Raw genomic sequence first — 57,671 nt, 5'->3', positions numbered from 1 at the left:
CGGACACCTCCCCCTATGAGGGGGGAAACTTCCCCGGACGGATTGTTGGAATGTTCATCGGTGTGAATTCCATCAGAATTGATGTTCTGAAAATTCTCTCCCAAGACCGGCTCTGCTAGGGAAAATGCCAGAGTAAACATGAAGCCCAAGCAACGGAAAGATACGATAGAGATCTTGTTTGCACAGGCCGGATTTTTCATGTAGCATTTTCCTCTTCTGAGAACATGACACCGGGCTCGTCAACCATTCACGTGAAACCTTATTTCACAAGGTTCGAAGGTATGCGGAAAGGTCCGCTTTTTCTTCCTTTGTCAACTGGACTCCAGTGACTAAGGCAAAAAACTCTACCGTATCTTCAAGGGTCAAGAGGCGCCCGTCATGCAGATAGGGAGGGGAATCTTTTATTCCCCGAAGGGGGAATGTTTTGATAGATCCCTCTGCCCGGCCATGGTAAAACCGTTCCACCCGCAAGTCATGCATCAGATTATCAGTAAAATACGGAGCGGTATGGCAGGTCACACATTTAGCTTTCCCAAAAAAGAGCGTTTCACCTCGCAATTCTTCTTCGCTGGCTTTCTGAGAATCCAATCGGCCGAAGAGATCTAATTTCGGCGCAGGAGGAAAATCGACCAGCTTCTGGAACTGGGCCATTTTCATGACTTCGGTTCGGGTCATATCACGACGACCCTTTTTTTCGGCTGTCGCCAGATCATGATCGAAATAGGCAGACCGGTTTTCAAATTCAGAAAAATCCTCAACAGAAGACAGGGCTCGCTTGGATCCAAAGACATTCTGAATATTGACGCCCCGTAAGGAAGGCGTTTCGATGCGAAACCGTGAGAATTGAGGCCGGTTATCCGGATTCAAATGAATGGCGCCATTGGTATGCCCGTTCACATGGCAATCAAAACAGGCAACCCCCCGGCTGGGCGAAATCGTTTTCCGGTCGTCAGTCGCATTAAATTGCTGTTGAGGGATTTTTTCAACCAATAATCGAACTCCGTCAAATTGCACCGGCGAGAGAATGCCATCGAACAACGTGTAAAAATTTTCATTGGTGATTTCCTGACCTTGCGAGACATCTCCTAAATCCGGCCGGCTTGTTAAAAACAGAGGAGGTGGAAATTCTGGCAAAAAATGATCCGGCACATCATGAAGGACGTCAAACCGTTCACGCTCAGGATGAATGCCTGTCATCATGGACGGAAACACCATGCCGCCGGTTGAATGAAGCGGATGCGGCAACGGCAGATAAGGGAAGAAATCCTTGGCCTTAATCTCTTCCGGAGGCATTTTGGCGAGCTGTTCAAATGTGAGGTCCTTCGGTAATCGGGCGGTAGGCCCTTTAGGAATGGGCTTCCCTCGAGTCATCGTCACCCCTTCAACAAATCGAGGGGACAAATCATACCGCTCCTCGAGCAATTGTTGCTGTTGTGTTTTAATCGTTGTTCGTTGCTGGCCTTCTCGCTCAATCACCTTCTCAAGTGGATCTTTTGGACTCAGATCAAAAACAAATGAAATAGGGGTCCGCCCGCCTAAGGTATGAATACTCCGAGGATTGGGAGTTCCTGGCTTAGCGTCGGGAGCCTCTTCGATGTCGCCTTTTCCGACGGGTTGATACTGGGGGTAAGGACGCTGCCAGTCATTAACCACGGCCGGGGGACCAATGTCCGGAACCAACTCTTTCGGGCTCGGCACCGCCTTTACGTGTTTGGTACCGTCCTGATCCGCAGCTAATGCCATCCCCAAACCGCTGCCGGCCATCAATACCAATCCCATAATGAACACTCTTCTCGTCCTCCGGATCGTGGTGATGAATATTGAAGTGATGAACATTAGCCTCCTTCTTGTATGGCCTACTTCATGACATTCCCATTCACGGGAAAAGTGAATATTGAGAAGAGGGTTTCATATAATGCTATGGCTTTTCCCACAGGGCTTTTCCATTCGCATCAAACAACCGGACCAGAGGACTCCCGTCCTTATTTAACACGACTTGAACCCGTGGAGTATCCAAGTGATCCCGCAAGACGAAATTAGGGAGGTCATCATTCTGAACTTCTAATGCGACACGACGCTTACAATCTTCTCCATAGAGAGTGAATCCTGTTCGCTCCTTTCCATACACGGCAAGAGAAGCACGACGGTCACAGTGATCATCTCCCATGATGAGTGCCGGATGGTCACCGTCCCACAGGCTCAGCGTGGCACGGACTTTACCCTCCTCATTCACGATATGTAAGCCCGAAGTCGTAATTGTCTTACCCGGGTTGTTCGCTGACATCTGTGAGTCGGTGGGGTTTGTAGAAGCCAACAGCATTCCCCCCATTGAACTCAACAACAATAATCCGAGTACTGTGGCCCACCAAGTCGTATTTCTTAAAAGCATATACAACCCTCCCTCTTTTTGATGTGAACAAAAACTTTTCAGAGCGAGGTTTACAATCTTCCTGTCAATGCCAGAATCAGCACGATCACCAGCACCAATCCCAGCCCGCTACTGGGGTATGGGCCCCAGGAGGAACTGTAGGGCCAGACCGGCAGGGCCCCCACTAGTAGAAGAATCAGAATGACTAAGACAATCGTAGACATAAATGTGTTTCCTCCTCCCTGGACTACCAGGCTTGAATATCAGTGCTCATGTGGTCATTGCAGGAGGGCAGGGAAAGCGACAAGTCTGTAGCAGGCAGAGCCAACTTGAGCATCTCTCGCCGCGGCCAATCCCCAAATAAACAACGGGACATTTTCGTCTGTTCTGACTTCTTGGGATGGGCTACTTCCTGTTCAAGATTTGTGTGCATGGGTTTGGTTCTCCTTATGATTGAATCCATTCAACAAACGATTCAGGATCCAGGATGTCCGTTAACTTGTAATTCTTGTTTTTTACTTATACAGAATCGTTTGGACGGCAAAACCTGAGAAAAACCCTGGGTTGCTTGAGCAACAACCCTGGATGACCCAGTTGGTTCACTTCTTGGGGCCTTTACTCTTAGACAAGACTTATTCGGTGAAGCTATACTTTCCCCGAATTTGTTCTTCCACGACATGCCCCGAACGGCGTTCTGCTTCACCGGGGCCAAGGAGAGCACATCGTTCTCATCATTTGGGGTAATGAGGGGAGTCCACTTTCCTCGTATGGATACAGAAGCGGCAAGGCACAAGCTGTTCTTCAAAGGAAAAGTGTGAAGGTATGATGACGATTCAAGAACGGCTCAAAGCCTCTTCTCACGCAAAAAAATTGGATATCATCCTGCTGGTAGCCATCAGCGCTCTCATTGGGGGAATTTTTGTGTTGGATCTATTCACCAAGACAGGAGTCGCGATCGGCATGTTATATGTGAGTGCTATTATGCTGACTCCCTATTTACCCTATGCAAAAGCTCCATTCATCGTGGCTGGAGTCTGCACGGGCTTTGCCATTATTGGAGTGATCTATTCCCCCGGTGTGAATGTGGTGTATTCGGGGAGCACCATTGCCGGCAATGCCGTGACCAATCGTCTTTTATCGCTTTTTATGATTTGGGCAACCGCCCTCCTAACCTATCAATATCGTCAGGGAATGGAGGTCCGGCTTCGGTTAGCCTCCATCGTGGAATCCACCCCTGACGCTATTATCGGACAAACACTCACGGGTCAAGTCACCAGTTGGAACAACGGAGCCGAACAGATGTTCGGATATTCGCCACAGGAGAGCATCGGGCAATATATGACATTTCTTTTTCCACCAGACCGGATTGCCGAAGAAAAGGATATTTTGGAAAAACTCCAGAGTGGGAAGCAGATTCAAAATTTTGAAACGATTCGCCGCCGGAAGGACGGACAGGAGATACCGGTATCGCTGACTATTTCCCCCATTATCGACCGATGGGGAAACGCTATTGGCGCCTCGAAAATTGCCCGGAATATTTCCCAGCAAAAGGAGCTGGAAAATCTCCTGGCTATACAAAACCTCACATTGGCCAGTCATGCAGCCTCTCTCAAGCAATCAAACGAAGATCTTGAACAATTTGCCTATATTGCCTCACATGATCTCCAAGAACCCCTCCGCACGATCCATGGCTTTACGCAATTGTTGGCGGAGCGCTATAAAGAGCAATTAGACAAACAGGGTCAGGAATTTATTGGATTCGTGACCGATGGAGCGAGTCGCATGCAAACACTCATTCAAGACCTCCTGAAATATTCCAGGATTCAGGCCCAGGAACAGAACCCTCTGCCGGTCAACACCGGGGAGGTGCTCCAAGAAATCCTTACACATCTCCGCATGACCATTGAGGACAAACAGGCTTCGATCACACATGACCCTCTGCCGATTATTCAGACCGATCGTTCGCATTTTCAACATCTACTCCAGAATCTGATCACCAACGCCATAAAATTTCACGGCCCGAAACCGCCGGAGATTCATATATCTGCTGAAGAAAGGTCCGACGGGTGGATTTTCTCGGTACAGGATAATGGGATCGGCGTCGGATCGGAATACTTCGAGCGGATCTTTCTTCCGTTCAAAAGACTCCACACGAGGGAAGAGTACCAGGGCACCGGAATCGGTCTGGCCATATGCAGGAAAATCGTGGAGCGCCGTGGTGGCCGCATCTGGGTCGAATCGGAAGCAGGAAAAGGAGCCAAGTTTTTCTTTACCCTACCTAAAAATCCGGAGAAAGTTCATGCAGAATCCTATTGAAATTTTACTCATAGAGGATAATCCCGCGGATATCCGGCTTACCCAGGAAGCTTTTCGGGAAGCTCGCCTCCAGAATACTGTTCATGTGGTTCAAGACGGGGTCAACGCCATGGCCTTTATTCGGCAGACAGCACCGTTTCAACAGGCTCCCCGACCGGATCTTATTCTGTTGGATTTAAACCTTCCCAAAAAGGACGGGAGAGAGGTGCTGAAGGAAATCAAATCCGATGCACACACTCGCACAATTCCCGTGGTGGTATTGACAACTTCCGATGACGAAGCAGATGTCTTGCGTAGTTACAATCTTCATGCCAATGCCTATTTGGTTAAACCCATTGATATTTTGCAATTCATCAAAATGATTCAATCACTCGAAGATTTCTGGCTCTCTGTGGTAAAACTCCCTCCAAAAGTGTCAGAGTCATGAGCGATCTCCCATCCCCTACTCATTCCATCCTGTTAGTGGAGGACAATCCCTCCGACGCAGAATTAGTGCGCGAACGGCTGAAGGATGCCTCGGGCATGTCCCCCTTTCATATCACCCGCGCATCGACCCTCAAAGAGGCTCTGACCATCCTTCACAGCACACCGTTTGACATCATCCTTCTTGATTTAAACCTGCCGGAAACCAATGGCCTTGAAACGTTGAAACAAATCCGGTCGGCAAACTCGACCATTCCCCTTGTGGTGCTAACCGTCAATGAGGATGAACCTCTTGCCCTTGAAGCCATCAAATTAGGGGCACAGGATTATCTCCCGAAATCTTCCATGAATGCCGTGTTACTTTCCAGAATTTTGTACTATGCCATGGAACGGGAAAAGAATGAGCGGATTCGCCGTGATAGCGAAAGAAAGTACCGGTTATTTGTTGATGGAGCCACCGGCCTGGCTTTTATCCTGCTTGACTTGGATGGGAACATTACGCATTGGAATTCCGGAGCTGAACGGCTCCTGGGCTATCCCGAAGACGCGGCATTGAATAAACATTTTTCTATGCTCTTTACCGCTGAAGACCAACGCACTGGTCGCCCGGAAACCGAATTGCGGAGGGCGGAAGCGTTAGAAAAAGGGGACGATGACAATTGGCTGGTGCGCGCCGATGGTTCCCGATTTTGGGCTAGCGGCGCGGTGACGGCCATACGCGACCCCAACGACAAGCTGATCGGGTTTGCCAAGGTAGTTCGAGACAAAAGCGCTCAAAAAGATACCAGTGACAAATTGGCCGAATTGAATCGCACCCTGGAAGAGCGGGTGATCCAACGTACTCAGGAACTTACTCGGAACCAGGAACGGCTACGGGCCATGGCTTCCGATCTCACGGTAACCGAACAACGGGAACGACGCCGGTTGGCGACCGACCTTCATGATTATCTGGCTCAGCTCCTTGTTGTTTGTCGACTGAAATTAAGTCAAGGTCAAACGATTTCCGATAAGGAAACCCTTGTAAAGGTGATTCATGAAGCGGATACCCTCTTGGACCAATCCTTGACCTATACACGGACATTGGTCAGCCAACTCAGTCCGACCTGTCTCTATGAATTCGGACTCCATGCCGCTCTCGTCTGGTTGGGATCTGAAATGGGAAAACAGGGATTAACCGTCACGTTAAAAAGTGAAGTCGAGACGCCAAATCTGCCGGAGGATCAGGCCGTGCTTGTGTTCCAATCCGTCAGGGAACTGTTATATAACGTACTTAAACATTCCGGAGTGAATGAGGTGATGGTCAATCTGTCTCTTCAGGGTAACCATCTGCTGATCGAAGTGAAGGATGCTGGCTGCGGGTTTAGGGAAAATCCTGAAGAGCGAAATGAACAATCCCCAACCAATTTTGGACTCTTTAGTATCCGGGAGCGCTTGGAGGCCCTCGGCGGAGAAATGGTTCTCCATTCAGCCCCGCAGAAAGGAACTCAAGTCCTGCTGCGTATTCCAATAGAACCCAGTAGTGAGGATCTCCAAATACGCGATGCCAAACAGACTCCAGTGCATGCCGTCAAAAATGCCCATTTCCCCCGTTTTCCTTCAGAAAAAATTCGGATTCTTCTCGCAGATGATCATAAGATGGTCCGTGAAGGGTTTTGCCACATTCTGAACGCTCAAGTGGATTTCGAAGTGGTGGGAGAGGCAGAAGACGGAAAGCATGCCCTTGCCCTCTGTGAGTCACTCCGTCCCGACGTCGTGGTGATGGATCTTCATATGCCCAAGATGGACGGTCTGGAAGCCATCAAAAGAATCAAACAATTCCTTCCCGACACGGTGATGATCGGATTATCTGTGTATGACACGCCGGACGTGGCTCGATGGTTCCAAGAGGCAGGAGCAGCGGCATTTGTCACCAAAGGAGGTCCGGCTGAAAGCTTAGTCACCATCGTCAGAAAATATTGGCATCAAAAAAACCCCGCTTAGCCCTCTTTCCTATTTTTCGTTGGAATGCTGCACCATTAATCCTGGTGCGATCCCGGCGCCTGAAAGGGTCGCTCCCGTTAACATTTGATAGGCCTGCAACACCGTATTGACGGGAGAAATCTGCATCAGAAAGGGCGTCTGCCAATCATTGTCTTCAGGAAACCGATCTTCAGGAATAATCACTCTAGGAATATGTTTCTTAAAGGCAGCCTGGATTTTGAGTGGGATCCCCCCCACCGCCCCGATATGACCATCCTGGGTCACTTTGCCGGTCATCACGAGGTTCAGGATGATTGGATTATCATTCGCCATTGCCAGAGCCACGACACTCACCATCGCGGTCAAACTATCTCCGTAAATTGTCACACCGGGAGTCGGAAATTTGAGAAATATATTCCAGGCTTTTGGATCAAGCCCCGCCATACGAGCAGCGGAAACGATTCCGGATTGAATAGCCACTTGAGTATATGGTGAAAACTTTCCCGGTCCGCTCGAAAATGTCACATTCAGCGCTTCCTGGCCTTCCTGTTTCCGGAATGAGATGTCCAGTTCAGCCACAATTCCTGTGGGTTCACCATCCAGGTCAAGAGTGGTTCCCAGAAAGGTCACGGATTGTTTCTGCCAATACATTTGCCCGGCCAAAACCGGTTGTACGCAAGGGAAGGGCCATCCGCCAAAGATCGCACATGCCAGAAAGCTGAAGATAAAAGCCGTCCTTCTAAAATGATGCATAGACTAGTTCTCCGAAACCGGCAAATACGGGATGATATAATTCTCATCTCCTTCTACCCGCTGATCGACAAATTGATCGAAGACGCCATCTCGATCGTCATCCAGCCAATAGAACAAGGGCCATTCAACCGTTTCAACGACCGTATTCCAAAATTTGTTATTTTCATAAAAAATAATTTGCCGGGCCGTTTTATAATCGACGATTCCATCTCCCTGTAAGGAGTATTCTCTGATATACAATCCCGTAATAATATTCACATCTTCATTGATGAGATTCGTTCCACCGGGTTCCTTCGGCATATTCGCGGCGATGCCGTTGCCCTCCATGAGGAAACTTAATAGGATTCCACACATCCAGTACAAACTGCATTTTTTCCCGTTCATGAGATTTGTCCTTTTTTGCGACCGTGTTGGGGTCGAACCCACCAAGAATGAATGATCATGTCTTTACCCGGTCATGACCAATCCATTTTCACGATGACGCGGTTGAGACAACGCATTCACGGCCGGAATCTCACCTGAATGTGTTCGCAAGCGGTTCAGCAATATAAACGGGTCGATGACGTCACCACATTGAATACAGTGCTTGGCCTGAAACTGAAAGTCCTCATAATCGGAGAAAATATCCATATACGTCTCCTCAACCATCGTTCCTCCGCACCGTGAACAATGTGATTGTTGCATGTGATGAATCAATTGAGGGAATACATCGGGGTGCTCGGTTTTCATAGCGGCCAGGGTAAATGTTTGCATAACGCCTCCTTCTTTTCAGGGTAAAGTAAGTGTATGTTCATGGTCAGACTGTAGTTTCCCACCCCGAAAGCGACTACTACCCAAAACCCTGGGTCTAGACATGTAGATCCCTTGAAAAATGTCGAATGAAAATTCAGTGTATTGAAGGAATGAAAGAGGGGATCAAACCAGGGGGGATGTCATCAGGCCCATGAAAAGGCAGGCAGAACCAGGCCGCACTTCAAGATTGAGGCTATGGACAAAAACAAATTTCCCGACCTTCAAGCGAACACGCACTTGACAAATTCGAGGAACGCAGAGAATGCGCAGGGGAAATCCATTACCTACTGAGAGACAACTTTGCAAGCCCTTGACCACTTGCCCGCAAAGGGGTGAGAGGGTTCTCAAGTGCACTCACCATCCATCCTCGCCTGAGAGATATAGAGCCCATTTTCCTGGGCAATAGGGGTGATCCCAGCTCGACTGCGCCAAAATCCGGTAGGATGCTTCCCCTGGTTCAGCATGACAATAATGGCTGGGAAACACCGAAGGAGATCGTAAAGCGTCAGGCGGGGGCGTGAGGTTTTTTCAATACTCCTCACCACAGATCATTCGGTGCGCTGTAGTACTTCCCTAAGGGGTTCAGGAGACATCATGGTTTTTTTGACTGGAACGAATGACTTCGGCGAAGGAACCGAAGGAATCCCCTTTGGACACATATTCGTCTCCTCCAGCCTCAGCAAAGTGCTGTGTCACAATTTGATCCCCATGCATGGACAAGCCGATAATATAAACTGCCGGGTGGCTGGCTTTGATCAGACGGGTGGCTTCGATTCCGTTCATCACCGGCATATTGATATCCATCACGACCACATCGGGGTGAAGAGTCTGAACAAGCTCAACCGCCTGTTCCCCGTTTTCGGCTTCTCCGACCACCTGAATATCGGGGCAGGCATTTAACATGGTGCCCAATCCTTCACGAAATATGGGGTGGTCATCGGCAAGAACGACTCGAATGCTCTCCTCCATTTTTTCTGGCTTCGGAACCTGCACAGCTATTGAAGAAGAGGAGGGCTGAATGGGTTTCAATTCAGCGTCTTGAACGGAAAATGGCATCCTGATCAGCACCCGAGTGCCCTCGCCGACGGTCGAAACTATCTCACATTCTCCTCCAAGACCTTCCACGCGTTCTTGCACGTTTAACAGGCCGAATTTTTCAAAGTGGGAATGGGCTTCCCGTGTCGAGGACAGATCAAAACCACATCCACGATCCGCCACTTCTATTCCAAAAGACTCCGATGAGACTTGAATGAACCGAATGGAGGCTTCCCGGGTTTGGGCATGCTTCATGACATTCAATAATAACTCCCTGATGACCTGGTACAGGATGATTGAGACGGATTCGGAAAGGTTCAAGACATGATCATCAAAATGAGAGGTGACCGTGACATGCAAATCATACCGGACCATTTTCCCAGCCAACCATCGGACGGCGGCCATAAATCCGAATTCATATAAAATGGGCGGACTGATTTGAGGAATGAGATCCCGCGTGTATTGCAAGGCCTCATCCAGAGATTCCTCCACTTCTTTGACAAGGGGTCCCTGCTGATTCGTCAGATCGGCTTGTTGCAACTGACTGATTTTAATCTTCCCGACAACCAGCAACTGTCCCAAGTAATCATGTAATTCAGTGGCAATGCGACGCCGTTCCCGTTGCTCGGTGAGAATAAGGTCTAACGACAGTTGACGAAGCCGGTGTTGGTGCCGAACAAGATCCTGTGTCCGCTCATCCACGCGGCGTTCCAATGATTCGGTCAGAGATTGTAGTTGGGTTTCGATATTTTTCCGATGTATGGCCGAGGCCAGAATATTGGCCATGGCTTGTAGGAACTCCACCTCCTTCTCCCGGAACTCCCGACTTGATGTCGTATGCACTCCGAGGACACCATGTGGCTTCCCGTCCTGATCCCGAATGATGCAACTCATCCCACTGACAACATGATGATCAATCAGTAGGGAGGGGCCGGAAAACCGGCTTTCCCGGGATAGATCTTTGACGATAACCGGCTTGTCGCATATCAGCGTATATCCCGCCTGGGAATTGTGATCGGCGTTCACCACCGCCCGGCCGACCAGTCCCTCTTTCCACCCTATCCCGGCGCGAAGAAGGAGGAACTCTTCTCCCGGACATAATTCCAGAACTTTGGCCATTTCGATAGGCAAGGTCCGGTTCAGAAGTCTCACACATTCGTCCATGACCTTTTGGACATCTCTTTCCTGAAGTGCCAACTGTGCGAACTCCACCATCACCTTCTGTTGTTGAGAGAAACGGAGCACTTGATCTTCCACCTTGCGGAGCGGCGTGATGTCCACAAAGGTCAACACGACTCCCTGGTTCTGTCCGTCACTGGTTTGGTAGGGAGTAATTCGTGAAAAGTAGGTCTGAGGAACATGAGAAAATCTGCGAGTGTGTTCTATGGGCTGTGAGGTGCGCAGTACGTCCCGAATATCCGGCAGTAACGTTTCGTCCCCGGAAAATGAGGACAATTGGGTAATGGGCCGGCCGAGATCGGTATTCAAAAACAGAAACATTTTTTGCGCAGCCGGAGTGTATTTCTGAATACATAAATTAGCATTGAGAAATAACGTGGCGATGTCCGTCGTCCGGAAGAGATTTTCCATGTCACTGTTGGCATGATCCAGCTCCTCCACCTTCGCTGAAAGTTGGGCATTCACCGTTTCCAATTCTTCATTTATCAACTGCAATTCCTCTGTGGATGTTTGCAGTTCTTCATTGGCGGATTGCAGTTCCTCATTCACGGACATCAATTCCTGATTGGAAGATTTCAATTCCTGGTTGGAGGTCTCCAGTTCTTCCATGGCCGCCTGCAATTGCTCCCTGGTGGTGTGAATTTCCTGCTCCAATTCCCGAATCGTCTGATGCTTGCCCTTCGAGGATCCCTTCCGAACTTTTGACGTTTTCCGGATTATGCCTCTCTCATAAAAGACCACCATCAGCAAATCGGACTGCATGGCATGGAAAAGAGGACGAATAATGATATCCACAGAGTGAATGTCATTATTCACAGCCACTTGAATACTGGAGTGAACCACTTCTTTGCCGGTCTTCAATGCCTTGAAAATGCCCGATCGCAACGGCATACGTAAATCCGGCATGACCATATTGATCAGATTCACGTTGATTGAACCGGAGGGAAGCTGCAGATAGGTTCCGGTCTGGCCGGAGACATATTGCACATGGCACTCTTTATCGATCAACACTGCCGGAGGACCGTACTCCTCCCTCACCAGTTGCTCGAACGTATGAGTGAAGGGGTCCTGAATCTGGGAAAACAGTGCAGGTTTTGGAGTGGGGATGCTGCTACGCGGTCTCCGTATCGGAAAATCGGGAAACATGCGGCGCACAATCTCTTTTGGTTGAAACACCCGAAAACGTTTGTTAACCGAGCGAAAGAAACGGGATTGGTCTTCCACATGTTCCGACCCGCCGAGAAACAGATAGCCCTCCGGATTGAGCGCATAATGAAACACGGAAAACATCTGATTCTGAAGAGTGGGTTCCATATAGATCAACAGGTTCCGGCATGAAATTAGATCCATGCGTGAAAACGGGGGATTGCCGACGAGATTATGAAAGGAAAAAATACATAAATCGCGTATCACCTTGGCGACCCGATAGGAGGAACCGTCCTGTTCAAAGAACAAAAACAGCCGGTCCGGCAGAATATCTTCCCGAATCCTCTCCGGATATCGTCCACAGCGGGCAATATCCAATGCCCGTTCATCGATATCTGTTCCGAAGATTTGAATAGGGACGCTGAGATGTTCCCGATGGAGGTATTCATAAAAGAGGATCGCGAGGGAATAGGCTTCCTCTCCCGTCGAACAACCCGGTATCCAGATCCGGATGGCTTCATCGTTTTTTTTGGATTTCGCGATCTTGGGAACGATCGTACCTGAAACAAACGCAAAGGCTTCCGGATCTCTAAAAAATTGCGTCACACCGATTAATAGCTCCTTAAACAGCCCATCGACTTCCTCCGGGTCCTCCCGCAACCGTTTGACATATTTCGCGGGAGAGGCAATGTGCAAAATCTGCATGCGCCGCTGTACCCGCCGGCCCATCGTGTTCCGTTTGTAGCCACGGAAATCATGCCCGGTCCGCCGGTGCAGATGGGAACAAATCACGTCTAAATGATTCAGCGCTTCTGCCCGAAGGGTTTCCAATCCCTTCCCGTTACGGAGATTGTATAAGTATTTCGCATAGTGAACCAGCACCTCCGCGATACCTTCAACCCGTAAAATATGATCGATCAATCCGGCCGGAATAGCACTCGTCGGCATCCCGGAGAATTGAGCCGTTTCCGCCAATTGCGCTATCGTTAACCCACCATGCTCCTTTACGGATCGAAGTCCGACTGCACCGTCGGACCCCGCGCCGCACAGAATCACCCCGATGGCGAGGGGACCTTGATCTTCGGCCAGTGATTGAAAAAATTGATCAATGGGCATTCGAAAGCCATGCCCTTGTGAAGGCCGGTCCACACGCAAAAACCCACCATCGATGCTCAATTGAGTGTTGGGAGGAATGAGATAAATATGATCGGGTTCGACTAATGCTTCATCTACCACGGCATGAATCGGCAACGAGGTCTTCCCCGTCAACGATTCAAGCATGAGGTTTTCGCGATCGGAGGCCGGGTGCTGGATCACCACAAAGCCCATTCCGCTATCGGCAGGAAGCGTTGAAAAAAATTGGGACAACGCATCGAGCCCTCTGGTCGAGGCGCCAACCCCGACTATGGGAAACGCATTGGACGACGAATCATTCGCTTCCCTCTGGGGACGTATTGAAGGCGTTTGTGCTGACGAGGAGGCCTTTGGGGTGTTTGCGGACTTCCCTGTTTTCTTGAGGGTTGGGGATTTTTTGAGTGAGGGGGAAGACGACGATACTGATCGACCCTTGGACGAGGGGTTTTTTCTAGTCACTGGAAGTCTTGGCTTTCCGGGAAGTTCATCTCAATTTTACCTTATCTCACGGTTTCAAAAAAAAGAAAGATCATCCGATATCGTTCTCCACCTAAGCACGGGGATTAAGCCGGGTCAAAGTATCCTTTTGCAATTCTGCGTCCTATATCCCCGCCACAAGGCAGGATGATGAATAAGGTGACAATTTTTCAAAACTCGTTCAAAACTGAAACCTGTCATGACCTGACCATTCAGCAATACAACTTTGACGCCAGGCACTTTTTCTACAACGATGCTATTGCGGCAGATGATAGTCGCCTTTCTTTTATTGAGATCTTCAAGTTTTCCCCATTCGCAGAAGACCCCTGAAGCCGGGAATTTCCTTCTAACACATTTCCGAGCTCCTCCTGGGTATCGATTGAAGTGGATAGTTCAAATATTCCTGCCTCTTTTAAATAGGGTTGTATGGAAGGTTGCACATTATACAGGAACACACCTTTGCCCTGTTGTTTGGCTTTGAACACAATCTGAAAGATGGTCCAGGTCCCAATAGAATTCAAACATGACAAGGACCGTAAATCTAAAATGAGTAAGGAAATCGATGACGAAACCACACGGTCCAATAATAAATCGGTTCGACTCAAATTGGGGGTATTAATACTGAGATCCACGGTAAGCGTCAGGACCACTTGTTGGCCAGGGGTGCTAATGGTGCATTTCATTACGATGTCCTCCCTCATTAGGTTAGATGATAAAAGCCAGAAAAGTATAAAAAATTCTATTGATTTTACGCGTCCCGGTTATTCGCGCTACTCTTCATTACCCTTGAGGTTAAATACTTAATCGGGCTATGGGTGTGGGATTCATGCTTTCCACTGGCACACTACAGAGGATTTCATACAAAACTGGAAACGATGGGAACTAGAGGGAATTTGGATTGAGTTTTTTCCGATTTGGACCGGCCCGACTTTCAACGTCGGGCATGGATACTTGGAGTCGAAGATTCAGGAGATGTCAAAGATGTTCCCACTTGCAACCGGTTAAGGACGATCGAGGCTCCTGCCTCAAACGCCTGTTGTTCGGCAATGAGACGTTGGTGCATATGCTGCACTGATCCGGACAAGGTCGCCTTGCCATCTTCCACCGTCGCGACAATATCCTGGCTCGATAAGAATGGACTCCACCACACCTGGTTTTCGAAATCCAGTTGAATTTCCCAATCCGTTTTTTCGATTTCGGGGTTTGTAAAGCTGATGTGATTGGTCAGGCTTTTCACGCCTCGAATCCGGGAAGCCACGTTTTCTGCATGGTTTCGTTCATAAATCGAATCGACGGTCCCCGTCAGCAGAACGGCTCCCTTTTTGACCAATCCCCCAAGAGTGAAATGTTCCAAGACAGGATCTCGTGCAAACTCAGCGAATAACCGGGCCTGAATATCGGCATCCTGTGACGTCGCGTTGGAATCTACAGAAATGAGATTGTTCACGGATCGGACCCCGACCGTGTTATTCGCGTTTTGCTCTGCCTCGCGTTTGATAGAGAGAAAGGGTACGGTTCCTTTCAGGACCACCGTTCCCTGTTTTACCGACACCTGGATTCCGAATGGCGCAACCCGGTGGTCATGTGCCAGCACGGCTTGAATGGCGTTTGAAATTTCCCGGTCCGTATACAACGGGCGCTGATTCCGCATCATCGGATCCGGCGACACCCAATTGACCGTGATACCGCTCACGTCCACCTCACGAACACCTTCAACCCACGCCAAGGCGGCAATCCGCCCTTTTTCGTATACGCTTCCCACCTGTCCTGTCAGAACGGCACGACCTTTTTCCACCTGGACATTTAGGATGGATGGGTTGACTACCCAGACATCAAATGCCAAACGATGGGTGATTTCCTCCTTTAGAATCGAGTCCGGCCTATCTGGAACACTCTCCACCTTCAGAAAGTCTCGAACCTCCCGAATGCCTTTGACCATTTTTGCTAAATTGAGCGCCGTGTGTTGTTCTTGCCGGGAGTGCACCCGCCCCCTCAACGTCACAACCCCCTTGGCCACATCAACATGAAAGTCATCGCGTTCCACCACCGGATCTTCGAGAAAGAGGTGTTCAAGTTGTTCTTTAAGTGCAGAATCGTTGATTGTGCCGAGCGGTCCCACTGAAATGCGATCGATCACCCCTCGAACGCCACGAATAGCCTGAGGAAGCTCTGTGGCACGCTGCCGCGTCCACAGACTAACGGCTGTCCCGGTCAGCGTCACTATGCCGTCTTTCACCGACACTTCAATGGAAGAAAATGACTTGCGATCGACTCGGGACAACCGGCTTTTAATGGCGACGGCTATCCCGATATCCTGAACCTTTTCAACCTCTTCTCCCGTGACCTCGGCCGTATTTTCTACATCCTCAGCGGTTATGCCATTACCGCAGAAAAAGGCAAGAACCAAAGGCATTACGGCAATGTAACCCAGCAAATTCATGCCTCCCATTGACCTGAACATGAGCGGGAACGGTCTTGGATACCATGAGGGAAAACCCTGGGAATGTCAGTTGACAAATCTGGCGGGCTTAAACAAAAAATATCCGGGATTCAGAATTTGCGTTGGGGGTTAGCCGAAGTTTTGATGCAGCCTGACGATATGGGCAATCATGCGATACAGGTCATGCCCGGCAGTTTCCTTGGACAAATATCCAGCCGCACCGGCTTCACGCATGGCTTGCTCAGTTTCCTTGTCCTGCCGAACTGATAATCCGATCACATGAATATTGGGGTTGTTCTGACGAATCTGCCTGGTGGCATCAATACCATTCATGTTTGGCATATTAATATCCATGACCACCACATCCGGTTGCAGAGATTCTGTCAGGCGGATGGCCTCTATCCCATCCCCGGCTTCTCCGACGACCTTGACGTCGGACCAGGCATCCAGCAGACTTCGCAATCCCTGTCGAACCACGGCATGATCATCGACCAAAAGGACCCGATAACCCGAGGACATACCCGGACTGAAGTCCTGACTGGATCTCTTGGCAAGTAAAGGTCCGGATTTTAAAGAAGGTAAGGCTGCATTCGGTTGTTCCCTCTCAGATAGGGCCACATACAAGCGGATGCATGTCCCGGAACCGGAACTCGAGTCGATGACCATCCGACCGCCCAATAACGCCATGCGTTCTCGAATACTGAACAATCCGAATTGGTTGGCCGTATGGCTGTGTTTTTCGATGAGATTGGGATCGAAGCCAATGCCACGATCCAAAACTTCCATACAGACCTCATCCGATGAGGAAAGGCTGACGGCCAGATAGACGGTGTCCACGGCGGCATGCTTCTTGACGTTCAGCATGAGTTCACGAACGGATTGAAACAAAAGAACCGCCTCATTCTCGGAGAGCGTCAGATGGTCGCACTCCATCTTGACTTCCACGGTGAGTCCATATTGTTTCATATCCTCCGCCAACCACTGCAGTGCCTTGAGTAACCCGAATTGATACAGCACCGACGGGACCAGTTGGGCCACCAGCGAGCGAGTATATCCCAGCGATTGGTTGAGAATGCGATCAATTTCTTGAAGAACCGGAAGCATATGGCCCTCGGCACCCATCTGCTCAAGCCTGTTGACGTGCAACCGGCAGGCGACGAGGAGTTGCGCCAGAAAATCATGAAGTTCCTCGGCAATCCTGCGCCGTTCCCGCTGTTCCGTCAGAATCAGTTCACCGACGAGGGCCTGCAGGCGCGATTGATTATGACGCAGTTCTTGCGTACGGTTGGCAATTTGGCTTTCTAATTTGCCCGTCAGCTGTTGGAGTTGCTCCTGTGTGGTTTTTAATTCGGTAATGTCGGTATTGGTGCCGATCCATCGCACGACCTCCCCACGCTGATTTCGAATGGGCTCGGCCCTTGAGAGAAACCACCGGTATTCGCCGTCCTTGCCCTTCAGAGGAAAGGTGTCTTCCCATATGTGCCCGGTTTGAAAACACCGGCGGACTTTTTCAACGACCCGGTCGACATGATCGGGGTGGTGGACTTTCCTCCAACCCCACCCTTCCATGTCCCTAAACGTGGTACCGGTATATTCATACCAGCGTGCATTGTACCAAAAGATCCATCCGGTCGAGTCGGCCATCCAGGCAAATTGGGAAATGCTATTGGCAAGAGCACGAAATCGCTCTTCACTTTCCCGATGTTGTTCTTCGATATCTTTCTGGGAGGAGAGGTCCAGCACCAAACCGACATACCCCAGATATTTCCCGTCCGATGCAAAGCGGGGAGAGGCGGAGTCCAGAACAGAGTGATACGCACCATCCGCACTCCGAAGACGGTATTCCAGTCGAAACGATTGTCTTTTTCGGTTCGCTTCCCAAAACGCCTGTTGAATGGATGGGCGGTCGTGAGGGTGAATCGCAGACAACCATCCCTCACCGAGACCGGTTGCCTCTACCTGCCCGGAAAAGTCGTACCAGGTTTGACTGAGAAAGACACAGTCCCCGTCTGCATCCGTAATCCAGGTCATGATCTCAGGATGATGAGCCAAATGCTCGAAGCGTGATTCATATTCGATCGCGGCACGACGCATGGTGGCCAGTCCCAATGTTTTTTTTACTCTGGCCAGAAGATCTTTTGCGGCAAACGGTTTGACGAGGTAGTCATCCGCACCGGTCAGAAGCCCCTCAATTTCGGCCTCCTGGCCGGCTCTGGCCGAGAGAAAGATAAACGGGATCAATTGGAATTCCCGATTGGACCGGAGACGTTTCAGTAACTCGATGCCATCAATTCGGGGCAACATGATATCACTCAGTATAAGGTGAGGGCGGACCGTGTGAACCCGTTCCAAGGCTTGCTGCCCGTCACAGACAGACACCACCTCATAGTCGGCACACAGTAATCGTGTCAAATAATTCCGCATATCCCGATTGTCTTCCACCAATAAAATGGTGGGACGTGAGTGATCTGTTTTTGAAAGTGAAGCTTCCTCATTCTGGAGAATTTCCTGAATGGCCGGTTCATGATCCGTGCCTCCGACCCACTGCTCGGATTCCAGAATGAACGAGTTCGCTAAACCCTTGTCGGTTGTGTGCGTGGAGGTGTGGCATACCTGCTCCGGCGGGAGGTGATGAAATCCGAACGGCACCGTTACGGTAAACACGCTTCCCCTTCCGGGTTCACTCTCCACATGAATCTTCCCGCCATGCATTTCTACCAATTCTTTGACTAAGGCCAAACCAATTCCGGTTCCTTCAAATGTTCGTCCTAAGGCTTCCTTGGCTCTAAAGAATCGGTCAAACACATGCGAAAGCGCCTCCCGGCTCATACCGACCCCTGAATCCCCGATACGGACATCCACGCTTTCGGCATGAGGACATACTTCCACGTACACCCGTCCTTGCAAGGTGAATTTCAAGGCATTTGAAAGGAGATTCAATATGATTTTTTCCCAGGAGCTTCGATCCACATAGACCGGTTGAGACAGCGTGGAACAGGACACAATAAATTCTAAACCGGCTTTATTCATGGCAGATTCAAACGACGATGCCAGGTCAATAGTCATCTCACAGAGATCCACCGGTTCAAACACGACCTGCATGCGGCCTGCTTCCAGGCTGGAAAAATCCAACAGCGTGTTCACCAGCTTCAGCATCCGCACGGCATTTCGGTGGGCCACCTCCACACCCGGAGCCGTGGTGAACGTGGTAGTCTGCATCGCCTCTTCCAGAGAACCGAGAATAAGTGTAAGAGGGGTGCGGAACTCGTGACTTACATTGCTGAAAAATTCAGTTTTTGCGCGGTTCAGTTCGGCTAAGGCTTCAATCCGTTTGCGCTCTTCAGTCCGGACCTGCGCACGGTTGATGGCTCCCGAAATCCCTTTTGCAAGCAGATTCAGAAATTCACGATACCGGTCGTCAATGGCCAGCCTCGAACTGAGCCCCACAATCAGATAGCCGGATTGTCGTTGTGTCCCCCACGACTCCACAGGCAGCACCATCCCCTGATTGGGCGGCTCCGGCCACGGCCCTTTCGGAAGATTCAGCTGACTGTCAATAGTGAATACGGTCTCATCCCGCCTGGGGGAAAGTGACAGTGGCCACCATGGCGGAGGGTGAACCGTGTCTCCATCCATCGCGAGTCGAAGTGGGGTCAGGAGTGAATCAGACTGAAAACCTGATTGTGCCGCCAGACACAGAGAGCGTTCGTCCTTATCCCACAAATAGATGAGACTGAACGGGAGATCAAAGGGATTGTCCTTGAGAATTTCAGCCGATAGCCGGCAAACCTCTCCCACAGAATCGACTTTTTCCGTCACTCCGGACATTCGTCTGAGCGTATGAAGTCTCCGTCCTTTTAAAACCTGGCTAGTTTCTTCGGTGCAGGCACAAAAGAGTCCTAGGATATCTCCTGTTTCATTCCTAATTGGGCTGTAGGAAAATGTAAAAAATGTCTCCTCTAAAAATCCATGTCTACGCATGAATAGAGGAAGGTCCTCATTCCATGTGGAACGACCTTCCTGAAAAACGATGTCCGCCTGCGGACCAATCACATCCCAGATATCAGACCAAATATCCGACGCACAGGCACCCAACGCCTGCGGATGGCGGTTTCCCAATATCGGGATATAGGCATCGTTATAAATATTGATGAGATGTTCCCCCCACCAGACAAACATGGGATATCTCGAATCCAGAATAATTTGGACGGAGGTTTTGAGCTGAGAGGGCCATCCGGCCATGTCCCCGAGTGGGGTTTCCATCCAATTTTTATTTCGAATATTTTCGGCCATTTGATTTGAAGAAAACATGGACTAAGTCCTTTCACCTATATTTTGTCTTGTAGGCTGACAGTGGAGAAGACCGGTGGCTGCCTGATTTCCTGGTTTTGCTTCAAACCTATCACACCTCCCCATCCATTTCAGTTGACAAATAAGGGTTTTTCAGCCTCTTTTAGGAGAGTGTTCTCCAATTCCTATGGATCTTCCTCTGAAATTTCCAAAGTCCAGCCATGACATCCCCTAGGGTCGGTAACGGGGGAATCAAGGGATTTTAACAGTACGGAAATGGGAGGCATCTCGCTAAATTTGTACAACACTTACGCTCGAGGGCTATGAGGAGTCCCCATTATTTTTTTATTCATTTTCATTCCCCCAAGCAAGGAGGGCGACCTTGAAAACGTTATCCCCATCAACCAACGGTGTGATTAATAATTCTGAAGAATTCAAACAATTCATTCCGGCAAACTTTTCCTACTTCCTGGAACGTTCTTCGGGCCTTATTCGGCGCATTCTGCAAGACATGGGGCAATGGGCCGACAACTCGGCCCATGAAAAATTATTGCTGCGACTTTCGTTTGATCTGGTTGAACGGTTTATCGAATACTGTCCTTCTCAGCTCCCCTGTCGACCTGCTCTGCTGTTGGATGGGTTCATATCAGATTTTTTTGGAAAGCCCCAGGAATCTAAAGCTTCATCAACCTCTAATCCCGTTTTGTACCGTTTTCTGGATGGCCTGCTCAATCGGGCCGTCCTGAGCCGGGACGCCTTGATCTGTCTGTTTTATCACTTTTACGGCATGAAGCCGGTCGAAGTCGGATTCCTTCTTGGTTTGGAAGAGGGGCAGACCCAGCGCATCTATAAAAACTTTGCACGATGGCGGCAAAAGGGGTGGTTCCAGGCCGCAGAAGAAGTTGGATTAACCACCCAAGAGGTCCAATCGTTGGTTGAAAATCAAGCTTCCAATCCTGAATCTTTTCATCTTCAGGTGAGGGAAAATCTAGAAACCTTATTGCCATTTTATCGAAAAAGCGATCCCCCCTACTACCCATGCCTTGAGGATACGAAATGGCAAGAGATGTTCAGGGAGGGATATGGATTTGATTACCGAATGTGGCATTTACCTCTCTGCCTGTCCTGCATGGAGGTCATTACGGAAGTGGGCGACTCATTTCTCCTCAACCCCGACGTGACGCTGAATTTTCATGTCTCTCCACATTCATTGAGAGAAGAGGAGGTATTCTGGCCGGCTCTGGGGTTAAAAAATTTATCAACGGGAAAGAAACGCCATCATTTCACCCGGGATCTTCAGATGGCATAATTTTCTTCTCAAAGTTTGTGGAATGGGTTTGGCACAACACCACATGATCGAATGTTCAGCAGGAGCGTGAGCATGGCAAATAAAAAAGAGTAGAGAACACGTATCATCCAATTCTTTCTCTACTTTAGTTAGAGGGGAAAACGCATCACCAACTCCCTACAAGCCTGAAGAAATCGCGTTGGGTTAAGAGGTTTTTCGAAGGTATAGGACGCTCCCAGCAGATGGGCAAACCGTTTAATATTGAAATTTGGCGCCTGGTCGGCGGAGAATGTCGCAATAATTGGAGGATGGCCTTCTTTCGACGTGATTTCAGAAATTAACGAAAACCCGCTTTTCTGGGGGAGAAACAAGTCTACGACAATCAGATCGACAGATTGTTGGGTAGAGAGACTGATGCCCTCCGAAAGATTGCCTGTCACAACTATCTCAACTCCGCACAAATCCCCGAGGCGTACCCATGCTTCTTGGGAATCAGGATCGGGGTCAATAACAAGAAAAATACTCATCACAGCCCGTCGAGCCAAGCACTACCGACTTTCAAATGATTCAGAGTAGCAATCCACATCCCTGTAATCCGATTTCTTTCTGCTGCCTTCCCTCCGCTTGACGTCAAATCCTAGGTGGTGGAATCCAAAGCTATGCCATTCATCAATATGATGTCGTCCTCCAATTCTGATTTCGTCATCAAAGAATTTGAACGGACGGAAGAGTGTCGCCACGCTTTAGCTCGTTTCTGATTCTAAAACCATACGAATCTATTCGGTCTTTGACGGAAGTTTTCCTCCCGACCTCAAAGGCAGGATAGAGACGTCCCACATGGAAACGAGAGGTCTTTTGTCATCATCAACTAGAACCCCACCCCAGGGTTGCCATGAATAGATAAAGATCGCCCCGGGGGCCCCCGTAGAAATAGATTTCTCGTCACGGTATTTCTGAAGCCATAGCCCTTGCATGGAATGTGTCGGCAAGCCTGCTGCAAGAGAGGTTATTTGAGATGCATAGAGGAGAGCTGTGACCAATACCCCCACTCCCAAAGGTAAAAAAACCAGCACTCCACGCCCTTCTCCAAAGCCGGCCTGTTGTGTTGTCCCTGACATAGACGTCGTCCCTACCTTTCTCGTGACCGGAGAGAATTCGATATCTTCCTGATCAGAATCAGCTTTACCATATAAAACCAAACGAACAAATGGACATTTGATTTCTTTTTTTTGTCAACCCTGTCGCGCCAATGTCAGCCTGGCTACCCGGGCTGATCCGCGAATCAGAATACATGGGAAAATTTCGGAGCCGGGAGTGCTCCATAATGGAAAGGGGCCCGGACATTTCTTTCAACCGAAATATCCGGGCCCGTGGTACCGACAATATATTAAATTGGTTCAGTCAGGACCTGTGATTATTCAAATTCTTCTAAAGGAAAATTGAATCCTGAAACGGCTTATTAAAAGCCGATCACTCCGAACAACCATAATATCAGTACGAGACTGAGAGGAACTCCCAAAATCCATAATAAAATTGGCATAACGTTTCCCCTTCCGGTTTGAATTTAGGGTGACAAATGTGCATGGCCTTCATAATATTTTTTTCTCATTTTCAAAGGAAAACCCTTTCACCCGGAAACAGGACATATGGAAAATTCACCAATTTTTCCAATCAATAATGTCCCCGGTCGTTTTCATCACTTTCGTGTCAACCTCATCTATCATACAAGTGTTGGAATTGGAGCCTGGCAATTGTCCCTTCCCCATCACAACGACCATCCCATTTACTTTGTTAATTGGCAATCCTCAGCAGGTTATTGACACGTCGTGCTCCGGCTTCATAGGCATTCTCGACCGCAGCCGCCATTTCGGATCTGTTTTTAACGGTGCCTTGGAGCGTCACGACGCCTCGCCGCGCATCCACCCGAATAGGATCTTCATCCACATATGGGCTCCAGGCTAATTCCTCCCGCACGGCCTTTGCCAAACTCCTATCACTCAGCTCGCCCCACGGGCGCTCATCATATCGAAATATTCGCAATTCGTTTTGGACTTTTTGAGCGCCACCCTCATAGGCATCTTCGATCGCTTCCACCATGGCGTCCCGATTTAAGACCATGCCTGATAACGTCGCTACCCCATTTTTTACGCTGACGTGAACCCTCTCTGTGCCCCCGCCCATTTCAGCAAGAATATCACGGCGAATGGCTTCATCGGCTCGCCGCAGGTCATTTGGATACCGTGGATTTCTTGTGGAGGCTGTGGACCGATACCCTTCTTGAGTCACATACCCTTCACCCCGATACCCTATTTCCTTTTCCTGATCTTCCATCGTATCCAGATCCCCATATTGATCGGTATAAAACTGCCGATTGTCATGCCGGTTGCTATTGGCATCATCGATGGAACGGGAATCGGACCATCCGCGTGTATCCACATCGGATCGGTCCCTGTAATCATAGGATGAAGCTGCCTGAGCCATGAAAGGCACACCCAAGCACAGGGCCATGACAGCAGTGCCCACTACCATTCGCTCTCCTGAAATGAATTTCATTAGACTCTCCTTTCCTTGTCGTTGGTATGCATATTGAAAGCTTCTTTCTCTCCCTATTTTTTCAGGATAGCCGGAGACCCGGAAAATTGTGAATGGACAAGTTGTGCAGGCAATATCCTTCCATCGTCTAATTCTTTTAAATTCTCCCGATCAACACGCTCACACCGAGCAATGAGTGCGATGTCATATTCCTTCCGGACGATTTTGATTCACCCGAAGGCGCAAACGCCATTGAAGAGGAGCATCAGGATCACGGGTATAATGGGTATCATCCTCTTCTACCTGCACCGCTCTCAACGGGATGGTAATTTGTTCCTTCATATGCGGGAAGGTCTCTTGAAATAACAAATAGACCACGTTTTCGGTGCATCCAAACACTTCGGCGTTCAACCCTGTCACATCGTTAAAGTCCACCGTGACCCGTTCTGCAGGATTAATCCACGGCTCAATCAATTTGGCTTTTTCGTGATTTGTCATAACATCCTTTTTTATCATGGAGTCTCATTTCTTATGTAAGTGCCTTACTTCGCGCCAGCATGTATAGCAACGCTGGTGTTTGGTCACGCTGACTATTTCTCAACAGGGCGTTACGTAATTTTTTTTGCCACAAAAATTCCGATGAGGACCATGGCAATGCACAGTGCGAGAAAAATATAAAATAATATTTGGGCGATTCCGGCAGCGCCCTCCGCAATTCCGGAGAATCCCAATCCGCCCGCGATGAGCGCAATAACAAAAAAAATGGCTGCCCATTTCAATATCGTCATAGAGACCTCCTTTCACGAGGTTAAAGAGGAGCACAGATCGTCGGATCAGGAGTGTTGATGAAGACCATCCCGCCTCTGTTTCCGGAATAATTCATAGGCCATTCGACGGGAAAGCCGGCTGCCGTGCCTCTCATACGTATAGGGTGATCCGAGGTATCTGGCGGGTCACCAATTGGGAGAGGTTCATCGTTGGGATCGTTTCCAGGCGATGGAGGCATAGGCGGATCGTCAATCGGCTCCGGTTTCGGGTCCCGTTTCGGGGGACCAATGGGGGGCGATTTTCTTTCAGGTTCAGGTGGAGGTTTCGCGGGTGAGCGTTTGTTGTCTCCGGGGAACGATTGGTTATCTGCTTCACTGAGATTGACTGCCCGTATTCCGATCATCCTGTCCTCCTTCTGACACGATGAAAATCCCGAATGCCATCTCCGGCACCCTCTCTCCTCCTTCAAGGAGAACATGCCATGAATGGGAAATTATTGATTAGGAAAATTTCCACCAACTCATTTTCCCTATTGTCTCATAATGTCTCTTTAGGTTACTCACTCAAATAGACAAGTTACGAAGGACTCCGCGAAGTTTTATCCATGTAGGATCATCTTGAATTTTGATAAAGATGATGATGGCAAATGATCATAAGGACGTCCGTATTGGACACCCAGGTCTACCAGTGGTATCTCCCTCTTCAACCACTATGAAACCAGCCCGACATGTTCATCTCTGGGAAATTGTTGCGGTTCGTGAATTGTGTATCGTGGCGATGGGAGTCTTCCTACTTTGGCTGTGTTTTCAATTGCAGGCCATTTTGGTTCCGGTCTTGATAGGCCTGGGACTGGCCTACCTCACTGATCCTGCTTTGGATTATGTTGAACAGACATGGAAACTCCCACGGTGGCTCGCCGTGACCTTTATGGCGTTGGTCATCTGTGCATTGGTGTCTGGGTTCGTCCTTTGGGTTGGACCGAGACTTGCGGACCAATTGCGGTCTTTCATTGAAAAGTTTCCCACCTATCTTTCTCTTCTGGCCGATCGCCACGGCATGGATGTGAAAGAAATAACCCGGAATTTCAAGGAAATTTCCGGGAACATCCAGGATAATCCGTTATCGACCCTCAAGACGTTTTTATCGGGAACCGGGCAGGTCTTTTATTTGACCAATCTCATTATCGGTACACTGGGCTCCTTCCTATTCTCGTTCTCTTTAATCATCATTTATTTTTTCCTTTTTGCCTGGAGCTTTCCTTCCATTCAACGCACGATATGGAGTGCCGTCGAATCTCAGGAGGATGACCGGTGGCCGAAATTACTATCCAAAATGGATCGGGCCATTGGAGAATTCTTCAGAGGCCGATTACTGATTGCGTTAATGATGAGTGTGATGTTTGCAATCGGATGGTTTTGGGTGGGGATGCCTTATTGGATTCTCCTGGGAGTTGGCGCAGGATTATTGAGTTTGGTCCCTTATGCCGCCACCTTGATGTGGCCCGTCGCTATTCTTTTGAAATATTTGGATATGTCCATGGGATCCGGCTCAACCGACAATTATTGGATGCAACTCCTTGTCTGGCCCAGTGCCGTCTACCTGGGAGTACAATTTCTTGAGGGATGGGTGCTCACGCCATGGGTTCAAAGCCAGTCAACCGACCTCAGCGCGGCAACCATTCTGCTGGTGGTGCTGATCGGCGGGGCCCTGGGAGGTGTTTTAGGATTAGTTCTTGCCATCCCTTTCGCGGCTTGCCTGAAAATCCTTGCCCGGGAGCTGATAATTCCCCGGATTCAGCGAGGCAATATCACGGAGGTACACCATGAAATATATACACCATAATACATCCGGCCAGGTTTAAGGTCTGCCATATATTCTATGGAATCTCCCACCATCATGATGAACCGTTCTCAGGATTTGGGTTCGACCAAGTATAGAAGGGAAAGAATTCACGATGAACATGGTCCTTGAATTGGATTGGCAACAAATTTGGTCGCATTTCTATCATCTGATCATTGCCTTTTTATTGGCGGTTCCTCTTGGTTGGGATCGTGAACAAGAATCACACGGTGCAGGGCTGCGAACATTTCCCCTGGTTGCACTCGGCTCATGCGCCTATATGCTGACGGGAATCCATGTGTTGTCGTCCACCGATGCCGAAGGACGTGTCATCTATGGCATCTTAACCGGAATCGGTTTTATTGGCGGTGGCGCCATTCTCAAAGACAGAGGGAATGTGGCCGGAACCGCAACCGCCGCAAGTATTTGGAACACCGGAGCCATTGGAATGGCAGTGGCCTGGGATCGTTACGAAATCGCCATGGTGTTAAGTGCGTTGAATTTTTTGACGTTTCGTTTCATGCCGTTGGTTAAAAGACGAGTCACATCTTCAGCATCAACAACTAACCGCACCATGGAAACCTAACTAATGATAGTTTGGGAATGGTTCGCTCCCAGGAGTCTCCCCTGTCGTCTGGAAATGGCCGTACTCGGTCAATGCTCCGGTATCCTCCCTGGGTGGACCGTTGGACCCGGCCGGGTAACTCTGCAAGGATACCACATTGTCCGCCCAGGCATCCGCAATGGGTTGAATGATATTCCACATCTCCTCGACCTCATCATCCCGCACGAAAAGTTGTGATTTGCCGGACATGGCTTCGAGAAACAACCGTTCATAGGGGGAAAGACGTTCAGGAGAAACGGGGTCGTCCACCCTCATCGGTGCAGGTGTAATCCCTCCGGCATCCTGAATGCTAAATATCCCAAGATTGACCTCTTCACTCGCCAGATTCAAGCACAAGATATTCCCGCCTTCTGTGGGAAGGAAAGATCCCGGATCTTTCTGCCCCCTTTTAAAATGCACCAGGATTTCTTTTCGTTCCCGACCTAAAGCTTTTCCGGAACGTAACACAAACGGCACGCCTTGCCAGCGTTCATTGTCGACCCAGAAGGTCACTTGCGCAAACGTTTCAGTATTTCGCTCGGGATCTACCCCCTGACTTTTTGCATAACCGGGAACCCGCACACTCCCTATCTCCCCTGACCGGTAACGGGCTCGTAAGGTCTGGGATCGAATCTCAGCCCTTGACAGTTTTCTCACTGCTTTGAACAATTCCACTCTTTTGTCCCGAAAATCAGGGGACCACATGGTCTCCAAGGGTTCAAGAGTCAGGACGGCCAATAACTGAAGGAGGTGATTTTGAATCATATCTTTCAGAGCTCCGGCACAATCATAGAAGTCCGCCCGCCCTTCCAGCGCCAAGGTCTCATCCCAAATCACCTCGATCTTTTCAATATGATGCCGGTTCCAGATAGGGGTAAATACGGGGTTGGAAAACCGGAGACCAAAGACGGCGGACACAATTGGCATTCCTAAAAAGTGGTCGATGCGGAAAACGCGCTCTTCAGCAAATTGCTGATGCACGAGCCGGTTCAATTCCTGTGATTGGGCATAACTGAGCCCGAATGGTTTTTCGATAATGATCCGGGATTGTGGCGGCAGGGTAACCCGTCGCAGGGATTCCAAAACTGTAGGAAACATCTGAGGGGGGAGCCCTAAATATAGCAGCGTCGACTCTGCCTTTTTATGAAAAATCGCCTGAATCTGTCGAGCGTCGGAAAGATCTTCGACATGCGCATACTCCAAAGACCTCAAAAATCCTTGGCGGGATCTTGGAAATGGTAGATCCTCATGCTGACCGAGTAATTTGGACACATGCTCTTGAAGCTGAGGCGTCTTCCAATCACGCCGCCCAACGCCCGTAATTCTATATTCTGAGGGAAGACCGCGGTTGGCGAAAACTTGAGCTAAAGCAGGGAAAATATATCGCTTTGAGACGTCGCCTGTCGCTCCAAATATGACCAGATGCTCATACATAGGCCCTTTATGAACCTCATTTTAAAAATTACCATCGGAGCTAACACCTCGTTACCGGACACCCGTGGGGCTTTCAGGAGAACGTCAGGAGGAAAGTACGTTACCCTGATGACCGGGATTTATGGTCGGATGGATTAACATGACTGCCCTTTTGCAGCAGAACATCGAATATCCCTCCACAAACCTTCCATATTTTTGACATGCTTTTTCTTTTCAGGTCTACCAATAATGTGGTTTACCGTAATGTTGATAGAGATGTATTTCATACACTCGTTCGATTGGGGCGGATGGATCATACTCCGGAGATTTTTCTATCTGGTCCTGATTGAGGTCCACGACCATCATTCTCTCTGCCCAGTTAATGGATTTATTCCACATTGGACTGATCAATACCTTTCTACCCGCCAACCATTTCGAGGTATCCACGACCAGATAGCGCACAGTCCAAATGGCATCATCAATAAGAAAATTCACAACTTTTCCGATTTCACCATCCGCCGCCTGAAGGGAATAATCTTTAAGCCCATTTGCGCTGATTAATGTGCCGGGGAAAACCGACAGTTCCCTCTCGTCAATTGGGAAATAGGTGCTCCACCGGTAATAATTGCAGATTTCCCGCTCCTTCTCCCAGGAGAATGGTTTTTCGATTTCAAAGGCCGGTGCGCCTTCGACTTGCCCCTTACTGACTAAAGCCCGGAACGACCCAACTTCCGGTTGGGGATGCACAAAACTCTGGGTAGAAATCAACACATGGCGGCCTTGCAACCAGTTACCGGTGTTCGCTGCCAGATAATGTATTTTCCATGTCTGATCATTTGCATAGACATCCGCCACCGTACCGATTATCCCATCAGTACCCTGTAATACGCAGTTTTGAGTTTTATTGAGATCTCGTAACATGTCATTTCCTCTTCTTATTGATAAGTCGGCAACCGTTTAACCCAGTCCGGACAACCTTTGACTCCAGCTCTACGGACATCGAACCTACATCAACGAAATGAGTCATCACGAAGGAGGTGACGGAGGAGTTGGCCGTCAATTTGATTGCCGGATTGACGGCCAACTCATGACACCCGACACTTTGCCATTCCACTCAGTGCATCAGTGACTTTTTTGTGATGAACTCTGACTGGAAATTGGAGCTTTCTTATTCCTTTTTTCCAAATCTCTGGCGGCCTGGTCGGATTTACTTGTTCCGCTGGGATTCTGAGAACCCACGTCTCCCATTTCCGTTAATTGATCCGATCGGCTCCCCGGACCACTTCCACTGTCGAGTGAGGGCTCAGCGGACGGGGTGCTTCGTTGAATGTTGTCAGGGACATTTTCCTCAGCTGAACCGGCCTTCATGCCCTGACCGGCCATTCCCATGGACGTCATACCCAGAATGAACGCGGTGGCCATCCATACAGTTAAAAATCTTTTCATAACACACCTCCTGAAAAAGTGAATGTAATGTTCAATTGAAAAACTGTTGAGAGGCCAACATGAAAAGCTGAATCCTTCATCCAGATTCTCAATTGCCGTATTCTCCGTTATCACTAGCATGAAAGCCGCAAACCGACCAATGGACAAATCGGCAATCAGAAAAAACCAAATGTATAAGGTTTACCCACGAGTGCCAATCCCAAATATCAGAAAGGCTAATGAGAAGAACATGTCGTATACAACCGTCAACTACTTGAGGACGAAGTCCAAAATTCCTCCCGTTGTGTTATTCATGGTCATTCACATGAACATGAAGAAGTGCTAATGATAAAAGAGGCTATGAAATTCTATCGTGAGAACTCGAGGCAACGCCCGGAGAAGGAGGGTTTAAGTCAGGAAGAACAATCCGAACCATCGGAAAATTTAATCCCCAGATTACCCTCGTGAGGACATGTGTGTCAGGAGGTGACTGGTGGTCATGAAGGTCTTTGCATATTGCGCTCCTCACGCATTGATCTGGTGCTTTGTGATTTCCGGATGCCGGAAATAAATGCCTTTCAATTCACCCACACCCTGGAAAGACCCATGTTATCTCAACTATTCCCATCTTTTCACAACAACTCATTTTGATCGGACGATGATTGCCCATGCCTCTCCCCCCCTGGGCAACCCCCGCTCTGGTAAAACCCTATTCCCTGAAAAACCTGGAAACAGCCTTCGGGTTGATTGGCCGCTGAAGCGGCATCCACAGTCCGGCCTAACCTGGACAACCCGGAGGAAGTTATTCCTAATCAACGCTGATTCGCTCATATTTAAATGAATTGAAGTACCCTCGTCCTCATTTGTATGGTATTCTCTTCTTTCCACATTCAATCCCATCCTCCCTTTATTCTGAACCCGGCATTTCAGAAAAAAAGAATTAATGTCTGCCCTATAGACATTTTGTTTCCCTTCAAAGAGTCACTTGTCTTTTGCATTCTCCCATCCGGTTCCTTCATGATTTCTTTTATGTGTTTTGCTGCCTTAGCACGAAACGGAGAGTAAATCCATGCACATCCAACCCATGCTTCCCCCTCTTCATCTTGTTAGACATTTTTGTTCATTATTGATGTTGATGAGCATGGCGATGGGTTGCCAAACCGTTCCGTATACCGATCGATCCCAACTTGTCGTGGTCCCTCAATCTCAGGCCACAGAAATGGGTGAACAAGCCTTCCAACAAATTCTTTCCGATCCCAAGGTCCAACAATCTCAATCCCCTGAGGAAATTGGAGCCGTGAAACGTGTGGCGGAAAGGATCATTCAAGCGGCAAAAGAATCCAAATTTGCGGAAGATGCCAAGGCCTTCAAGTGGGAAGTCACCGTAATCAAAGATGACCAGACCAAAAATGCATTTGCCCTGCCAGGCGGGAAGATTGCCGTGTATACAGGCATCTTCCCCGTTGCGAAAACCGATGCCGGACTGGCGGCCATTCTTGGGCACGAAGTCGTCCATGCCCTCGCGCGTCATGGTTCGGAGCGTATGAGTCAGGAGGTGCTGGCTCAAGCCGGGCTATCCGCTGCCGCGGTGGGCCTTGGGGCGAGTGGTGCCGGCCCTGTTGTCGGGCAGGCCACGATGGCTGCCCTAGGCCTTGGAACCAAAGTCGGCATCCTCCTCCCCTACAGTCGGACGCATGAATCCGAAGCCGATTCCATTGGACTCATTCTGGCAGCCAGGGCTGGCTATGATCCACAGGAAGCGGTTCGGGTGTGGCAACGCATGCAACAGGGAAGTGAGGGAGCGCCCTCTGAATTTCTTTCCACCCATCCCAGCCATGAGACGAGAATTACACGTCTTCAAGAAGAAATGCCTGAGGCCTTACAAATCTTCCAGAAGGTAGAACATGCGCCAGAGCATCAGCTTCCCCCAGTCAATCCATAATAGATCAGCGGGGGACTTCATCCAGGCCATGTACATGGGCTGGGGGGTGAGTCGCTTCGACGGCAGTAAATGTTTCAAGAATGGTATAGCTGTGACTCGCGCCTTTGGGTATCACCCAACAGTCTCCCGCATTCAGCAAAATTGTTTGGCCTTCCAGCTGAAGCTCAGCACGACCGTGAATGACATATCCGATGGTTTCATAATCCCTGGATGAAGATTCCTGTGTTTGCCCGACAGGCAATTGCTCCCATAATCGCATGGCTAATCCGACGCCCGTAGCCAAATATTTCTGACCCATGGCACCCCTGGGAGAATGATCCGATTGAACTTTTTTAATACTCGTATCGACCATAAGTAGCCACGCCTCCTGTGTATAGGTGATTGTCTGACTACACCATAACTGATGGAAACAATGGCATATACTCTGCAAAACCCTGGCTGAGCTTTGGCAATCCTGGAGAAAGAATCGAAAGCCGGTCTATTAGTAATATGTAAAGGAGGTTCGTCTTGAAAATTCTCGCCGTGCATCCCGGTCCGTTGATGTATACCAAAATTTTTCTGCGTTTGGAGCCCTTAGGATTGGAACTGGTGGCGGGAGCAGCCAGGCAGGCCGGTCATGACGTGCGACTCATCGACTTGCAGGTGGAGCAACCACAGGACTATTTCAGGATGTTGAAGGAATGGTGTCCCGATGTCGTTGCCCTCTCATGTAATTATTTGCCGAATGTTCCCGAAATCATCGACCTCGCAAAGATGACCAAGGCCTCGTTTGCAAAAATTTTTATCGTGGCCGGGGGACACAGCCTTTCCTTTGTCGCCAGGGAGGTTCTAGAGCATGCGGAGGGAGCTATCGATGCCATTGTCAAAGGGGAGGGCGAGCCGGTAATCGGGCCGCTCCTCAACGCCATCCAACATGATCGCTCAAATGTGCACCGGATTCCCGGTGTGGTCACAGGCGAAGCTGAGGGACCGCCTCCCGAATTCGTCAAGTCTCTGGATGAGGTGAGGCCGGCCAGGAATTTACTTCGTCACCGGAACAAATATTTTCTTGGTGTACTGGATCCATGCGCATCTATTGAATTAACTCGCGGGTGCCCCTGGGATTGTTCATTTTGTAGTGCCTGGACATTTTATGGACGAAGTTATCGTCCGGTTAGTCCTGAGGTGGTCGTGGAGGATCTAACGGGTATTCGTGAACCTGGAGTGTTTTTGGTGGATGATGTGGCCTTTATCCAGGCAGAGCATGGCATGGCCATTGGTGAGGCAATCGCACGCCGGGGTATCAAAAAGTCCTATTATCTGGAAACCCGTGGTGATGTCTTGTTGAGGAATAAGGAAGTCTTTCGCCTGTGGAAAAAGCTGGGAATGAAATATATGTTTATAGGGCTGGAGGCCATAGATCAGGAAGGATTGCTTCAACATCGAAAACGCATCTCACTTGGTAAAAATTTTGAAGCCCTGGAATTTGCCCGCTCCTTGGGCATCATCGTGGCAATTAACATCATTGCCGACCCCACCTGGGATAAGGATCGATTTGAAACCGTGCGTCAATGGTGCTTGGAGGTCCCGGAGGTTGTCAATATTAGTGTCAATACGCCCTATCCCGGCACGGAAACATGGCACCAGGAATCTCGGAGAGTTCAGACGCGGGATTATCGGCTATACGACATCCAACATTCGGTGCTTCCCACCCGCTTACCGTTGCCGGAATTTTATGAAGAGCTGGTCAAAACCCAACGAATTCTCAACCTCAAACATCTCGGCTGGAGTGCGCTAAAAGGCACCATGCGAATTGCCGCCGGCCTCCTTCTTCGCGGACAGACCAATTTTGTCAAAATGTTATGGAAATTTAACAGTGTCTATAATCCAAAATTGCAACTATCGGATCATCAACGCCCTGTCAACTATGAGTTATCTATACCTTCATCCAGCCATTCGTTAGAAGGACACAACCTCTTGTTTATCCATAAAGGAAAGGGCCGGGCAGGCCGGGCGTTAGATCACTCAACCGAAGAATTTGTGGATTCGACCAGGAATGGGGGGAAAGATTAGGCTTAGTGGGGAAAGAGACGCCTCTCAAAAAGGAGTGGAATCCTCAGCAAGAACCCGCCGGGATGGCGGGTTCTTGATGATCAGCATTCCTTCACATTCAAATCTGTGTTAGGAAATTTCTTCCCATCGGTTTAATCCCAATAGGGATCATACCCATAATAAGCATGAATGGTTTTTCCCCATGTCACATCAGCCATGTCCGGCCAATTGTCTTTATCAAAACCGGGAGCCTGTTCTAACTTTTCTTTTGCCACGTTTAATAACAATACCTCCTCCTCTTGTACGACCTGGAATGCCTCCCAGGGAATCGCAAACAGTTTATCTCCCATTCCTAAAAATCCCCCAAACGATAACACCGCATAGGCAATGCGCCCTCCTGAGAGATCGATCATGAGATCTTTAATTTCTCCCAGGTCTTCCCTTCTCATATTTTGAACGGTGGTTCCGACAAGGGAACTTGAGGAAAGAACCTGCCGAATTTTGGTAGTCATACAACCTCCTTCTTTGAATCGAAATGGATAATAAATGAGAATCTTCTTCTGCATATAACATGCTCCTCATTTCCGCCTTAACTGAGATAAACCCTTGAAAAAAGGAAATCCCAAACCAGGGTTTTCTCCAGTTGTACCGGTGCATAAATCATTTATCCTGGTGGAAGAATCCACGTACAAACTTTAACTGTGTAAAGGAGGTGCACATTATGTTCACGCGGAACAAAATGGCCAGATCAGTTATCCTTGCCGGCATTCCATTATTGACGCTACCGTTATTGGCCGAAGCCGGCATGTCACGGGACAGGTCGGATCGCATGGAATCGGGACGGTCGCACTCCATGGAACAAATCATCCAGGGGGAAATCTCCAAAAAGAACGGCGACCAAATTACCCTTCGTGCGAGTAATGGAGAACGCATCACATTTCGAATTAATGACGAAACCAATCGGTTGTGTCCACAAGGTATGAGTTCAAAGAGTCAAAGCTCCTCGAGTCACGATTCGTCAAGCACTGGAAAGACTTCGAGTAATAGCCTCTTCGGAAGTTCAAGCGGACAGGGGTCAAGTCAAATGTCATCCGGCACACAGGAGAGATCAAATAAAGCCGGATTTTCATTTGGCGAGTGTCATTTTGAAAAAGGGGAATTTGTAAAGGCCAAAGTGGAGGAAGATGGCACTGCCACCTTTGTCCGTTCGATGGGCCAAAATGATGATAATTATTTTAGTGCCGGAAGAATGGGAGATGAGTATTTTGTCCTTCCAGCGGGCCAATTAGGTGGCCTGGACATTTCGGACAAGGATGCCAATTATTCCGTTAAATCGTCCGATGGCCATGAAATCGGGAGTGTGTATCGAGTGATGACGAATAGTAATGGAGATCTGACCTATGCCATCGTGAGAAAAGCCGATGGCCAATTGATTTCCGTTCCATGGCAGGCCTTGGAAGGGTCCGGCAATAAATCCTTTAAGTTGAACGTGACTCAAAATCAATTAGGCAATCTTCCCATTCTGGAAGATGGAGAAAATGCCGGGGCCCACGTCCAAAAACATTGGGATTTAACGGAACAGGAGAGACAAAGATTAGCAAAATGGAATGAAAGTTTGGATCGGTTTTATGCCGACCGCGATCGTTATTATGAGGATACACCGACATTTGAAGGGAATCGGGAAGGCTACGACCGTTACGATCCGGATCGGTCTCGCATGAGTCGTTCCGGATATGACCGGTCACGTCATTACCAGGATCAAAATGCCGAGGACTTTCAGACACGACGAGACAGTTTCAGCCCAACAGAATTCCCTCCACATGATCGCGCCTTTCAATATGAAGGGGCTGATCAGAAGAATTCCTATAACCGAAGCAACAGGGATCGTGACAATTATCGAAGCCAATCCCGGTCAAACATGCGGAATTACGATGAGGATGATTACCGGAATCGCGGAAATCAACGATCCATGTATTCCCAAAGTCGTGAAAGAAATTACCAGGATCCTATGGAGCGGTTATCTGACCGATACAACACCACCACCGCAAGAAACCAGTATGATCCTCAGAGGCAGGGAGCCGATCAGTATCAATCCCGGCGTTCTGGTGGGAAAGATTATGATTACCGCCCTGACGGATATCGACCATAACGCATGCGTCAGCCCCTGGGCCTGAACGGCCCAGGGGTAAATCTAAACCCTGACTCTTAAATTTAGATGTATAAAAATCACATTACATATGAAAGAGAATTGAAATGAAAAACCAATTGACAGTGGTGGGGCTCTCAGCTTTCCTTGTTCTTACGAGTGTCGCTGTGTATGCAGAACAATCGGACATGATCCGGCAGGATGATCAATCCACAAGTCCGACTAAGCAAAAAAACCAACAAAGGGGATCCTCAATAGAATCCAAAAGCTCCTCCAGCCAAAATACAGAGCCCTTTGAATCGGAGGAACAAAAGGCCGCTCGTCCTGGCGGAGTCGGCGAAGAAGGTTCGAGCTTTGGTAGTCCAAGCACTGTACCCCCTGGCGAAACTTCTCCCGGATATACGGGTGAGGATAAAAAGGCAGAAAAAAGAAAGAACCGTCAACAAGGTATGTGAGATGGACATGAGGAAAGACCATCCTCCCAACAATCACTAGGGGACAGGGAATGCCATCTAGTGAGGGGTAGGAGCCGATCGGACGAAGGGGAGATCGGACGATCGGCCGATACCCACTTTTGAAAATATTAGTCAATGCTTTTTTATATCACATGAGGTTCTCATATTTTTCCTTGTTCATGCCTCAATGCTCTTCACACGTCCCTTCAACATTCAACCCATCTCAGCAATTTATCAGCCGCGTCCATTCATATTTTCCGAGAGCAAGATTTCCCATATAATGTCGGGAGTGGCCATGGAAGAAAGGATGTTTCGAAAAACAGGAACATTCTATTCAAAATTAGCGGCAAGGAAGGTATTCGCTGCCTCAGGAACGCTTTACGCGCTGGGTGCTTTGAGATAGGGCTCAATTTCCCGCTTGAAATCCAGAACGAAGGCTTCCCCGGTTCCTTTCGAACCGAAAAGGTAAGATGTGTACCCCCAAACTTTCCACATGACATTGCTTAAATATTATGAGTTATCGCTGATAAATTTTGTGAAAGCGCTCTCAACCTTCTTCAGAATGAGGAATTATTTCCGGCTGCCTCAAATGCTTGAGTCACTTGCGGAGCGTCTGCCCCATTGAGTGCGCCTGCTATTTCACCCACGTCCCGATAGTCCCCCCGCAATGCCTTTAACGCATGACGTTCCTGTTGAATCTCATGTGCGGTCCGTATTCCCATTCGCCGGAACAGAGGAACCGGCGGGCACCAACCTTGTATGGCATGTTGCAGGAGAAAACCGGCGATGGCGGCGGGAAAAATAAACCATCGGCGATCAACAAAAGCGCCCAATGCCAGACCCATGAGGGAAAATGAGGCAGCATTAGCTTCAAGAACTCTTTCGATATCCCATTCCACCTCTAGATCTCTTAATCGCCGATCAATGGCCGAAGGTCCGGCCGAGGCATACAGCAGGACATTATTTTTTGTGCGGTTATAAATTTCCTCATTTATGTCAGCGTCTGTATGTTCCTCAACGCGTGTGGTTGTTGGTGAAATAATCATACATGGCCTCCCTTCATGCCTGTGCACGACGCACTTCCATGCCGTGGGTGATCGCGTGCTGTAAAATTCAGAAATTAAGGAAGAAAGACATATTCATCAACTAGCAGAAACCCTGGCCTGCGGTGAAACTTCAGGGTTTCTGCTAGTAATCAATTCTAGGCGCGTGCCTTCCAGACTTTTGAAACTCGGAAATAAAGGTGTCTGCGTGAAACTGGGAACAGGGAGATGCGCGATAGTCACGACGGACGTTCAGTTTGTCATCTCCGCTCCCGAGGTCGAGGCAGTGGATACCATCGGAGGAGGCGATGCGTTTGCGGGAGCATTCAGTGTGGCGATTCTGGAACATCAACCACCCGAGCAAGCCGCAGCATTCGCGGTTGCCGCGTCCACCCAGGCTGTCACGGGTATGGCTCCCAATCGTCATACCCAGCCGACACCAAATCGAGTCTCTTTTACGGAGGGTTATCACGAAACAAAAACAAAACCAGACTGCATGGAATTTTTCTTCAGCATTCTGCTTATGCTGAATCTGGTGTTATTTCACATCGGAAGGGCTTTTTTCGAGTTCTTCCGGGGTCAATCGTTCCAGCTTTTCTTCGGTCATGGGCTGGCGGGTAGTGGGATCCAACACCATCTCCGGATCCACCACCGGGGGAGTCACCACCGCCTCGGGATTTGGCGGGATTTCCGGCTCCACCACCATCTCCGAGTCAATAGGTGGAATGACTGGAGGTTCTTTATTCAATCCCGTTGGATCCTGCTCGATTGTTTCAGCTGAAACTGCCGGCTTTGGGACACCTGATCCTGATACCTCCATGGGGAGATGAGAGGCATTCATCAGCAGAATCACAAAGATTCCCAGCACCACTGACCACATATCCACTTTTGGTCGTTTCATGTTTTCACCTCTTTTTTATATTTTTCTTATTTCTTTCTATTCATTATCCTCCTCATAAAGTTTAAAAGCATCTGACAAGAACCCTGGAAAACTCCATTTATTAGGAAAATTACGGAACAAGTTCTTAAGGGGAGATAACCCGAGATGCAAGGGTTTTATCCAGGCCCATTTCCTTTTGGTTTCTTTACAATCAGAAACAGGAGAAAATTTCAAGAAAAATATACTTTCGGAAAGCACGCATGAGCCCACTCATCACCATTAAAAGATTTTTCGGAATGGGATTAGCCTTGAGTCTGGCTGGAGGAGGGCTCGTCACGCTTCTTCTCGGGATGCTTCTTCTAAATGTGTGGGACACGCCAGGCCCGGTGAAGAATTCGATGACGGTTAATGAGTTATTGAGAGATCAGAACCCCGGACAAATCTCCTACATATCCTTTCCAATCACTGACCATTTGAAAAACCAATTGGAATCACATCGAAAATTCATACCTTTTTCAGAGAGTTACCGCTCTCAATAGCAGTAAGAAAAGCACATATGGAGGCTAATCCTGAAGATGGCCCGGTGAGAAACGATTCATTTCCTTCATCATTGAGACACAGAAGATTAATCCAAACTAAACATAAAAATACTGTTCAAAGCAATAAGGAACACAATGCCCGCATTTTCGGCTCGTGACCATACGATCTGTTCATTACAAAAAGAGGACAAATCCCCAGCACCATCGTTTAACCACTCTCACAAAAGGAAAGTTATCAAGATGAACACAAAGCGCAAAAGTAGCGGCACGCTCGGCATGGCATTAGCCTTTGCTCTCATAGGCGGAGGCATGTCCTTAGCCCTTAGCGAGTCAGGCCAACAAACCAAGGAACTCCTTCTTAATGCCAATACCCTCATCGGGAACACGGTCATTGACAAGGGAGGCAAAGAACTCGGGACGGTTCAAGATTTACTGATTGATCAGACCACAGGGCAAATTTCCTACATTGTTCTTTCGTATGGAGGCACATTCGGTGGCACTCTTGGAATCGGGTCGGAAAATTATTCGATCCCCTGGGCAGAGGTGAAGCTGACCAAACAGGATGAGAAGATGGTGGTGCAGGTCGCCGAAGCTCCCATTGGCGAAAAACGAACGCCTAAAGACCACGCCTTCATGGGCCACGAGCAAGCTGCTACGGCCCAGACTAGGGATTTCAATCCTTCAACCGTCGAAACGGTGGAAGGGACTGTGGAAAATGTGGATTACGATATGTTGGAGCCCGGAGTGACCACAACCGATAGTTTGATAGTGTTGGACATCAAAACGCCATCCGGGACCGAACGGGTTCGGGTCGCGCCTGATAACTACCTCAAGGAGCAGGGAATCGAGATCAAGGAAGGCGATAAGGTCGAAGTGACCGGATCACGAATCATGCGGGACGGGGAAAGTCTGGTCATCGCCTCTCAAGTTACCCTGAAGGGAAATGGAAAAGTTCTGGCAGTGCGGAAAGACGACGGCACTCCAAAATGGGACACAGGAAGTGGAATCCATACTAAGACATCGTCCGGGAAAAAATAAAATTTCTTTCTGTTCTGTTAACGGGAAAAAGCCATCCGGGCTTTTTCCCGTTTGACCTCGTGCTGCCCTTTCTTATTCACCTCCTCTGTTTGGAATCTCTTTAATTCTGGCTGATATTTCTTGGAACCAGGGTTCTTTCCAGTTCATTTTCGATAAAAACGCTGATACAAGCTGTAAGTAATTGTTCGGTCTTACTCTTTTGACACGATTATAAGGAGACCCCAGGATGGCACGTTCGCCCCAAAGGACATCCGGCGCTAGGAAAATTCGGTACGCGGTGGTGGGGCTGGGCTATATCGCTCAGATCGCCGTACTTCCGGCATTCTCTCATGCGAAAAAAAATTCGCTATTAGCAGCCTTAATTTCCGATGATCCCAAAAAATTGAAGCAATTGGGAGCAAAATACGGCATCAACGGTCTCTATTCGTACGACCAATATGAAAAATGTCTGGAAAAGGAAGAGATTGACGCCGTGTATATCGCGCTTCCCAATCATTTGCATTGCGAATATACCGTCAGAGCTGCGAAAACGGGCGTTCATGTGTTGTGTGAAAAGCCCATGGCCTTATCAGTCAAGGAATGTGAAACCATGATTCGCACAGCGGACCATTATGGTGTCAAACTGATGGTCGCCTATCGGCTTCATTTTGAAGAGGCCAATCTTCGGGCCATACACATGGTTCAATCAGGGAAAATCGGCACGCCCCGGTATTTCCAATCGGCATTTAGTCTTCCGGTTAAAGATAAACAAAATATCCGGTTACGGGAAGCAACCGGTGGAGGCACGCTGTGGGATATCGGCATTTATTGTTTGAATGCCGCCAGGAATCTTTTTCATGCGGAACCCCTTGAGGTGTTTGCCAGTACGGCAGGAAAAGGGATCGACCGATTCGACGAAGTCGAAGAAATGAGCGCCGTCATGCTCCGATTCCCTGATGACCGGTTGGCTACCTTTATCTGTAGTTTCGGAGCCGCCGACGTGTCCGAACTTCGAATTGTAGGGACAAAGGGACAACTGCGGGTGACCTCGGCCTACGAATATGTCGAACCCATCACTCATTACCTTACGGTGAACGGGAAAGAGAAAAAGCACACCTTTTCCAAACGTGATCAATTTGCGCCACAACTTTTAAAGTTTTCGGATAGCATTTTGAAGGATACCGTTCCTGAACCGGCAGGCGATGAGGGCCTTCATGATGTCCGCATTATTGAAGCTCTGTACCGTTCAGCCCAAAAAGGCCAACCGGTCCCTGTTAAAGAAGTTGAGCGGAAACGTCGTCCAACGCTTCGGCAAAACCTTCGCCGTCCGCCGGTTAAAAAGCCCAAACTTATCCATGCTCAAAGTCCGTCAGGATGATGATGGACATGAAATATTTTCATTTTTTTTTACGGGTAAAAGGAAAGGAATCTCTGTATGAATGAACAAGTGAACAACATTGATTCTCAAGGGACACATTCGTCCGGGGATAGCAATCCGTCCTTGCCTTCTTATCTTCTGGAAGCTGCATTAGATAGAGAATGGGAACGTCGCCATCGGCATGGACCTTTTGGAAAAGCTCAAGGAACCCCAGCAGAAGAGGAAAAGCGTTCATGAGTCAATCAATGGGGGCTAAACGATGGGCTATTCCTGAAGGATATATCCCTCCCGAAAGCCATGGACCGGAGCCGCAGATGACGAGTCATGAAACCGCATGCCTGCTGAATGTCTCCAACGACCCGGCGCATGTGCGTGTCACAATTTTTTATGCGGACCGTGATCCCGCGGGGCCTTACAAAATCACCGTTCCCCCTCGTCGAACGAGTCATGTTCGTTTTAATGATTTACAAGACCCTGAACCCATACCCAGGGATACGGATTTCGCAAGCTTGTTCGAGTCGGATGTGCCGATTGTGGTGCAACACACCAGACTGGATTCCCGACAGGCGGAGAATGCTCTCCTGTCTACCATCGCCTATACGGACCATTCGTAATGTATTCCAGTGTCGAGGTAGAGACTGCGTGTTTCAAAATGGGAAAAACCAGAGAGGAACGCAGAACATGACAAAAACCGCCGCGGACGTGTTGATAGAGAAGCTTCAAAATTGGGGGGTAGAGGTCATATTCGGTCTTCCCGGAGATGGCATTAATGGAATCATGGAAGCCCTGCGTCAACGTAAAGATATCATAAGGTTCATCCAGGTGCGCCACGAAGAAGCCGCGGCCTGGATGGCGTGCGGGTATGCCAAATACACGGGAAAGCTTGGCGTGTGCCTGGCTACCTCAGGCCCTGGAGGGCTTCATCTTCTGAATGGTTTGTATGACGCCAAAATGGAGAAACAACCGGTACTGGCCATTACCGGTCATCATTTTCACGATTTGATCGATACCCATGCCCAACAGGATGTGAATCTTACAAGAGTCTTTGAAGATGTCGTGGTCTACAACACTCGAATCATGAGCGCGACGCATGTGGAGAATGTGGTCGACTTAGCCTGTCGGACCGCTCTGAGCTATCGCGGGGTGGCTCACATAAATTTTCCCGTCGATCTGCAAGATTCAAAAGCAGACAGAGGCTATTCCAAACGCAATACTCCTCACCATTCGATGGAAATCTTTTCCCGTGGCGCGCGATTACCCAATGCAGCAGATTTACAACAAGCCGCCAATGTCCTGAATGAGGGAAAACGTATTGCCATCATGGCAGGGGCCGGGACTTTGGAAGCCACCGATGAACTGGAACACATTGCCGAAATGCTGGGAGCGCCCATTATTAAGCCGTTATTGGGAAAAGCGTCGGTGCCGGACGACAGTCCCTACACAACGGGGGGCATCGGATTATTGGGAACTGCGCCCTCTCAGGAGGCCCTGGAGGATTGCGATACCCTGCTTCTCATCGGAACCTCATTTCCCTATATGGAATTTTATCCCAAACCCGGCCAGGCCCGAGCCGTCCAGATCGATCTTGATCCGGCGCGAATCGGACTACGGTACCCGGTGGAAGTCGGCCTGGTTGGCGACTGCCGGAGAACCCTTCAAGCGCTCTTGCCGATGTTGGAACGGAATAAACACCGAAAATTTTTGGAACGGGCACAAACGGCAATGGCCAAATGGCGGACATTGATGGAAGAACGCGGAACCCGAAAAGACAAACCCATGAAACCCCAGGTGGTGGCTTGGGAACTCGGCAAACGTCTTTCTGACCACGCCATCGTTTCCTGTGATTCGGGAACGATCACGACCTGGTGGGCCAGGCAAATCCCGGCCAAGCGAGGGCAGAAGCACACGGTATCCGGCACTCTGGCCTCCATGGCCTGCGGCTTACCCTATGCGATTGCCGCCCAAATCGCCTATCCGGATCGCCAATGTATCGCATTTGTGGGAGATGGGGGTTTTTCGATGCTCATGGCTGAATTCGCCACCTGTGTCAAATATCAATTGCCCGTGAAAGTGTTCGTTATCAAAAATAATACACTTGGCCAAATTAAATGGGAACAGATGGTGTTTCTGGGAAACCCCGAATATGGGTGCGAACTGCATCCCATCGACTTTGCCCTCGTGGCTCAGGCATGCGGAGGAACCGGACTAACGGTCGACGATCCTGCGGATTGCGGTTCCATCATCGACCAGGCCTTCCAAACGCCGGGCCCGGTATTGGTACAGGCCATCGTCGATCCGTTTGAGCCGCCGATGCCGGCCAACATTACGATGAGCCAAGCCGCCAAATTTGCTGAATCGTTGGCAAGAGGCGAACCGAACCGAGTAAAAATTGCTATGACGGCCTTGTCCGATCGGGTGCGAGAACTCGTGTAACGGAATACTGGAGAAATCCGTAGCCAGGAAAGGGGGAGGGTCTCGTCGCTTGAGCATGAGGATGTCCTAATTTTTTGTTTCTTTCCCCTTTTTTCGTGGACCATTCTTTCTGGACGCGTATTTAAAAAATGTGAATATTGAAGAGATCGTGAACAAATTGTGATGGTAAAAATCCGGGAAGATGATAAAGGCGTGATCAATATCAAGAACAAACATTTTACTTCCACTAAACGAGAAGGAGGTGAATTATGAAAAAGACGATTAAATTAATGGTAGTCGTGATGGTATGTAGTCTCATACAGATGAATGTGGTAATGGCAGCGAGTCAGCTGAAAAGTGGGCTCAAAGCCAGCAATGTAATAGGCAAGGAGGTCAAAAACCCAACAGGCAAAGAATTAGGGCAAATTGAGGAAATCGTTCTGGCTCAAGATGGAACGGTAGGATACGCCGTTTTGTCCTTCGGAGGGTTTTTAGGATTGGGAGATAAATATTTTGCGGTTCCGTGGAATGTCTTACGGCTTAACGATACCAAGAATCATCTCGTATTGGCGGTGAACGAGGAGAAACTTCAAAACGCCCCTGGTTTTGACAAGACAGATTGGCCGGACATTTCCGATTCTGAATGGATTCAGGTCGTTCATGATTTTTATGGAGTTCCACGGAAAGGGCAAGAACATCAATCCATAAAAGGTCTTCAGAAACATGCGCATTTTACTGCCAAACAAGGCTATCTGGTTGGAGGCGAGGGTAAAACCGGCAACAGCGTGCGCTACGATGGATCGAGGATTTGGGTAGGCCCGAGTTATGCCGTGGTCGATGTTGACCCAGAAGATAATAAGGGGATGCTCATGGGAATCGTCCGGACTCAGGATCATACCTACACGATTCTCATGACGGATTTCCAAGGCAAGACTGAATTCATGGATGGCGGCATTGCCACTGATCTGGAGCTTCACGGGACAACCGGACAAGGAGCACCATTATTTCCCAAGGTGGAAACCTATGTTGCAGGATGGGGAAAGGCGACAGTGTTTAAAGATGATAATGTCCTGTACAAGCAGTACCCTGCGCATTTCATGTTGACGGAAGGCTTGCGGGATGAAACCACACATCAAGTGCATTTTGTTGAGCCGGAAAAACTTAAGGTGCTGATGACGGCAAGCAAAGAAGGTAGTGAAGAAGGAAACACAAGCCGTGAAGCCGTACAATCCATTAAACAACAAGTGAAGCAGGCTCACGAATATGTCAATCCGGATACCATGCAGCTCCATATCGTTGCGCATTCACAGGAAAAGGATGCAGAAAATCTTCCTCCCTATAAGGAATTTATCCATTTTATGTTTGATCAGGTGTCCCTGGAAGATACAGGCAAGGAGCCACACCAATCCAATCAAAGGAAAACCACCCAAAGGTAGGAAACCTTGATTGGGGATCGTTTTTCAGAAATCAATTTTGAGCCTCGCATGGGTGTCACGTTTGCCAAAGGCTGTCAACAGGAAGATGGGATGAAAAACATGAGGACACAGACATTATCCCTCAAGCCTGCCATGGCGGCGGCCATTTCTCTTGCGCACGAATATGTTGAAAGGAAAGGTACAGACAAGACCGGATTGATTGCCGATAGATGAACCAAGGGAAAGGGAACGCTTGATTGGACACGTTGTTAGAGGAAGCAAAGAAGAGAAGGAAAGCGGAAATCGTGAAGGCGGAGGTGGCAGGGCGAGAGATGAGGTCGGGATGATGGACATTTTCCTGCTCTACACCATCGACCCATATGGCTTCCGGGCCGCGATGTCAGACAGGCAAGGTGGAAGGATGAAATATGTGAATCATCTTGTCCTTCTCCCAAGTCCTGTTTACCGTCCGAATATGATTTCACCATGGTGGAATAATGGTTGTTCTGCCGCAGGCTGACACCAGGATCGATCGCTATGAGGTCTCGGTTTATAAAATTCCCACTGACATGGCCGAATCGGATGGAACGTATACCTGGGATTCTACAACGCTGGTGGTGGTGCGGATAGGAACGCGGGCCGGAGAAGGATGGGGTTATACCTATGCCGACATCGCCACGGCTATATTAATTGAAAAGACATTGTGCTCCGTGTTGAAAGATCATGACGCCATGGCGATTCCCGAATGTTGGCTGATCATGAGACGGGCCATACGGAACATGGGGAGACCCGGCATTGCTTCCATGGCCATCGCCGCTGTGGATATGGCCCTATGGGATTTAAAGGCGAGGGTGCTGAACATTCCACTGATCATGTTATTCGGGCGTGCTCAGGATGGGATTCCAATTTATGGGAGTGGAGGATTTACCTCCTATACGGACCAACAGCTGGAGCATCAATTGGGAATGTGGGTCAAGCAGGGGATCTCGCAGGTCAAAATGAAAGTTGGACGTCATCCTGACCAGGACCTTCACAGGGTCCGCGTGGCACGCAACGCCCTTCAACCCGGCACCCGCCTCTTTGTCGATGCCAACGGAGCCTATACGGTTAAACAAGCCATGCGATTTTCTGAATTATTCGCGGAATCCGGCGTTGAATGGTTCGAGGAACCGGTTTCATCCGATAATCTCCACGGGCTCAACACAATCAAAGCACATGCGCCGGCATCCATTGAGATCGCTGCAGGTGAATATGGATATGATTTGCCGTATTTTCAAAGAATGGTGGATGCCCAATGTGTGGATGTGCTTCAAGCTGACGCCTCGCGTTGCGGTATCACCGGATTTTTACAGGTCGGAGCATTATGTGAATCCCGGTCTCTGCCGCTGTCAGCTCATTGTGCGCCGTCACTTCACCTCCATCCGGCCTGTGCGCTCCACCCTTTGCGACACATCGAATATTTTCACGATCATGTCAGGATAGAACAGACGCTGTTTGACGGTGTCCCGGCTCCGATTAACGGCAGACTCTATCCTGATTTGAGTCGTGCCGGACATGGCCTGGAATTCAAACGGGCGGATGCCGCTCAATTTGCTCTTTGAACGTTGGGGGGATTTTCTGCCAAGGCGGATCCCATACGGAATTTCGTCAGGTGCACCAGACAAGGACAAAAATTTCATGTTGACCAAATCACTGCCCATGCTGAATACCGCTCAGGTCAAAAAAAACCGACAGGAGCATTTCCCCTATCAGGAAATTGCAGCTGAGTTGTCTTCTCATCTTCAAATCTCCATTGAAGGAGAAGTGCGTTTCGATGAAGGAAGCCGGGCGTTATATGCAACTGACGGATCGAATTACCGCCAAGTGCCCGTCGGGGTGGTCATTCCTAAAACCGTGGAAGATGTGATCACGACGGTGGCCGTGTGTCACCGGCATGGAGTCCCGGTTCTCTCACGCGGTGGAGGGACCAGTCTGGCCGGCCAATGCTGTAATATGGCCGTCGTCATGGATATGTCGAAATACCTCCATTCCATCATGGAATTGGATCCCGCCTCCCGGCGTGCACGCGTGCAACCGGGTGTCGTGCTCGATGTGCTGCGCAACAGAGCGGAACAGCATCATTTGACGTTTGCGCCTGATCCCTCCACACATGATCACTGCACACTGGGTGGGATGATCGGGAACAATTCCTGCGGAGTGCATGCCCTGATGGGCGGAAAAACAGTGGATAACATCGAGGAAATGGAAATCCTCACCTATGATGGATTGCGGATGCGCGTGGGCAAAACCCGTGAAGAGGACCTCCACCACATTATCCGGCAGGGAGGCCGACGCGGTGACATCTTTGCCAGGTTACAATCCATTCGAGACCAATACGCCTCCCTGATTCGATCCCGCTATCCCGACATTCCCAGGAGAGTGTCGGGATACAATCTTGATCAATTACTCCCCGAACATGATTTCAATATCGCTCGAGCGCTAGTCGGGACCGAGGGCACATGTGTCACCGTGTTGGAGGCAACGGTCCGACTCGTCAAGAGTCCGCCATGGCGGACACTCATTGTCCTTGGATACCGGGACATCTATCAAGCCGGAGACCATTTGATGGACATCCTGGCGCATCAACCAATCGGCTTGGAAGGGCTGGACGATATGCTCGTGGGTGATATGACCAAAAACCATTTGCATGTTGATAACCTGTCCTTGCTTCCGGAGGGCCGGGGATGGCTGCTTGTCGAATTTGGCGGAGACACCCAGCAGGAAGCGGATGACCGGTCACGGGAGCTCATGGAGGAGCTTGGCAAGCAATCTCAAGCCCCGGCCATGAAACGCTATGATAATAAAGCTCAGGAACAATACGTGTGGAAGATTCGCAAATCTGTTCTCGCGGCCACAGCTCGAGTGCCGGGCGGTGATGACAGTTGGACCGGATGGGAGGATTCGGCAGTCGCACCGAAGGACGTGGGAAATTATCTCCGGGATCTTCGCGAGCTGATGAAGGCGCACGGGTATCAGTGTGCGCTGTATGGCCATTTTGGCCAGGGATGCATTCATACCCGCATTAATTTCGACTTAAAAACGCGGGCGGGAATTGACACATACCGTCATTTCATCGAAGAGGCCTCCGACCTGGTGATGCGGTATCACGGGTCCTTTTCAGGTGAACACGGAGATGGGCAGTCACGGGGGGAATTGCTGCCGAAGATGTTCGGCCAGGAACTCATGAATGCGTTTCGTGAATTTAAACAGGCCTGGGATCCTGATGGGAAAATGAATCCGGGAAAAGTGATCGATGCCCATCCCCTGGATCACAATCTGCGGTTGGGAACTTCCTATAATCCGCCGCAACTCGACACCCATTTTCACTATACGGATGATAGGGGGAGCTTTCCGCGGGCCACGTTACGCTGTGTCGGCGTGGGAGATTGCCGGAATATGGAAGGCGGAACGATGTGTCCCAGTTATCGAGTCACGCGGGAGGAACAACATTCCACGCGCGGACGGGCACACCTGCTGTTCGAAATGTTACAAGGGGATCCCTTACGCCACGGCTGGCGAAACGAAGCGGTCAAAGAGGCATTGGATCTGTGCCTGGCCTGCAAAGGCTGCCTGAGCGACTGTCCGGTGAATGTGGATATGGCCACCTATAAAGCGGAGTTTCTCTCTCACTATTATGAAGGCCGCCTCCGCCCCCGCGCCGCATTTTCCATGGGACTCATTTACTGGTGGTCAAGGCTCGCCTCCACCATGCCTGGGGTGGTGAATGCCGTGACCCATGCCCCGATATTAGGGACTCTGGTCAAAAAAATCGGAGGCATTGCTCCTCAACGAGACATGCCTCGTTATGCCAAAGAGTCCTTTACCGCCTGGTTTCATAAGCGGCCTGCTTCTTATTCTGCGGCGCCCAAAGTGGTGTTATGGCCAGACACCTTTAATAATTATTTTTTTCCCCACACACTGAAAGCGGCTGTCGAGGTGTTGGAAAAAATAGGCTTTGAGGTCACCATCCCCCCACGTCCTCTCTGTTGCGGACGTCCCTTGTATGATTTCGGTATGTTGAAAACCGCCAAGCTTCTGCTGCGTCAAATCATCGATTCCCTGGGTAAGGATATCGCCGCCGGCATTCCCGTTATTGGCCTTGAACCCAGTTGTGTGGCGGTCTTTCGCGACGAACTTCTTAAATTGTTTCCCAATGATGAACAGGCGAAACGGCTGGCCGGATTAACATGTACGTTTGGAGAATTTCTTGATAAACAGGCAGGACCCATTGTCTGGCCGCGGCTCAATGAACGAGCCATTGTGCATGGTCATTGTCATCAAAAAGCTGTCATGGGGATGAATAGTGAAATGAAAATTTTCAAGGACATCGGATTAGATTGCACACTTCTCGATTCCGGATGTTGCGGCATGGCGGGGTCCTTCGGCTTTAAAGAAGAGCATTACCGGATTTCCCTGGCTATTGGAGAACAGATTCTACTCCCGACGATTCGGGGGGCGGCGGCACAACGTGAATTAGTCGTTGCCGATGGATTCAGTTGTCGCGAACAAATCGTGCAAACGACCGGCCGAAATGCGCTCCATACGGCCGAAGTGCTTCAAAGAGCGATGAAGCGGTGCTGAATAAATATCTGATGCTTCTCTTACGAAAGGCCGGGCAGAAGAACCCGTGGCGAAAGTTTTTTTCATAAAGCCGGCTCCCTGCCGGCTAGAAAAGGAGGTCCTAATGCTCACCATCGGCTTTACCTTACTCATCATTGCCGGAATTTGTGCGGTCATTGGATTTGGAGTGTTTTCGACCCCTGTTGTGGGACCGGCACGGGTGGCCTTTTATTTTCTGTTCATTCTGTCCCTCGCGACGATCTTCTATGGAGTGGTTCAAACAGAAATGCATGTCAATCCACAGGTCCCGACGCAAGAACGGAACTAACCGTATCGGAAGAAAAAGAGAGGTGAAAGATCCTCATTCTGATCCTGATGAAAAAATGGTTACGGGAGCTTTTCCGAACTTTCAAAGAAGCTTGGACCAGAAGACCACGACACTATTTCCTCCCAACTTCGGCCCATGGCGATCACGATATATGCCAAAGTTATAACTATAATTAATTTCTATTTGTGAACCCCAGGGAGCCCCGCTGACGATTCCACCTCCCACGGCCGGCAGCATATCTACCTGATAGCGAATGGAACCGTCACCGTTGAAACGAGCTCGTTCGATCGCGGACCAGGTTCCTCGAATATATGGATACAAGAAAAACAGCGCCTCATACCGGTAGGTGAAATTTGTAATCGCGTATTTCCGCGGAAATAATTCATTGAAGGCCACTCCCGGAATGAGAGGACGGGAAAGCGCCTCCCATTCATACCCCGTGGGACGCCCAGGCAAACGGAAGGTGGAAAACCGGTCAAGGTTCTTCCCGATTCCGCCATACATCGTGACAATCAGTCTGTGCCGCTCTGTCGGGACCAAAGGGATCTTCCCCGCCAAGGCGGCATAGAAGCTGGCAAGCATAAATGTGTGGTCATCATGGTTATCCGGGGTCTCGAATGCCGGATCTCCCCACTGACGCCAACGGGCACGATGTCCATGGAGGGCATCACCTCCAAAAGCGAATCCGTGATGAAGCAATTCCATAAGATTTCGTTCAAATTTATCTATCCGAAGCCGGGCATGGACTCGGCCTTCGTATGTATTTTGGGGCACAATGAAATTATTGGACGTCTTTGAACTGCGATCGAACCAACGGTAACCGGGTTCATACGTTAAGGAAAATTCAGCCGCATTATCCTGCCCCCCCGGCGATAAGGGCGTGCGATACCCGATACCAATCCCCGCAAAGAAATAATTCCATTCCAGTTCCACGTCCTTGATAGCCTCTCCTTCTACATATTCGTATCGGCCGAATGGAATGATCACATTTTCAAAGGTCATGGCGGCAAACCATGGGCTGGTTGATGACAGACCACGCTGATACTGGATATCATTGAATACTCCTGAAAAAGTCCCCCGAAACCGCTGATTTTCATCCTTCCAATTTCGCCAGACAAACAACGCGCCGAATGGGAGAAGTTCTAACCGTTTGGGTCCGTCCGGAATCCAATTCATGCCGAAATTGATCGCCGTCACATGTCGGCGATCCCGTGGAGGGACATGAATTTCCTGTCCAAAAATTTCCGTCTGATGGGGTTCTCCTGCAAGCGGCGTATCGGTTGTCTCCCCGGAGACGGACCGCCCGGGAATAACTATCAGACAAAAGGCCAAAGCCAACAGGCAAGTATGGATAGATATTTGGCCTATACGCCCGCGCCCGTATGGTCGCTTGAAAATTTCGCTGTACGCGTGGACCGGAAAAGAGCAGGCCATGGACAGTTGAACCATAAGGAAATCAGGAAATGCTAGGGAGGAGACGGAAGAGTTTTTTGAGGCACGAACTTGGAAAGTGCATAGGTCAGCATGATAGTGATCAATGCTCCGAGAACCGCCACCGTCATATCCTTTTGGGCATCCCATTCGTCACCTTGAGTGCCAAGATACGCCTCTCCCAATTCCGGACGAACCAGAAGAACCACCCACGATTCAATAATTTCAAAGAATCCACTGAGGGCCAATATTCCGCTGATAGGAAGATAATAAGCCCAGAATCCCCTCACATTTACGCGACGCAGAAATAATTCTCGCAACGGATAAGCCAGGAACAACCCGAATGAAAAATGCGCGATCCGGTCAAAATGATTGCGCTCTAATCCCCACCACTCCTGCATCCAAAACCCCAGAGGAACTTTTGAATAGGTATAATGGGCTCCGATCGCATGAAGGCTCATAAACATGGCGAGAAATACATAGGAAAGATCCGATAATGGAAACCATCGATAGGTCGCGACAAGGACAATGATCAGTCCTATCGCTAAAATATTTTCGAGGAACCAGTCATGACGGTCGACGGGGTCAATGGCAAGGAATACCCATAGCACCACATACCAAGCCACAAGCACGTGTAAAAAAGTGTGTTCTCGGAAACTTTTCCGGTTAGTGGCGGTCACTGCAGTGGTCAGGCGCATGCGGGAAATCCACCGTCCTTTGCTGTGATCCAGATGAACGAGATGCTTTCAATAGCCGGGAACACAGCAAAAACGCCAACCAGAGCAGCGCGCCATATAACGTGGCCGCCATATCTTTTTGGGCATCCCAGATATCTCCCTGTGCACCGAGATAGGCCAGACCTAATTCCGGGTGAACAATTCGGGTCACCCATGATTCCAGAATTTCCCACAATCCCCCAAGCCCGACAAGTGTGAGCAGGACCATTCCCGCGCGGATCCTTCCGGACATGCCTGGGATTTCCCTGAAGATTTCCCACAAGGGATGGGCAAAGAGCAAGCCGAAACAAAAATGAACGATACGATCAAAATGGTTACGAGGTAATTCGAATAGATCTTCTAACCAGAGTCCGAATGGGACCTGAGCATACGTATAGTGTGAGCCAATTGTATGCAGAGTCAGGAAAATCGTAAACAGCGCATAGGAAGTGCCGGAAAAAGGCATTCGCCGATAGGAAATAGTTAATACACCAACGAAAAGAAGAGGAAGGATATTGGCAAAGGCCCAACTTTGAGGATCAAGAGGGGCCCTTCCCATTACCAGAAAGAAGCCGACATACCACAGCAATAAACCGACCATCACCAAATTTTTCAAGCCTATACTCCCTGAGCGGGATGTGAATAGGTCATGCACACGACCGTTATATTGTCTACCAGGCATTTCTGAATGACAAGTCAAAAAAGGGAACCCTTTTCCATGAGAGAGGTTTGAAGGCATCCTTTGATAGCCGCCCTGATGAAATTTGGATCGCCATATATAATCGGGATCATTCTCTTCTTGGACTCCGTGAGAATGCATCATAATTTTCCTCAGCCTTCTTCACAGGAGGATCCCGGTTCCGCTATCGGGTGGGTTCCGCAGTGGGAGGTCGGGAAGAGGAACCTTCCGCTCGAGCCGGACTACCCTCCATGAATCGTTTGCATCCGCTATTGCCGGAGACCAACAATCGATACGATTGGAGGTTTTCATCGATACAGAGTCCCATTGTGGCATCTCCAATCTTTGCAGATGGTTCGATTTGCCACCATTGGCAGCTTTTGCATAATCCCCATTTGTCCGCCATCTTCGTCTCCTTTCAGAAATATACGTCTTCCCGGTGAATTTTAGCCGCGAGAAAATATACATACACATGAATAACTATGCATAATCATTTCTTTCTTCACACTTCCTACATATCCAATCATTTCTCCCTATAGGAAATTAAGAAACAGGACATAATTTTTCGATGTGCATAGTGGTACTACAACACAGGAACGTATGAGTCAGATATGGATTAATCTGGCGGGCGGCTTTCCTAAATGTCCATTATCGATATCATCACAGGCATCCATCAACAGGACTCCCCGCGCCGCTATTGCACATGTGTCGAGAAAGTGAACACGGCGTGAGAAGAATATAGGAAGAATTGCACTTCAATATTTCCAGCCACTGCTGTACTCATCACCACGCGACCAGAAACCAAAATTTCAACTCTTCCACGTTCATTGACAGCTCACTGCTCCCAACAACATCAACTCATCTTCTTTGCCCTATTAGCCCAGGGACTCAGGCCGCCTTGGAAAGAAAGTTCTTAGGGATGGCCGTCAGGATCGAGGAACCATATCCCTATGCGGGGAGCCTGGAGATTCGGGCCCGGAATCATTTCCGGGGTCCTTCAACTTGACCGTATGTTTCTTTAGATGCTCCAGCGCGAGTGCGTCCATATTTTGCAAATCAATTGACATATGCCCTATTGTTTTCAAGGACGGTTTGCCTTTTGACAAAGCGATCGTCACAAACTCGTTGCTGACTGCCACAATTTCCTCACATTCAGACTCCTTACGCATTCCCAATACTTGGATAAATCATTTTGCACTTCGTTTGGGATCACGGACCGCGAGTCCGAAGTGACCGACCGGCCCCATAATAAACGGTATCGTCACATTCCCCGCATTTCGTGAAATCCGTGAGCATTGATCCCTTGTCGGTTGTCCTCAGCTCCTGTTTACGCTTTTGTGCAAATCGACCCTATTCAGAAGAGCTCTCCTGATCCCATACAGATGCTACCAATGGATGAGGTTTCGTTACGGCTGTCCCACCGCTGTTATTAGGACGGGTAATGATTTCCAGTAAATGGCCGTTCGGATCGTCGAAATACAGTCCGCGTCCATTATCCCAACCGTTGATGTGATTCGGCTCCTCCCGATGGGGATCAGCCCAATACTGTAGCCGTCGTTCCTGGATTCCCTCAAAGATCTTGTCGAATTTGACCTCGCTGACCAGAAAAGCATAATGGTGAGAGGGAATGTCGCCATGGGCAGAAAGTCTCTCCTACACGGACCACCGCAATGGGCCCCAAGAGGATTGGGGCCGGCAGACCAGCTAATTCCGGCAGAAACACTTCCGAAACTGCTTTGTCCTTGGCAACCACAATGGTGTGATTCAATGTCATGGAAAGGGTCTTAACCCTTTCTTATCATGACACGCCTGTGTTTTCCACAACTGCCAACCGGGCCTGTTTCTGATGAGATAAAGATTGACCAGGGCCTGGGGCTTAAATCTTTCCGACAAGATCCAAGCCCGGTTTTAACGTCTTATCTCCCGGTTTCCAGTTAGCCGGACAGACTTCTCCTTTTCCTTCCCTGACGTGAACTGCCGCTTGAAGGTTTCTCAGTAGTTCCCGGCCATTTCGTCCAATGCTGTTGTCGTGGATTTCTGCCACTTTCAGGATTCCGTCCGGATCGATCAGGAAACTCCCACGCAATGAGACTCCCTCCTCTTCCAGATATGTTCCGAACTCCCGGCTTAGCCGGCCCGTGGGATCGGCTACCATGGGGAACTGAATATTTTGTATGGCAGGCGAGGTATCGTGCCAGGCCTTATGCACAAAGACCGAATCGGTGCTGACGCTAAGAACTTCAGCCCCGAGCTTTTGAAATTCGGGATACAATTCCCCCAATTCTTGCAATTCTGTTGGACAGATAAACGTAAAATCACCCGGATAAAATACCAGTACCAGCCATTTGCCACGGAATTCGGACACCTTGAGAGAACGGATCTGTTCCTTATGATAGGCCTGGTATGTGCCATCCGTGATTGTCTGTCCAATTTGCATCATCATGCTTTTCGACCTCCTTCATGGAAACGGGTTGTAATGTTCAATACAAGTCATTCGGAGTAGATGTTTGGGCGTCTGTATCTGAATATCTAAACTCCGACTCTCAAGTCACTTAATCAAATCTTTTCCCGAAATGCAAAAGGTTGGGCCTGCCATGAACCCTTGAGTACAACTCTCCTGTAACGCAATGACAGTTTTTGTCATCTCTTACCAGGGTTTCTAACAGTGTGGGCCTTCTAATTGTTTCGCTATCATCTCCTCTACTCTAACCGTCACATGTTCACTCACCTATCTATCACGAAATCATCAATGATGAGGAGCGATCCCAATGGCCAAAAAACAATCCGCTGCATCCACCCCTCCTTCAACCCGTAAAACCGCGAAATATGCCGACCGGACTGTCGAGATCGGCACTGGAGGGGAAGTGCACCAGACAAGCGGAAAAACCAATCCGGTATTAACCACTCAGCAAGGTATTCCCGTCGCGGATGACCAAAACTCGCTGAAAATCGGAATGAGGGGTCCAACCGCCCTGGAGGACTTTCACTTTCGAGAGAAGTTATTTCATTTTGACCATGAACGTATTCCAGAACGCGTAGTGCATGCACGCGGGTTCGGGGCTCATGGATACTTTGAAAACTACGAATCTCTGAGGGATGTCACCAAAGCCGACCTCTTTCAACGACCAGGGGAGAAAACCCCCGCGTTTGTCCGGTTCTCTACCGTAGCCGGCAATAAGGGTTCCTTCGATTTGGCAAGAGACGTCAGGGGATTTGCCGTGAAGCTGTATACCCAAGAGGGGAATTGGGATCTTGTGGGGAATAATATGCCCGTGTTCTTTATTCAGGACGCCATGAAATTTCCCGACCTCGTTCACGCCGCCAAGGCGGAACCGGATCGTGGCTTTCCGCAGGCGCAAACCGCGCATGATAACTTTTGGGACTTTATATCGCTCACACCCGAAAGTATGCACATGGTGATGTGGATCATGTCCGACAGAGCCATTCCCCGTTCCTTTCGTTTTATGGAAGGGTTTGGTGTGCATACATTCCGGCTGCTCAATAGCCAGGGAAAATCAACGTTCGTGAAATTTCACTGGAAACCCAAATTGGGGATGCAATCCGTAGTGTGGAACGAAGCCGTAAAAATTAACGGAGCGGACCCGGACTTCCATCGCCGGGATTTATGGAGTGCCATTCAGCAGGGTGACTATCCGGAATGGGAACTGGGCCTCCAACTTTTTGATGATGAATTTGCTCAACAATTCGCTTTTGATGTACTCGATTCCACCAAACTCATTCCGGAAGAAATTCTACCGATTCGACGGGTGGGCCGTCTCGTTCTGGATCGCTGTGTGGATAATTTTTTTGCTGAGACGGAACAGGTCGCATTTTGCACACAAAATATTGTGCCAGGCATTGATTTTTCAAATGATCCGCTCTTACAAGGGCGGAACTTTTCCTACCTCGATACTCAGCTCAAACGGCTTGGCAGTCCGAATTTCACGCACATCCCCATCAACGCGCCCAAGTGCCCCTTCAGCCATTTTCAACAGGACGGCCACATGGCCATGCAGAATCCACAAGGCCGAGCCAATTATGAACCCAATTCGTGGTCCGGCGACGATGCCGGCCCGCGTGAATCCCCGGAAAAAGGATTCACGTCTTATCCTGCAGAGGACAAAGGCCCAAAGGTCCGCCTTCGCTCCGAGACCTTTGCCGATCATTACAGCCAGGCCCGACAATTTTATATCAGTCAGACTGAGGTTGAACAAATGCACATTGCGAACGCCTTAGTCTTTGAATTAAGCAAAGTAGAACATCCTGAAATACGGAATCGTATGGTTTCTCATTTACTCAATATCCACCAGGATCTGGCCAAAACGGTCGCGAACGGTTTGCGCATCCAGCAGATGCCCGCGCCCGCAGATGCCGTGAAACCGACTCAGGAGGATCTCCAACAGTCACCCGCGCTCAGCATTCTTCTTAATAGTCCCAAGACCTTCAAAGGGCGAAAGCTTGGTGTGCTCATCACCGACG

At 49.3% G+C, this 57,671-nt stretch carries 51 protein-coding genes (2 of these 51 running past the window's edge); 21 read left to right on the top strand and 30 right to left on the bottom strand.

What is annotated here, in order from left to right:
• The 5 genes from H6750_14035 to H6750_14015 form a co-directional block, all read right to left on the bottom strand.
• On the bottom strand, nt 1-200 hold the 5' portion of the coding sequence (locus tag H6750_14035; protein ID MCB9775427.1) for a hypothetical protein. 199 nt of this gene lie to the left of the window's left edge; 200 of the gene's 399 nt are visible here — the first part of the coding sequence; its start codon is at nt 198-200; its stop codon lies beyond the left edge, outside the window.
• 64 nt (nt 201-264) lie between these two features.
• Complete coding sequence (locus H6750_14030) at nt 265-1,779, bottom strand: cytochrome B6 (GenBank protein ID MCB9775426.1); 1,515 nt, start codon at nt 1,777-1,779, stop codon at nt 265-267.
• Nucleotides 1,780-1,918: 139 nt separating this feature from the next.
• Nucleotides 1,919-2,389, bottom strand: a complete 471-nt coding sequence (locus H6750_14025; GenBank protein MCB9775425.1) for a hypothetical protein — start codon at nt 2,387-2,389, stop codon at nt 1,919-1,921.
• Nucleotides 2,390-2,439: 50 nt separating this feature from the next.
• Nucleotides 2,440-2,592, bottom strand: coding sequence for a DUF3309 domain-containing protein (locus H6750_14020; protein ID MCB9775424.1), 153 nt, complete (start codon nt 2,590-2,592; stop codon nt 2,440-2,442).
• A gap of 23 nt (nt 2,593-2,615) precedes the next feature.
• Nucleotides 2,616-2,801, bottom strand: coding sequence for a hypothetical protein (locus H6750_14015; protein ID MCB9775423.1), 186 nt, complete (start codon nt 2,799-2,801; stop codon nt 2,616-2,618).
• Between the two features lie 389 nt (nt 2,802-3,190).
• Here H6750_14015 and H6750_14010 point away from each other — a divergent pair, with 389 nt between their 5' ends.
• Genes H6750_14010 through H6750_14000 form a run of 3 tightly spaced genes read left to right on the top strand, consistent with a single transcriptional unit; the run spans nt 3,191 to nt 7,087 of the window.
• Nucleotides 3,191-4,684, top strand: a complete 1,494-nt coding sequence (locus H6750_14010; protein ID MCB9775422.1) for a PAS domain S-box protein — start codon at nt 3,191-3,193, stop codon at nt 4,682-4,684.
• Nucleotides 4,668-5,111, top strand: a complete 444-nt coding sequence (locus H6750_14005; GenBank protein ID MCB9775421.1) for a response regulator — start codon at nt 4,668-4,670, stop codon at nt 5,109-5,111. The genes H6750_14010 and H6750_14005 overlap by 17 nt, the downstream gene beginning before the upstream one ends.
• Entirely contained in the window at nt 5,108-7,087 is a 1,980-nt protein-coding gene (locus tag H6750_14000) for a response regulator (protein MCB9775420.1), read from the top strand. The genes H6750_14005 and H6750_14000 overlap by 4 nt, the downstream gene beginning before the upstream one ends.
• Before the next feature lie 9 nt (nt 7,088-7,096).
• On the opposite strand, the gene H6750_13995 is transcribed toward H6750_14000, so the two are convergent.
• The 7 genes from H6750_13995 to H6750_13965 all read right to left on the bottom strand — a co-directional run bounded on the left by H6750_13995 (nt 7,097) and on the right by H6750_13965 (nt 20,333).
• Nucleotides 7,097-7,819, bottom strand: a complete 723-nt coding sequence (locus H6750_13995) for a hypothetical protein (protein ID MCB9775419.1) — start codon at nt 7,817-7,819, stop codon at nt 7,097-7,099.
• 3 nt (nt 7,820-7,822) lie between these two features.
• Nucleotides 7,823-8,203 carry a hypothetical protein gene (locus tag H6750_13990; GenBank protein ID MCB9775418.1) on the bottom strand — a complete coding sequence of 127 codons (381 nt, stop codon included), beginning with the start codon at nt 8,201-8,203 and terminating at the stop codon, nt 7,823-7,825.
• Between the two features lie 63 nt (nt 8,204-8,266).
• Nucleotides 8,267-8,572 carry a hypothetical protein gene (locus H6750_13985; protein MCB9775417.1) on the bottom strand — a complete coding sequence of 102 codons (306 nt, stop codon included), beginning with the start codon at nt 8,570-8,572 and terminating at the stop codon, nt 8,267-8,269.
• Nucleotides 8,573-9,193: 621 nt separating this feature from the next.
• Nucleotides 9,194-13,564, bottom strand: a complete 4,371-nt coding sequence (locus tag H6750_13980) for a response regulator (protein MCB9775416.1) — start codon at nt 13,562-13,564, stop codon at nt 9,194-9,196.
• 263 nt (nt 13,565-13,827) lie between these two features.
• Nucleotides 13,828-14,265: an STAS domain-containing protein gene (locus tag H6750_13975; GenBank protein ID MCB9775415.1), complete on the bottom strand. Its 438-nt coding sequence runs from the start codon at nt 14,263-14,265 to the stop codon at nt 13,828-13,830.
• A gap of 248 nt (nt 14,266-14,513) precedes the next feature.
• Nucleotides 14,514-16,022, bottom strand: a complete 1,509-nt coding sequence (locus tag H6750_13970; GenBank protein MCB9775414.1) for a BON domain-containing protein — start codon at nt 16,020-16,022, stop codon at nt 14,514-14,516.
• 129 nt (nt 16,023-16,151) lie between these two features.
• The gene (locus H6750_13965) at nt 16,152-20,333 is read right to left on the bottom strand and encodes a response regulator (protein MCB9775413.1); all 4,182 of its coding nucleotides are present in this window, start codon (nt 20,331-20,333) and stop codon (nt 16,152-16,154) included.
• A 361-nt stretch (nt 20,334-20,694) separates the two neighbouring features.
• On the opposite strand from H6750_13965, the gene H6750_13960 reads away from it, so the two are divergent.
• A complete protein-coding gene (locus H6750_13960) occupies nt 20,695-21,621 on the top strand; it encodes a hypothetical protein (GenBank protein MCB9775412.1) in 927 nt (308 codons plus the stop codon).
• 128 nt (nt 21,622-21,749) lie between these two features.
• On the opposite strand, the gene H6750_13955 is transcribed toward H6750_13960, so the two are convergent.
• The 6 genes from H6750_13955 to H6750_13930 form a co-directional block, all read right to left on the bottom strand.
• Entirely contained in the window at nt 21,750-22,127 is a 378-nt protein-coding gene (locus tag H6750_13955) for a response regulator (GenBank protein MCB9775411.1), read from the bottom strand.
• 249 nt (nt 22,128-22,376) lie between these two features.
• Entirely contained in the window at nt 22,377-22,718 is a 342-nt protein-coding gene (locus H6750_13950) for a hypothetical protein (GenBank protein ID MCB9775410.1), read from the bottom strand.
• A 673-nt stretch (nt 22,719-23,391) separates the two neighbouring features.
• Nucleotides 23,392-24,153 carry a BON domain-containing protein gene (locus H6750_13945; protein MCB9775409.1) on the bottom strand — a complete coding sequence of 254 codons (762 nt, stop codon included), beginning with the start codon at nt 24,151-24,153 and terminating at the stop codon, nt 23,392-23,394.
• A gap of 183 nt (nt 24,154-24,336) precedes the next feature.
• Nucleotides 24,337-24,630: a hypothetical protein gene (locus H6750_13940; protein ID MCB9775408.1), complete on the bottom strand. Its 294-nt coding sequence runs from the start codon at nt 24,628-24,630 to the stop codon at nt 24,337-24,339.
• A 110-nt stretch (nt 24,631-24,740) separates the two neighbouring features.
• Nucleotides 24,741-24,920 carry a DUF1328 domain-containing protein gene (locus H6750_13935; protein MCB9775407.1) on the bottom strand — a complete coding sequence of 60 codons (180 nt, stop codon included), beginning with the start codon at nt 24,918-24,920 and terminating at the stop codon, nt 24,741-24,743.
• 20 nt (nt 24,921-24,940) lie between these two features.
• Nucleotides 24,941-25,303, bottom strand: a complete 363-nt coding sequence (locus tag H6750_13930; GenBank protein ID MCB9775406.1) for a hypothetical protein — start codon at nt 25,301-25,303, stop codon at nt 24,941-24,943.
• Between the two features lie 308 nt (nt 25,304-25,611).
• Between H6750_13930 and H6750_13925 the strand changes: the two genes are divergently transcribed.
• Together H6750_13925 and H6750_13920 are read left to right on the top strand one after the other, a co-directional pair.
• The gene (locus H6750_13925) at nt 25,612-26,742 is read left to right on the top strand and encodes an AI-2E family transporter (protein MCB9775405.1); all 1,131 of its coding nucleotides are present in this window, start codon (nt 25,612-25,614) and stop codon (nt 26,740-26,742) included.
• A gap of 112 nt (nt 26,743-26,854) precedes the next feature.
• A complete protein-coding gene (locus H6750_13920; GenBank protein ID MCB9775404.1) occupies nt 26,855-27,325 on the top strand; it encodes an MgtC/SapB family protein in 471 nt (156 codons plus the stop codon).
• On the opposite strand, the gene H6750_13915 is transcribed toward H6750_13920, so the two are convergent.
• The 3 genes from H6750_13915 to H6750_13905 all read right to left on the bottom strand — a co-directional run bounded on the left by H6750_13915 (nt 27,326) and on the right by H6750_13905 (nt 30,202).
• Complete coding sequence (locus H6750_13915) at nt 27,326-28,777, bottom strand: glucose-6-phosphate dehydrogenase (GenBank protein ID MCB9775403.1); 1,452 nt, start codon at nt 28,775-28,777, stop codon at nt 27,326-27,328. It abuts the gene before it with no gap.
• Nucleotides 28,778-28,996: 219 nt separating this feature from the next.
• Nucleotides 28,997-29,677 carry a hypothetical protein gene (locus H6750_13910; GenBank protein ID MCB9775402.1) on the bottom strand — a complete coding sequence of 227 codons (681 nt, stop codon included), beginning with the start codon at nt 29,675-29,677 and terminating at the stop codon, nt 28,997-28,999.
• Between the two features lie 201 nt (nt 29,678-29,878).
• Nucleotides 29,879-30,202 (bottom strand): hypothetical protein, encoded by a 324-nt coding sequence (locus H6750_13905; GenBank protein ID MCB9775401.1) that lies wholly within the window; start codon nt 30,200-30,202, stop codon nt 29,879-29,881.
• A 1,063-nt stretch (nt 30,203-31,265) separates the two neighbouring features.
• On the opposite strand from H6750_13905, the gene H6750_13900 reads away from it, so the two are divergent.
• Nucleotides 31,266-32,123, top strand: a complete 858-nt coding sequence (locus H6750_13900) for a M48 family metallopeptidase (protein MCB9775400.1) — start codon at nt 31,266-31,268, stop codon at nt 32,121-32,123.
• A 4-nt stretch (nt 32,124-32,127) separates the two neighbouring features.
• Here H6750_13900 and H6750_13895 read toward each other — a convergent pair whose 3' ends face one another.
• Complete coding sequence (locus H6750_13895; GenBank protein ID MCB9775399.1) at nt 32,128-32,475, bottom strand: cupin domain-containing protein; 348 nt, start codon at nt 32,473-32,475, stop codon at nt 32,128-32,130.
• A gap of 155 nt (nt 32,476-32,630) precedes the next feature.
• Between H6750_13895 and hpnR the strand changes: the two genes are divergently transcribed.
• On the top strand, nt 32,631-34,175 hold the full coding sequence (hpnR, locus tag H6750_13890) for a hopanoid C-3 methylase HpnR (GenBank protein ID MCB9775398.1): 1,545 nt from the start codon (nt 32,631-32,633) through the stop codon (nt 34,173-34,175).
• Nucleotides 34,176-34,306: 131 nt separating this feature from the next.
• On the opposite strand, the gene H6750_13885 is transcribed toward hpnR, so the two are convergent.
• Nucleotides 34,307-34,666: a PRC-barrel domain-containing protein gene (locus H6750_13885; protein ID MCB9775397.1), complete on the bottom strand. Its 360-nt coding sequence runs from the start codon at nt 34,664-34,666 to the stop codon at nt 34,307-34,309.
• A gap of 209 nt (nt 34,667-34,875) precedes the next feature.
• Here H6750_13885 and H6750_13880 point away from each other — a divergent pair, with 209 nt between their 5' ends.
• Entirely contained in the window at nt 34,876-36,303 is a 1,428-nt protein-coding gene (locus H6750_13880) for a hypothetical protein (protein MCB9775396.1), read from the top strand.
• A 1,009-nt stretch (nt 36,304-37,312) separates the two neighbouring features.
• On the opposite strand, the gene H6750_13875 is transcribed toward H6750_13880, so the two are convergent.
• Complete coding sequence (locus tag H6750_13875) at nt 37,313-37,801, bottom strand: DUF2892 domain-containing protein (protein MCB9775395.1); 489 nt, start codon at nt 37,799-37,801, stop codon at nt 37,313-37,315.
• Between the two features lie 205 nt (nt 37,802-38,006).
• On the opposite strand from H6750_13875, the gene H6750_13870 reads away from it, so the two are divergent.
• The 11 genes from H6750_13870 (at nt 38,007) to H6750_13820 (ending at nt 50,366) form a co-directional block, all read left to right on the top strand.
• Nucleotides 38,007-38,579 (top strand): hypothetical protein, encoded by a 573-nt coding sequence (locus H6750_13870; GenBank protein MCB9775394.1) that lies wholly within the window; start codon nt 38,007-38,009, stop codon nt 38,577-38,579.
• Between the two features lie 878 nt (nt 38,580-39,457).
• Nucleotides 39,458-40,255 (top strand): PRC-barrel domain-containing protein, encoded by a 798-nt coding sequence (locus tag H6750_13865; protein MCB9775393.1) that lies wholly within the window; start codon nt 39,458-39,460, stop codon nt 40,253-40,255.
• A 226-nt stretch (nt 40,256-40,481) separates the two neighbouring features.
• Entirely contained in the window at nt 40,482-41,612 is a 1,131-nt protein-coding gene (locus H6750_13860) for a Gfo/Idh/MocA family oxidoreductase (GenBank protein ID MCB9775392.1), read from the top strand.
• A 57-nt stretch (nt 41,613-41,669) separates the two neighbouring features.
• Entirely contained in the window at nt 41,670-41,849 is a 180-nt protein-coding gene (locus H6750_13855) for a hypothetical protein (protein MCB9775391.1), read from the top strand.
• On the top strand, nt 41,846-42,226 hold the full coding sequence (locus tag H6750_13850; protein ID MCB9775390.1) for a sensory rhodopsin transducer: 381 nt from the start codon (nt 41,846-41,848) through the stop codon (nt 42,224-42,226). Before H6750_13855 ends, H6750_13850 begins: the two co-directional genes overlap by 4 nt.
• A gap of 67 nt (nt 42,227-42,293) precedes the next feature.
• Nucleotides 42,294-44,045 carry a pyruvate oxidase gene (locus H6750_13845; protein MCB9775389.1) on the top strand — a complete coding sequence of 584 codons (1,752 nt, stop codon included), beginning with the start codon at nt 42,294-42,296 and terminating at the stop codon, nt 44,043-44,045.
• 248 nt (nt 44,046-44,293) lie between these two features.
• Entirely contained in the window at nt 44,294-45,460 is a 1,167-nt protein-coding gene (locus tag H6750_13840; protein MCB9775388.1) for a PRC-barrel domain-containing protein, read from the top strand.
• Between the two features lie 48 nt (nt 45,461-45,508).
• Nucleotides 45,509-45,673, top strand: coding sequence for a hypothetical protein (locus H6750_13835; protein ID MCB9775387.1), 165 nt, complete (start codon nt 45,509-45,511; stop codon nt 45,671-45,673).
• Between the two features lie 263 nt (nt 45,674-45,936).
• Nucleotides 45,937-47,040, top strand: a complete 1,104-nt coding sequence (locus tag H6750_13830) for a mandelate racemase (protein MCB9775386.1) — start codon at nt 45,937-45,939, stop codon at nt 47,038-47,040.
• A 76-nt stretch (nt 47,041-47,116) separates the two neighbouring features.
• Nucleotides 47,117-50,059 (top strand): FAD-binding oxidoreductase, encoded by a 2,943-nt coding sequence (locus H6750_13825; GenBank protein ID MCB9775385.1) that lies wholly within the window; start codon nt 47,117-47,119, stop codon nt 50,057-50,059.
• A gap of 103 nt (nt 50,060-50,162) precedes the next feature.
• Nucleotides 50,163-50,366 carry a hypothetical protein gene (locus H6750_13820; protein ID MCB9775384.1) on the top strand — a complete coding sequence of 68 codons (204 nt, stop codon included), beginning with the start codon at nt 50,163-50,165 and terminating at the stop codon, nt 50,364-50,366.
• Nucleotides 50,367-50,447: 81 nt separating this feature from the next.
• Here H6750_13820 and H6750_13815 read toward each other — a convergent pair whose 3' ends face one another.
• The 6 genes from H6750_13815 to H6750_13790 all read right to left on the bottom strand — a co-directional run bounded on the left by H6750_13815 (nt 50,448) and on the right by H6750_13790 (nt 55,632).
• Entirely contained in the window at nt 50,448-51,815 is a 1,368-nt protein-coding gene (locus H6750_13815) for a hypothetical protein (GenBank protein ID MCB9775383.1), read from the bottom strand.
• Between the two features lie 17 nt (nt 51,816-51,832).
• Nucleotides 51,833-52,495: a DUF2238 domain-containing protein gene (locus H6750_13810; protein ID MCB9775382.1), complete on the bottom strand. Its 663-nt coding sequence runs from the start codon at nt 52,493-52,495 to the stop codon at nt 51,833-51,835.
• Complete coding sequence (locus H6750_13805) at nt 52,464-53,129, bottom strand: DUF2238 domain-containing protein (GenBank protein ID MCB9775381.1); 666 nt, start codon at nt 53,127-53,129, stop codon at nt 52,464-52,466. Before H6750_13805 ends, H6750_13810 begins: the two co-directional genes overlap by 32 nt.
• A gap of 247 nt (nt 53,130-53,376) precedes the next feature.
• On the bottom strand, nt 53,377-53,598 hold the full coding sequence (locus tag H6750_13800; GenBank protein MCB9775380.1) for a hypothetical protein: 222 nt from the start codon (nt 53,596-53,598) through the stop codon (nt 53,377-53,379).
• 944 nt (nt 53,599-54,542) lie between these two features.
• Nucleotides 54,543-54,821: a VOC family protein gene (locus H6750_13795; protein MCB9775379.1), complete on the bottom strand. Its 279-nt coding sequence runs from the start codon at nt 54,819-54,821 to the stop codon at nt 54,543-54,545.
• A 247-nt stretch (nt 54,822-55,068) separates the two neighbouring features.
• A complete protein-coding gene (locus H6750_13790) occupies nt 55,069-55,632 on the bottom strand; it encodes a redoxin domain-containing protein (protein ID MCB9775378.1) in 564 nt (187 codons plus the stop codon).
• Between the two features lie 328 nt (nt 55,633-55,960).
• On the opposite strand from H6750_13790, the gene H6750_13785 reads away from it, so the two are divergent.
• Nucleotides 55,961-57,671: the 5' portion of a catalase gene (locus H6750_13785; protein MCB9775377.1), read on the top strand. 416 nt of this gene lie beyond the right edge of the window; 1,711 of the gene's 2,127 nt are visible here — the first part of the coding sequence; the start codon lies at nt 55,961-55,963; the stop codon falls past the right edge of the window.

Source organism: Nitrospiraceae bacterium (genome assembly GCA_020632595.1).
Lineage (GTDB): Bacteria > Nitrospirota > Nitrospiria > Nitrospirales > UBA8639 > Nitrospira_E.
This window is presented reverse-complemented; position numbering and strand designations above follow the sequence as displayed.

What these genes read in the sequence shown, in the direction of transcription:
- H6750_13920 (MCB9775404.1), top strand. Translation starts at nt 26,855, where the DNA reads ATGAACATGGTCCTTGAATTGGATTGGCAACAAATTTGGTCGCATTTC.
- H6750_13955 (MCB9775411.1), bottom strand. Translation starts at nt 22,127, where the DNA reads ATGAGTATTTTTCTTGTTATTGACCCCGATCCTGATTCCCAAGAAGCA.
- H6750_13885 (MCB9775397.1), bottom strand. Translation starts at nt 34,666, where the DNA reads ATGACTACCAAAATTCGGCAGGTTCTTTCCTCAAGTTCCCTTGTCGGA.
- H6750_14015 (MCB9775423.1), bottom strand. Translation starts at nt 2,801, where the DNA reads ATGCACACAAATCTTGAACAGGAAGTAGCCCATCCCAAGAAGTCAGAA.
- H6750_13900 (MCB9775400.1), top strand. Translation starts at nt 31,266, where the DNA reads ATGCTTCCCCCTCTTCATCTTGTTAGACATTTTTGTTCATTATTGATG.
- H6750_14005 (MCB9775421.1), top strand. Translation starts at nt 4,668, where the DNA reads ATGCAGAATCCTATTGAAATTTTACTCATAGAGGATAATCCCGCGGAT.
- H6750_13930 (MCB9775406.1), bottom strand. Translation starts at nt 25,303, where the DNA reads ATGATCGGAATACGGGCAGTCAATCTCAGTGAAGCAGATAACCAATCG.
- H6750_13820 (MCB9775384.1), top strand. Translation starts at nt 50,163, where the DNA reads ATGCTCACCATCGGCTTTACCTTACTCATCATTGCCGGAATTTGTGCG.
- H6750_13835 (MCB9775387.1), top strand. Translation starts at nt 45,509, where the DNA reads ATGGGTGTCACGTTTGCCAAAGGCTGTCAACAGGAAGATGGGATGAAA.
- H6750_13905 (MCB9775401.1), bottom strand. Translation starts at nt 30,202, where the DNA reads ATGAAAAGATTTTTAACTGTATGGATGGCCACCGCGTTCATTCTGGGT.
- H6750_13865 (MCB9775393.1), top strand. Translation starts at nt 39,458, where the DNA reads ATGAACACAAAGCGCAAAAGTAGCGGCACGCTCGGCATGGCATTAGCC.
- H6750_13790 (MCB9775378.1), bottom strand. Translation starts at nt 55,632, where the DNA reads ATGATGCAAATTGGACAGACAATCACGGATGGCACATACCAGGCCTAT.
- H6750_13945 (MCB9775409.1), bottom strand. Translation starts at nt 24,153, where the DNA reads ATGAAATTCATTTCAGGAGAGCGAATGGTAGTGGGCACTGCTGTCATG.
- H6750_13860 (MCB9775392.1), top strand. Translation starts at nt 40,482, where the DNA reads ATGGCACGTTCGCCCCAAAGGACATCCGGCGCTAGGAAAATTCGGTAC.
- H6750_14020 (MCB9775424.1), bottom strand. Translation starts at nt 2,592, where the DNA reads ATGTCTACGATTGTCTTAGTCATTCTGATTCTTCTACTAGTGGGGGCC.
- H6750_13915 (MCB9775403.1), bottom strand. Translation starts at nt 28,777, where the DNA reads ATGTATGAGCATCTGGTCATATTTGGAGCGACAGGCGACGTCTCAAAG.
- H6750_13845 (MCB9775389.1), top strand. Translation starts at nt 42,294, where the DNA reads ATGACAAAAACCGCCGCGGACGTGTTGATAGAGAAGCTTCAAAATTGG.
- H6750_13925 (MCB9775405.1), top strand. Translation starts at nt 25,612, where the DNA reads ATGAAACCAGCCCGACATGTTCATCTCTGGGAAATTGTTGCGGTTCGT.
- H6750_14000 (MCB9775420.1), top strand. Translation starts at nt 5,108, where the DNA reads ATGAGCGATCTCCCATCCCCTACTCATTCCATCCTGTTAGTGGAGGAC.
- H6750_13950 (MCB9775410.1), bottom strand. Translation starts at nt 22,718, where the DNA reads ATGTCAGGGACAACACAACAGGCCGGCTTTGGAGAAGGGCGTGGAGTG.
- H6750_13910 (MCB9775402.1), bottom strand. Translation starts at nt 29,677, where the DNA reads ATGTTACGAGATCTCAATAAAACTCAAAACTGCGTATTACAGGGTACT.
- H6750_13965 (MCB9775413.1), bottom strand. Translation starts at nt 20,333, where the DNA reads ATGTTTTCTTCAAATCAAATGGCCGAAAATATTCGAAATAAAAATTGG.
- H6750_14025 (MCB9775425.1), bottom strand. Translation starts at nt 2,389, where the DNA reads ATGCTTTTAAGAAATACGACTTGGTGGGCCACAGTACTCGGATTATTG.
- H6750_13985 (MCB9775417.1), bottom strand. Translation starts at nt 8,572, where the DNA reads ATGCAAACATTTACCCTGGCCGCTATGAAAACCGAGCACCCCGATGTA.
- H6750_13990 (MCB9775418.1), bottom strand. Translation starts at nt 8,203, where the DNA reads ATGAACGGGAAAAAATGCAGTTTGTACTGGATGTGTGGAATCCTATTA.
- H6750_13815 (MCB9775383.1), bottom strand. Translation starts at nt 51,815, where the DNA reads ATGGTTCAACTGTCCATGGCCTGCTCTTTTCCGGTCCACGCGTACAGC.
- H6750_13855 (MCB9775391.1), top strand. Translation starts at nt 41,670, where the DNA reads ATGAATGAACAAGTGAACAACATTGATTCTCAAGGGACACATTCGTCC.
- H6750_13895 (MCB9775399.1), bottom strand. Translation starts at nt 32,475, where the DNA reads ATGGTCGATACGAGTATTAAAAAAGTTCAATCGGATCATTCTCCCAGG.
- H6750_14010 (MCB9775422.1), top strand. Translation starts at nt 3,191, where the DNA reads ATGATGACGATTCAAGAACGGCTCAAAGCCTCTTCTCACGCAAAAAAA.
- H6750_13810 (MCB9775382.1), bottom strand. Translation starts at nt 52,495, where the DNA reads ATGCGCCTGACCACTGCAGTGACCGCCACTAACCGGAAAAGTTTCCGA.
- H6750_13970 (MCB9775414.1), bottom strand. Translation starts at nt 16,022, where the DNA reads ATGAATTTGCTGGGTTACATTGCCGTAATGCCTTTGGTTCTTGCCTTT.
- H6750_13995 (MCB9775419.1), bottom strand. Translation starts at nt 7,819, where the DNA reads ATGCATCATTTTAGAAGGACGGCTTTTATCTTCAGCTTTCTGGCATGT.
- H6750_13880 (MCB9775396.1), top strand. Translation starts at nt 34,876, where the DNA reads ATGTTCACGCGGAACAAAATGGCCAGATCAGTTATCCTTGCCGGCATT.
- H6750_13830 (MCB9775386.1), top strand. Translation starts at nt 45,937, where the DNA reads ATGGTTGTTCTGCCGCAGGCTGACACCAGGATCGATCGCTATGAGGTC.
- H6750_13800 (MCB9775380.1), bottom strand. Translation starts at nt 53,598, where the DNA reads ATGGCGGACAAATGGGGATTATGCAAAAGCTGCCAATGGTGGCAAATC.
- H6750_13940 (MCB9775408.1), bottom strand. Translation starts at nt 24,630, where the DNA reads ATGACAAATCACGAAAAAGCCAAATTGATTGAGCCGTGGATTAATCCT.
- H6750_13935 (MCB9775407.1), bottom strand. Translation starts at nt 24,920, where the DNA reads ATGACGATATTGAAATGGGCAGCCATTTTTTTTGTTATTGCGCTCATC.
- H6750_13875 (MCB9775395.1), bottom strand. Translation starts at nt 37,801, where the DNA reads ATGATTATTTCACCAACAACCACACGCGTTGAGGAACATACAGACGCT.
- H6750_13825 (MCB9775385.1), top strand. Translation starts at nt 47,117, where the DNA reads ATGTTGACCAAATCACTGCCCATGCTGAATACCGCTCAGGTCAAAAAA.
- H6750_13840 (MCB9775388.1), top strand. Translation starts at nt 44,294, where the DNA reads ATGAAAAAGACGATTAAATTAATGGTAGTCGTGATGGTATGTAGTCTC.
- H6750_13975 (MCB9775415.1), bottom strand. Translation starts at nt 14,265, where the DNA reads ATGAAATGCACCATTAGCACCCCTGGCCAACAAGTGGTCCTGACGCTT.
- H6750_13850 (MCB9775390.1), top strand. Translation starts at nt 41,846, where the DNA reads ATGAGTCAATCAATGGGGGCTAAACGATGGGCTATTCCTGAAGGATAT.
- H6750_14030 (MCB9775426.1), bottom strand. Translation starts at nt 1,779, where the DNA reads ATGGGATTGGTATTGATGGCCGGCAGCGGTTTGGGGATGGCATTAGCT.